Here is a 57,671-nt window from a genome sequence, read left to right as displayed (position 1 = left end):
CGAGATCGGCAAAAAGAGGGAGCATCACAATCTGACGCATATCAACGGGGCTGTAGAACATCATCATCACACATCCACAAATACACTGTATTTATATACAGTATAATTAAAAAAGGATGAGATCAAGCCTCCGGAAGCCCGTTGCCGTAGCCTCTGCATCCAGTGCCTTGATTTTATTTAGCTCTGTGAAAAACAATTTTTATTGGTTAAAAAGCAGAGAACATCGCGGTGGTGAAAAATTGCCCTTCACGAAAACATCACTGCTAACCCAACAACATTCCCGGAAAAACGGATAATTTATTCAACATCGCCTGGCAAAAATAACAGAAACTTGATCGGGTCACTTTTTATACAAAAGCAGGAATCGATATACTGTAACCGGAGACAAAAAACAGGAGGTAATGACTATGTATCGTTCTGTTCTGGTGCCCATTGATATCTCAGAAGCGGACTTAACCCGTCAGCTTATTCCTCAGGTCGTACAACACACGAAAACCGCGAAAGTACATTTTCTGGCCGTCATCCCCTCTGTTCCTTTTTATGCTTCCCTGGGGCTTGCTTACTCTGGCGAACTCCCGGATAAGAATGGACTGCAGTCGAAGGCGTTGCAGAAACTCGAAGAGATTGTGAAGCAGTTCAATATCCCTGAAGGCCGGGTCCAGACACACGTTGTGTATGGTCCTCCGAAAGATCAGATCCTGAAACTGGCAGAATCTGTCAGTGCCGATCTGATCGTGATCGCCTCGCATCAACCCGGTATCTCCACATACCTGTTAGGCTCTACCGCCGCGGCGGTAGTGCGCCACGCGCACTGCCCGGTTCTGGTGGTTCGCTGACCTCTGAACGGGAGTCTGTTGGCTCCCGTTTATTGTGCCTGCACTATCCAGTCGCGAAAGATTTCCATCGCCGGCGTCAGCGGTTTTGATTTCAGGTGCGTAAGCCAGTAGCTGCCCATGTTGATCTCAATCGGGAAAGGACGTACAAGCTGCCCGGCCGTCAGCTCGCGAGTAAACATGGCTGCGGGAACCAGCGCTGCGCCGCCAGTATGCATCACCGTTTCAATCATCAGACGTGAAGAGTCAAACACCGCGCCATTAATCCGCTCCACCGCAACCCCTGCGGCCGCAAACCAGCTATCCCACTCGTCAGCACGATAGGAACGCAGGAGATTCTCTTGCAGAAGATCGGCGGGCTGATTCAGCCGCCGCGCGGTGTCGGGCGTACACAGTACGGTCAGCGGCGCTTCACACAGCATTTCATTATGCGTGGCGGGCCACAAACCGGTGCCAAAGCGAATCGCGAAATCCAGACCTTCCGCCGCCAGGTTCACAACGTTGTTGTTCGTGCGCAGTTGCAGTTCAACAAACGGGTGCGCGTTGCGAAATTGCTCAATACGCGGTAGCAGCCAGCCCACGGCAAACGTGCCGACAGCCGCGACCGTGAGCACTTCACGATACTCACCGCCTTCGAACTTGCGGAAAACCGTGTCAATTTGCCCGAAGGCATCGGTCAATACGGCAAAAAGCGCCTGCGCCTCATCCGTCATCTCCAGCCCTCTGGGTAACCGCCTGAACAGCACTCTGTTCAACCGTTCCTCAAGAATACGGACCTGCTGGCTGACGGCAGCCTGTGTCACACAAAGCTCCAGCGCCGCACGCGTAAAACTCAAATGGCGCGCGGAAGCCTCAAAAGCACGCAGCGCATTAAGAGGAAGAGCAGAACGCATAATACAGACCCATAAGATTTTCTTTAACCCAGGGTAAATTCTTCTCGCTTGTGAAGCAAGCGCTGAAAGTGGATAGTCCTGCTCATCGGAAATAAGTCATGTACCTTTGATTTCGCCTAATTGCGGCAAGTCGATCATTTCGTAACCACATCCTGACTTATCAATTCACTGATGATTAAAGAGGTTATTAATGTTAAAAGCACGATTCCGCCAGACGGTGATTATCGCCGCAGCGCTGTCTTTTTTCGCAGGCAGTTCCCCCCTTCTGGCGCGTACGCAGACAAATATCACCGGGGTTCAACAAAAGCTGGCCGCATTAGAAAAACAATCGGGTGGTCGGCTCGGCGTGGCGCTGATTAATACTGCCGATGGCTCACAGCTTCTTTATCGTAGCGACGAACGCTTTGCCATGTGTAGCACCAGTAAAACGATAGTTGCGGCGGCAGTTTTAAAACAGAGTGAAACCCAGAACGATATTTTGCAAAAGAAAATGGCGATCAAAAAAGCCGATTTGACGAACTGGAACCCGGTAACAGAGAAATATGTGAATAGCGAAATGACGCTGGCAGAATTGAGCGCGGCGGCGCTACAGTACAGTGATAATACGGCGATGAATAAACTGGTTGAGCACCTGGGAGGACCAGGTAACGTCACCGCTTTCGCGCGTTCAATTGGCGACACCACATTTCGCCTGGACCGGAAAGAGCCCGAACTGAACACCGCTATTCCGGGCGACGAGCGCGATACCACCACGCCACTGGCCATGGCAAAAAGTCTGCGTAACCTGACGCTGGGCGATGCGTTAGCGACCACACAGCGCACGCAGCTTGTCGACTGGCTGAAAGGAAATACAACCGGTGGCCAGAGTATTCGGGCCGGGCTCCCCAAAAACTGGGTGGTCGGTGATAAAACCGGCGGCGGTGATTACGGTACCACCAATGATATTGCCGTGATCTGGCCTGAAGGTCGCGCACCGCTGGTACTGGTCACCTACTTTACGCAGCCTCAGCAGGATGCAAAAGGCCGGAAAGATGTTCTGGCCGCAGCGGCAAGAATTGTGACGGAAGGACAGTAATTCCCTCAAGGAAGCCGAAAGTAAAAGGCCCGGACAACCGTCCAGGCCTTAAAATTTGGGCCGCCATCGAGGCCTCGAACCCCGTTCCCTACAACAAAAGTCGTTCGCTCTTCCAGATGAGCTAATGGCGGTCTGCCGGTTATTATTATCTGATTAAGAATTTACTCATCAGCAAAACCGGGCAAAATAATACATAACTCAAATTTCCCCTGCAAGCGTCATGGTCTACGACTGCTGCCTGTTTGCTCATTATTCGGGCAAAATCCCTGCGTTAAAGATGATAGAGTGAACAATATAAAATTTCTTTTCCGTCATACCGGGACAACCTGATGAAACATCGTTTTATCTCCCTCAGCTTATTCGTGCTAACGTTTCTGAATATCGTCCCTGCACTTGCAGAAACAGTAAACACGCCCACGGGAGTGGTTATCAGTTTTCAGCGAGATTACAAAGAGTGGAACGATCGCTCATTCGCATTACATCAAACCCATGATGATCACAGCGTAATGACACAAGCTCAGCAAAGCTGGGACGTATTGTTGAAGAAATATACGCTTCCTCATTTTCAGGGGGAGCCCATTGCTTTTGGTTCCGATGCTTCACACGACCCAGAGCAGGAAAAAATTCTGTCGACAGTCGTGGAAAATAATTCCGCGATAATAAAAACCCGGTTTCCACAGCCTTATTATTCACCCGACTATGAATATCATCTGATAAAACATCATCAGCGCTGGTATCTGACGCAGATCTATCTGGTGGATGAGGATGGGAAATACCCCAGCCTGTAGAAAATTCAGCGACTGATGCACCTTAAGCTGGCCGGGAGAGGTTCAGACAGCCTGGCGCACATAGAGATAAGCTGTCGCCCTTGAAATACCCAGATGTTGCGCCACGGTATCCATGGATTTACGTACATTCAGCAATCCTTCCTGACGTAATGCCTGGATAACTCTCCTTCTGTCTTCAGTGTTGAGGGCTCGTGCCGTGGTAGCACGTTCTGCGGCAAAATCATCGATTCGCTGGCGAATGACATCCGTACTCCCCGGTTCGAGGTGTTCGCGGATCGGTGAACTTTCCGTTTCAGTAAAACGCGCCAGCGCGTTCTGCATCCCCCGAAAAAGCGTCATATCGACATTAAGGCAAAGCGCTGCAACGTATTTGCCCTCTTCATCCTTAATGCCAATAGACGTGCTTTTTACCGGACGACCATCGGAAAACTGGTTGCTGTAGTTGGCAATAATTTCGGGAAAATCCGCAGACGCGATTCTTGCCAGACCGAGTTCCGTGACTGGCTGACCGGCTTTACGTCCCGATAAATTATTGTGTATCGACAAAATCGCATGCTCAGGGTTCTTAAGATCATGAACAACCACCTCGCAAAAAGGCGAAAACGTTTCGCTTAATCCTTTCGCAATCGTGTCCAGTTGGCTGAGAAGCGAATTCTCGATATTTTTTGGCATACCCGTCTCCTGCTGTGTTACCTGTCGTCATTATTACCGTGGTTTACCGTCTCAGGAGACGGATTTTCCGGCCAGAAACTCACCATAGCGGGCGATATCCACATTACCGCCACTGATGATAATGCCCACTTTTTTGCCCTGAAGTCCCGCTTTCCTCGCCCTTGCCGCCGCGAAACCCAGACAGCCGGTTGGCTCGGTGACCATTTTCATACGTTCCGCCATAAACGTCATCGACGCGATTAACTCATCGTCAGAAACCGTTAAAATATCAGTCACGTACTTTTGAATCAGAGGAAACGTATAGTGCCCCAGATGCTGCGTCTGCGCACCATCCGCGATCGTTTTCGGGGTATCGATATGAACGATCTTACCGCTTCGAAAAGACTGTTGCCCGTCGTTACCAGCTTCAGGTTCTACGCCATAAATCCTGCATTCCGGCGAGAGATGCCGGGCAGCCAGCGCCGAACCGGAGAGCAAACCGCCCCCGCCCAGACAGACAAAAAGAACATCCAGCGAGCCAACTTCCTCAATCAACTCTTTCGCGGCAGTGCCCTGACCGGCAATAACATGAGGATGATCATACGGAGGAATCAGCGTTAACCCGTGCTTTTGCGCCAGCTCTCGTCCGATCTGTTCACGATCCTCCGTGTAGCGATCATACATCACCACATTGCCGCCATACCCTTTGGTCGCTGCCACTTTAGCGGCTGGCGCGTCATGTGGCATAACGATGGTCGCCGGAATACCCAGTAATTTTGCTGACAGGGCAATCGCCTGAGCGTGATTGCCAGACGAAAATGCCACCACGCCCGCCGCGCGCTGTTCAGGGGTAAACTGGCGTAGCGCATTCATCGCCCCGCGAAATTTGAACGCGCCCATGCGTTGAAAATTTTCACATTTAAAGAAAACATCAGCGCCAAATTCTGCATTGACGGTGCGGGAGGTCATAACCGGCGTGCGGTTTGCATATCCTTCTATGCGCTCAGCAGCAGCGGCGACATCAGCATAGTCAGGAAGAGTCATTTCAGTCATTTTTTCACCTGTTTATCGTTAAGTGTTGGGCTTATTGCGCCAGTGCGATGGCTTCCACTTCTATGGCTGAGCCATAATGAAGTTCTGATACACCCGCAACGACACGCGATGGGCGGGAATCACCGATCCACTCAGCATAAAGCGCATTAAACGTCGGCCAGAGATTGATATCGGTGACATAAACACGGACAGAAACCAGGTGCTGGCGGGAGACTCCCGCCCCGCTCAGGCAAGCATCAATGTTGTCTAACACGACCCTGGTTTGTTCCTCAAAAGACGCTCCCGCCTTTTTCTCACCCTCAGGCGTTATCGGTAACTGCCCGGAGATAAAGACAAATCCCCCTGCCGTTACACTCGCCGAATAATGCCCGGCGGGCGGTACGCCCTGGGACGTTGCGTTCAGTGTGATATCTGGATGCATAGGTTGCTCTCCTGTGGTTGCATTCAATACATTGTGTATTAAATTATACATTTTGTATAAATCCATTTTATACGCCGTATCACACTTTGCGACGCCTCCTTTATCGACAAACTGGCGTGTCTGTCTCTCACTTCGGTGACAGAGATCGCGCGCGTGGTTTGCTTCAGAAAAGGGAAAGGTTCAATAAATAGTGTTGATGCAGAAGATGTGGGTGTGGAGTTAACACTGAATTTCCTCCTTGTCACCTCCAGATTAAGAGAGGACTCCGAAGGATTGCCCGAGGCTAAACCGAATGCCTGAAGAAATGTTAGAGAATCTGAAAAGTGGATGGTTGCAGCGTTAGTACGTTGTTTTGCGCTGATGTGTCAGTACAATTCGCAGCGACTGGCGGTTATTCTCACACTACCCGAACGATCGCCAGTTAACCGCCGCCCGTTCTTGCATACGACGACGCGGCGGGAACTCTTCCAGCCCGGATCCCCGCACATTACATTCCGTTATTCAAACTGCGCACACGATCACACTTAATCACTTCATTACGGTTCAGCATGCTGAACAAAGCATATTTTCCACTTTACAACACCGCTACCATTTATTTCATAAGCAAGGAGGAACCATTATGGTTCGCAAAGGGTGCAATTCATTAGTCCGTGCCGAAAAAATATTGACCCACATCGCATGGGTTGGCGTGGCAAGTTATATGGAATTATTAAAAAAATTCCAGTATCCCAAAAGCAGCCTGCTTAATTTATTGAATGTGATGGTAGAGTGCGGATTCTTAATTAAAAACAAAAATGGCCATTATTCGCTGGGAATAAAAAACTACGAACTGGGTTGCCAGGCGCTACACCGTCAAAATATCTTTGAGGTGACGAAACGGCCAATGCAGGAGTTGTCGCTGAAAAGCGGACTGGTCTGCCATCTGGGCGCCATGGAGAGCATTTCAGCTATCTATCTCGACAAGGTCGAAAGCCCGGACTCGGTACCAACAAGCAAAAGCTGGATTGGTAAAAAACTTGAATTGCATATTACCGCGCTGGGTAAAGCATTATTAGCCTGGAAGACACGAGAAGAGCTGGATTATTTCTTAGAGGCTCTCACATTGACCCCACATACGCACAATACATTTACGGATAAAAAATTATTTCTGGAAGAGTTACAAAAAACGCGGCTTCGGGGATGGGCTATAGACAACGAAGAATCAACCTATGGTGCGGTATGTTTAAGTATGCCGGTATTCAATATGTATAACCGGGTTAACTATGCCATCTCGCTTTCAGGCGATCCGGTGGTTTATTCAGGAAATAAGATCGATAGCTATCTGGAATTACTGCGAAAATGCGCCGGAAAAATATCATATGGGCTGGGGTACAGAAACGAAAATGAGTATTTACGAAAAGGAAACTAAGGTAATGAAAAAATTCACTGGCATTATTCCACCGGTATCCAGCACGTTTCATCGTGACGGAACCCTTGATAAAACGGCAATGCGTGAAGTTGCTGACTTCCTGATTAATAAAGGGGTCGACGGGTTGTTTTATCTGGGCACCGGTGGTGAATTTAGCCAGATGAATGCCACCCAGCGCATGGCGCTCGCCGAAGAAGCCGTCGCGGTTGTTGGCGGACGAGTGCCGGTATTGATTGGCATCGGTTCTCCATCCACTGACGAAGCGGTCAAACTGGCGCTGCATGCTCAGGCTATCGGTGCTGATGGTGTCGTTGCTATCAATCCCTACTACTGGAAAGTCGCGCCACGAAATCTTGATGACTATTACCAGCAGATCGCCCGTAGTGTCACCCTGCCGGTTATCCTGTACAACTTTCCGGATCTGACGGGCCAGGATTTAACCGCGGACACCGTAAAGCGTCTGGCACTGCAAAACGAAAATATCGTCGGCATCAAAGACACCATCGACAGCGTCGGTCATCTGCGCATGATGATCAATACAGTGAAGGCGGTGCGCCCGTCATTTTCTGTATTCTGCGGTTATGATGACCATTTACTGAACACAATGCTGCTGGGCGGCGACGGTGCGATAACCGCCAGCGCTAACTTTGCTCCGGAACTCTCCGTCGGCATCTACCGTGCCTGGCGTGAAGGCGATCTGGCAACCGCCGCCACGCTGAATAAAAAACTGCTACAACTGCCCTCTATTTACGCACTGGAAACACCGTTTGTCTCACTGATCAAATACAGCATGCAGTGTGTCGGGCTGCCCGTAGAGACGTATTGCTTGCCACCGATTCTTGAAGCATCAGAAGAAGCCAAAGATAAAGTCCGCGCGCTACTTACCGCGCATGGCATTTTATCCGTCTGAGGAGAAACTCATGTCTGTTCGCAATATTTTTGCTGACGAGAGTCACGACATCTACACCGTCAGAACGCACGCCGATGGCCCGGACGGCGAACTGCCATTAACCGCGGAGATGCTTATCAACCGCCCGAGCGGAGATCTGTTCGGTATGACCATGAATGCCGGAATGGGCTGGTATCCGGACGAGCTGGATCGGGACGGTATTTTGCTGCTCAGCACACTCGGAGGCCTACGTGGTGCAGACGGTAAGCCTGTCGCGCTGGCGCTGCATCAGGGACACTACGAGCTGGATATCCAGATGAAAGCGGCGGCCGAGGTCATTAAAGCAAACCGCGCTCTGCCCTATGCCGTGTATGTTTCCGATCCTTGTGATGGCCGAACTCAGGGTACGACAGGTATGTTTGATTCGCTACCGTACCGTAATGACGCCTCGATGGTGATGCGTCGTCTTATTCGCTCGTTACCTGATGCGAAAGCCGTCATTGGGGTTGCGAGTTGTGACAAGGGGCTTCCGGCCACCATGATGGCACTCGCCGCACAGCACGACATAGCAACCGTGCTGGTGCCCGGTGGTGCGACGCTGCCCGCAAAGGATGGAGAGGACAACGGCAAGGTGCAGACCATCGGCGCCCGCTTCGCCAATGGCGAATTATCGCTACAGGATGCACGCCGTGCGGGTTGTAAGGCCTGCGCCTCTTCCGGTGGCGGTTGTCAATTTCTGGGCACCGCCGGAACATCGCAGGTCGTCGCCGAAGGGCTGGGGCTGGCAATCCCGCACTCAGCACTTGCCCCTTCCGGCGAGCCGGTGTGGCAGGAGATCGCCAGAGCTTCCGCGCGAGCGGCTCTGAATTTGTGTAAAAAAGGCATCACCACCCGGGAAATTCTCACCGATAAAGCAATTGAGAATGCGATGACAGTCCACGCGGCGTTCGGCGGTTCAACAAATCTGCTATTGCACATCCCGGCCATTGCTCACCAGGCGGGTTGCCATATCCCGACCGTTGACGACTGGATTCGCATCAACAAGCGCGTGCCACGGCTGGTGAGCGTGCTGCCCAATGGTCCGGTGTATCATCCGACGGTTAATGCCTTCATGGCAGGCGGTGTACCAGAAGTGATGCTGCATCTGCGCAGCCTCGGATTATTGCATGAAGACGTTATGACGGTTACCGGCAGTACGCTGAAGGAAAACCTCGACTGGTGGGAGCAGTCCGAACGGCGTCAGCGGTTCAAGCAACTCCTGCTTGAGCAAGAGCAAATCAAGGCCGACGAGGTCATCATGTCGCCGCAGCAAGCCCAGGATCGCGGATTAACCTCAACCATCACCTTCCCGGTGGGCAATATTGCGCCAGAAGGATCGGTAATCAAATCTACCGCCATCGATGCCTCGGTGATTGATGATCAGGGTATCTATTACCATAAAGGTGTGGCGAAGGTTTATCTGTCCGAGAAAAGTGCGATTTACGATATCAAGCATGACAAGATTAAAGCGGGCGATATTCTGGTCATTATCGGCGTGGGTCCTTCCGGTACCGGGATGGAAGAAACCTATCAGGTGACCAGTGCCCTGAAACATCTGTCCTACGGTAAGCATGTTTCACTGATCACCGATGCGCGTTTCTCAGGTGTTTCTACTGGCGCGTGCATCGGTCATGTGGGGCCGGAAGCGCTGGCCGGTGGCCCCATCGGCAAATTACGCACCGGGGATATCATTGAAATTAAAATTGATTGCCGCGAGCTTCAGGGCGAAGTCAATTTCCTCGGAACCCGTCGCGATGACCCATTACTCTCAAAGGAGGAGGCTACTGCAATATTAAACGCCAGACCCAGCCATCAGGATTTACTACCCGACCCTGAACTACCCGATGATACCCGGCTATGGGCAATGCTTCAGGCTGTTAGTGGCGGAACATGGACGGGTTGTATTTATGATGTAAATAAAATCGGCGCGGCTTTGCGCGATTATATGAATAAAAACTGAAAGCAAAAATAAAAACATCCAGACCAGATCATTGTCCGGTTACACATTATTGATTATTTGCGTAGCCGGATAATGACGGGTCGCTACCCTATTATGAGAGGACGTTATGCCACTAATTATCGTTGTGGCAGGGATTGCTTTACTCCTGCTATTAACCATAAAAATTAAGCTCAATACGTTTGTTTCGTTAATTATTGTTTCGATTGCTGTCGCCATCACCAGTGGTATGGATTTGAGTAAAGTCGTCACCTCGGTCGAATCCGGGCTGGGCGGTACGCTGGGCCATATTGGTTTGATATTTGGCTTCGGTGTCATGCTCGGTCGCTTGCTGGCGGATGCAGGTGGTGCACAACGAATCGCGCTGACGATGCTAAATTATTTCGGGAAAAATAAACTTGACTGGGCGGTGGTCTGCTCGGCGTTTATTGTGGGTATTGCACTTTTTTTCGAAGTCGGCTTAATTCTTCTGGTACCTATTTTATTCGCAATTGCCCGTGAAGCGAAAATATCGCCGATGTTTATGTGTGTGCCAATGCTTTCCGGTTTGCTGGTCGCGCATGGTTTTTTACCGCCCCACCCCGGCCCGACAGTGATCGCCCGGGAATATGGCGCAGATGTAGGACTGGTGCTGATATACGGTATTATTGTCGGCATCCCGACCTTTATTCTTTGTGGCCCGGTGTTGAATAAATTCTGCCAGCGCATTATTCCGGATGCGTTTAAAAAAGAGGGAAATATTGCCTCTCTCGGCGCGACCCGCCGGTTCAGCGAAAGCGAAATGCCTGGCTTTGGGATCAGTTTTCTCACAGCAATGTTGCCGGTGATCCTGATGGCCGTCGTCACCATCATCCAGATGACCCACGCTAAGAGCGCCGCCGATTCAGGCCTGTTCTATAACGTGATACTGTTCTTAGGTAACTCAACGATCGCCATGCTGATTTCACTGCTGTTCGCGATCTATACCATGGGAGTAGGCCGTGGGAAAACAATCCCTGAGCTGATGGATTCCTGCGGAAAAGCAATTGCAGGTATTGCCGGTCTGCTGCTAATTATCGGTGGCGGCGGTGCATTCAAACAGGTGCTCATCGACTCTGGTGTCGGTCAGTATATTTCCACCCTGGTTTCAGGTATGGATATCAACCCAATCCTGATGGCCTGGGGTGTGGCCGCATTCCTGCGTATTTGTCTGGGTTCAGCCACTGTCGCGGCAATCTCTACCGCCGGGCTGGTGATTCCGTTGCTGGCGGTACATCCTGATACCAACCTGGCGCTGATCACTCTGGCGACAGGGGCGGGATCTTGTATCTGTTCCCATGTAAATGACGCCAGCTTCTGGATGATTAAAGACTTCTTTGGTCTGACGACCAAAGAGACATTGTTGTCCTGGACGCTGATGTCCACGCTGTTATCCATCTGCGGGCTGATCTTTATTCTGCTTGCCAGCTTTATTCTGTAACCGCCAGGCGCGACGGTTGCCCGGTCTGCAGGTGCGATTTCGTAGGCCGGGTAAAATGATCCTACCCACCAATAGTGGACACGGGACTAAGTGAGTAAACTCTCAAGTAAGAGGTGACTCATGACAAAACCAGTATCAACCAGCAAAAAGCCCCGTAAACAGCACACGCCGGAATTCCGCCAGGAAGCCCTCAAACTCGCAGAAAGCATCGGTGTTGCTGCCGCTGCCTGCGAAATCAGCCTGTATGAATCACAACTCTATGCCTGGCGCAGCAAGCTGAAAAATGCACATTCCTCTTCCGAACGTGAGCAGGAAATGTCCGCTGAAATAGCCCGGCTGAAACGACAACTGGCAGAACGGGACGAGGAACTGGCCATTCTCCAAAAGGCCGCGACATACTTCGCGAAGCGCCTGAAATGAAGTATGTCTTTATCGAAAAGCATCGGGCAGAGTTCAGCATCAAAGCGATGTGCCGTGTGCTTCGGGTTGCCCGCAGCGGCTGGTATGCCTGGCGTCTGCATCGTCATCAGATACGCCCGCGCCAGCAGTTCCGTCTCACCTGCGATAAGGCCGTTCATCAGGCATTCACTGCGGCAAAGCAGCGTTATGGTGCGCCGCGTCTTGCTGATGAGCTACCGGAATACAACATCAAAACCATTGCCGCCAGCCTGCGTCGTCAGGGGCTCCGCGCAAAGGCTGCACGGAAGTTCAGTGCGATCAGCTACCGTGAGCATGGTCTGCCGGTGTCTGACAATCTGCTGAAGCAGGACTTTTACGCCAGCGGCCCGAACCAGAAGTGGGCAGGCGACATCACGTACTTGCGTACCGATGAAGGCTGGTTGTATCTCGCGGTGGTCATCGACCTGTGGTCGCGGGCGGTTATTGGCTGGTCGATGTCACCACGAATGACGGCACAACTGGCCTGTGATGCACTGCAGATGGCGCTGTGGCGGCGAAAGCGCCCGAAAGATGTCATTGTTCACACCGATCGTGGAGGCCAGTACTGTTCAGCGGATTATCAGGCCCTGCAGAAGCGGCACAATCTGCGTGGAAGCATGAGCGCAAAAGGCTGCTGTTATGACAATGCCTGCGTGGAAAGCTTCTTTCATTCGCTGAAAGTGGAATGTATCCACGGGGAACGCTTTAGCAGCCGGGAAATAATGCGGACAACGGTGTTTAATTATATCGAGTGTGATTACAATCGCTGGCGTCGTCACAGTGCCTGTGGCGGTCTCAGCCCGGAACAATTTGAAAACCAGAACCTCGCTTAGGGCCGTGTCCACTTTACGTGGGTAGGATCACTCGCCCTTACTGGCTATGTCAGGAATGCGCTTAAAAAAAGCCATCCACTGATTAATCTGCATTTGTTGAAGGTTCCACTATTACAAACCGCAATGCTGATTTATCAGTTCATTCCCGGTTTATTCACTGGCGTCAGTATGATCACCATGCTCTATCTACAAAACCAATTGGGTATGCGCGCAAGCTTTGTTGGCGCACTCATGTTGCCATGGTCGCTGTTTTCCTTTGTCGCTATCAGTTTGACAGGTAAGAAGTTCAATCTCTGGGGGCCACGCCCTCTGTTTATTACCGGATGCCTGGCTCAGGCCTTGGGTATTGGCATGCTGGCATTGACAGATCAGACAGCGGATGCCGTTATTTGTGTGCTTGCTTTCGCGTTAATGGGATTCGGCGGCAGTTTGTGTAGCAGCACGGCTCAAAGTTCTGCTTTTATTCAAATCGCAAATCCTGAACTTGCTGATATCAGCGCACTGTGGAATATCAATCGCCAACTCAGTTTTTGTCTCGGCGTTACGCTGGTCACTCTCCTGTTCAACCTGATTGCTAATACTGGCATGTCCTTAGAATCGTCTTATCATCTGTGCTTTATGTTAGTAGCATGCAGCACTGCCATTCCTGTCATATGCTGTTTCCGTATTGCAAATCAGAAGGTCATATATACGCTCAATAAGGAAAAAGAATGAATCGTTATTTCAAGGAAATCCTCGACGCCCATGAGTTGATCCGTTGCTGGTTGGGCAATGAGGACGCAAAGAATGAAATTTGCGAAAATCTTTTAGCACGTTTCAGCGCGGCATACTCCATGGTGACACCCACTGGCGTGTTACTTGACTTCACTACATTAAACGCCTTCTTCCGCGCTCAGCGCGGCGCACGTCCTGGTCTGGAAATTACGATCAAGGATATGCAGGTGGTTGCCGAAAGTGAAAATGGTGCAACTGTGGTTTATAAAGAGTCACAGCAACTTCCGGGACAAAATACTACGCTTCGCTTTTCTACAGTTGTGTTCGAATTAAATCATGATGGCAATGTCATCTGGCGACATTTACACGAGACGTCATTACCTCAGGCCTGATAGTGGTGTTACCTTACTCTCGCGTATAAAACGCTTACGGTGTGTAGTCCTGGTCCTCCACACAGAATATGCGCTCACACGCCTGTCTCGGTATTTTCTGTGCACAAAAAACGGGAGCACATTGGCTCCCGTTCTCATACAATCCAGAGACTGGATTACATATTCGCGATGATCGCGTCACCAAACTCTGAACATTTCAGCAGTTTAGCGCCTTCCATCAGACGTTCGAAGTCATAGGTCACGGTCTTCGCGGCAATCGCGCCTTCCATGCCTTTAACAATCAGGTCTGCGGCTTCGAACCACTGCATGTGGCGCAGCATCATCTCAGCAGACAGAATGATGGAGCCCGGGTTTACTTTGTCCTGACCGGCGTATTTCGGCGCTGTACCGTGCGTTGCTTCGAACAATGCACACTCGTCGCCGATATTTGCGCCAGGGGCGATACCGATGCCGCCAACCTGCGCCGCCAGGGCATCAGAAATGTAGTCACCGTTCAGGTTCATACAGGCGATCACGTCGTATTCCGCCGGACGCAGCAGGATCTGTTGCAGGAACGCATCCGCGATCACGTCTTTAACCACGATCTCTTTACCGGTGTTCGGGTTCTTGATTTTCACCCACGGACCGCCGTCGATCAGCTCACCGCCGAATTCTTCACGCGCCAACTGGTAGCCCCAGTCTTTAAACGCGCCTTCGGTGAACTTCATGATGTTGCCTTTGTGAACCAGGGTCACAGAGTCACGGTCATTGGTGATCGCATATTCAATGGCCGCACGAACCAGACGCTTGGTCCCTTCTTCAGAACACGGTTTGATACCGATACCGCAGTGTTCCGGGAAGCGAATTTTCTTCACACCCATCTCTTCGCGCAGGAATTTGATCACTTTTTCTGCATCCGCAGAATCGGCTTTCCACTCAATACCGGCGTAGATGTCTTCTGAGTTTTCACGGAAGATAACCATGTCGGTCAGTTCCGGATGTTTCACCGGGCTTGGGGTGCCCTGATAGTAGCGAACAGGACGCAGGCAAACGTACAGGTCAAGTTCCTGACGCAGCGCCACGTTCAGAGAGCGAATACCGCCACCGACCGGCGTCGTCAACGGGCCTTTAATCGCCACGCGGTAGTCACGAATCAGATCCAGGGTTTCCGCCGGCAGCCAGACATCCTGACCGTAAACCTGGGTGGATTTCTCACCGGTGTAGATTTCCATCCAGGAGATTTTACGCTCACCTTTGTAGGCTTTCTCAACGGCAGCGTTAACAACTTTGATCATCGGAGGGGTAACATCAACACCGATGCCGTCGCCTTCAATGAATGGGATAATCGGATTATGCGGCACATGCAGCTTGCCGTCTTTAAGGGTGATTTTTTGACCTTCTGCCGGAACAACTACTTTGCTTTCCATTCACCTCTCCTTCGAGCGCTTCTGGTTTGCTCGTCTGTCATCGCGCTGCATGTGCGTTTGCGTCCTGCTGCACGACTGCGTTAGAGCAATTTTTTGTTAATGTTTTGTAATGAGCATGTCAATACTACCCTAATGTTCGCTGCCATGAAAGACACTCGTTATTAGGCTATAATGCGGCAATTGATAAGATCTGAAAATACCATGCAAAAAACTTCTTTTAGAAATCACCGGGTTGAGCGATTCAGCCAGCGACAAGTCACTAAGCGCCGGAAAGAAAACCAGCCAAAACGCGTGGTTTTGTTCAATAAACCTTACGATGTTTTGCCACAATTTACTGACGAAGCCGGACGCAGAACGTTAAAAGATTTTATTCCTGTGCAGGGCGTATACGCAGCTGGTCGTCTGGACAGAGACAGTGAAGGGTTACTGGTGCTCACCAATGACGGCGCCTTGCAGGCACGTCTGACACAACCCGGTAAACGCACCGGGAAAATTTACTACGTTCAGGTTGAAGGCGAACCTACAGCAGAAGCGCTGGAAGCGTTGCGAAGTGGCGTGACGCTGAACGATGGCCCCACCCTGCCCGCCGGCATTGAGAGCGTCGATGAACCTGAATGGATCTGGCCGCGCAATCCACCGATTCGCGAACGTAAAAACATCCCCACAACCTGGCTGAAAATAACCTTATATGAAGGTCGTAACCGCCAGGTACGCAGAATGACCGCGCATGTTGGCTTTCCCACATTGCGACTGATTCGCTATGCAATGGGAAGTTACACTCTGGAAAATCTGGCCAACGGTGAATGGCGGGATGTCACTGATGAAAATAAAGGATAAGTCATGTTTAAACCGCACGTCACTGTTGCCTGCGTTGTGCATGCAGAGGACAAATTTTTAGTGGTTGAAGAGACCATTAACGGCAAAGCGCTGTGGAACCAGCCAGCCGGACATCTGGAAGCGGATGAGACATTAGCCGAGGCCGCCGCGCGTGAACTGTGGGAAGAGACCGGCATCAGCGCGCAGCCTCAGCACTTTATTCGTCTGCATCAATGGGTTGCGCCAGACAACACACCCTTTTTGCGTTTCCTGTTTTCCATTGAACTTACCCGGATGTGCGACACCGAACCACATGACAGCGATATCGATCGCTGTCATTGGGTGAGCGCTGATACCATCCTTAATGCACCGAACCTGCGTTCTCCGCTGGTTGCCGAGAGCATCCGCTGTTATCAAAGCGGCAGGCGGTATCCACTTGAGGTGGTCGGCGAATTTAGAATTTAACCGGTCGTTTACAGAGGGTGCCATCTATCAGGCTGCGTGATAGAATACGCCGCCTTGAAGTTCAATGTCGTGAGTATTCCAATGTCAGAAAGCCCAAAAAAAGTGATCGTCGGCATGTCCGGCGGTGTCGATTCCTCCGTTTCCGCCTGGCTGTTGCAACAACAGGGTTACCAGGTAGAAGGCTTGTTCATGAAGAACTGGGAAGAGGACGACGGTGAGGAATATTGCACAGCGGCAGCCGATCTGGCCGACGCACAGGCCGTTTGCGACAAGCTCGGCATTGAACTGCACACTGTCAACTTTGCCGCAGAATATTGGGATAACGTTTTCGAACTGTTCCTTGCGGAGTACAAAGCGGGTCGTACGCCAAACCCGGATATTCTGTGCAACAAAGAGATCAAATTTAAAGCCTTCCTGGAGTTCGCCGCAGAAGATTTAGGCGCCGATTACATCGCCACCGGTCACTACGTGCGCCGTGCCGATGTAAACGGTAAAAGCCGTTTGCTGCGTGGTCTGGATGGCAACAAAGACCAGAGTTACTTCCTTTATACGCTGGGTCATGAGCAGATCGCACAAAGCTTGTTCCCGGTCGGCGAGCTGGAAAAACCCCAGGTGCGCAAAATCGCCGAAGACCTGGGTCTGGTCACCGCGAAGAAAAAAGATTCCACCGGTATCTGCTTCATCGGGGAACGTAAGTTCCGCGAATTCCTCGGTCGTTATCTTCCGGCACAGCCTGGCAAAATTATTACCGTCGACGGTGAAGAGATTGGTCAGCATCAGGGGCTGATGTATCACACACTCGGTCAGCGTAAAGGCCTGGGCATCGGCGGTACCAAAGAAGGTACGGAAGATCCGTGGTACGTGGTGGATAAAGACGTTGAGAACAACATTCTGGTTGTCGCTCAGGGTCATGAGCATCCGCGTCTGATGTCAGTCGGCCTGATTGCACAGCAGTTGCATTGGGTCGATCGCGAACCTTTCACCGGCACGATGCGCTGCACCGTGAAAACCCGCTATCGCCAGACCGACATTCCCTGCACGGTTAACGCGCTGGATGGCGAACGCATTGAAGTCCTTTTTGACGAGCCGGTTGCGGCCGTCACCCCCGGCCAGTCAGCAGTATTTTACCACGGCGACGTGTGTCTCGGCGGCGGTATTATCGAGCAGCGTCTGCCTCTGCCGGTATAATTATTCTCTCAGACTGAAACAAGGAAGCAGTGACCGTGGCAAAGAATTATTATGACATCACCCTCGCACTGGCAGGCATCTGCCAGTCGGCACGCCTGGTGCAACAACTGGCACACCAGGGGCACTGTGATGCCGATGCGCTCCACGTTTCACTGAACAGCGTGATTGATATGAACCCCAGCTCAACGCTGGGTGTCTTCGGCGGCAGCGAGGCCAATCTGCGCCTCGGCCTCGAAACCCTGCTCGCAGTACTTAATGCCAGCAGCCGCCAGGGGCTCAATGCAGAATTGACCCGCTACACGCTTAGCCTGATGGTACTGGAGCGTAAACTCTCCGCTGCCAAAGGCGCGCTCGACACGTTGGGTGAGCGGATCAACGGATTACAGCGTCAGCTCGATCATTTTGATCTGCAGTCAGAAACGCTGATGAGCGCGATGGCCGGTATTTATGTCGATGTCATCAGTCCGCTGGGCCCACGTATTCAGGTGACCGGCTCCCCTGCCGTCCTGCAAAGCCCGCAGGTTCAGGCCAAAGTCCGCGCTTCTCTTCTGGCCGGTATTCGCGCCGCGGTGCTCTGGCATCAGGTTGGCGGCGGCCGTCTGCAATTGATGTTTTCTCGTAATCGCCTGACCGCTCAGGCAAAACAAATTCTTGCTCATTTAACCCCGGAGTTGTGATCTATGGAATTATCCTCACTGACCGCCGTTTCCCCTGTCGATGGACGCTACGGCGATAAAGTCAGCGCGCTGCGCGGGATTTTCAGCGAATACGGTTTGCTGAAATTCCGTGTACAGGTAGAAGTACGCTGGCTGCAAAAACTGGCCGCGCACGCAGCGATCAAGGAAGTTCCTGCTTTTGCTGCCGACGCAAACGGTTTCCTCGATACTATCGTTGCCAACTTCAATGAAGAAGATGCCGCACGTATCAAAACCATCGAGCGCACCACTAACCATGACGTCAAGGCCGTTGAGTATTTCCTGAAAGAGAAAGTGGCTGATATCCCGGAACTCCATGCCGTCTCCGAATTCATTCACTTCGCCTGTACTTCTGAAGACATCAATAACCTGTCTCACGCGCTGATGCTGAAAACCGCGCGTGATGAGGTGATCCTGCCGTACTGGCGTCAACTGATTGATGGCATTAAAGATCTGGCGGTGCAGTATCGCGATATTCCGCTGCTCTCCCGCACGCACGGTCAGCCCGCAACCCCGTCAACCATCGGTAAAGAGATGGCAAACGTGGCGTACCGTATGGAGCGTCAGTTCCGTCAGCTTAACCAGGTGGAGATCCTCGGCAAAATCAACGGCGCCGTCGGGAACTATAACGCACACATCGCCGCATACCCGTTCGTTGACTGGCATCAGTTCAGCGAGGAATTTGTTACATCGCTGGGTATTCAGTGGAACCCGTACACCACGCAGATTGAGCCGCACGACTACATCGCCGAACTGTTTGACTGTATCGCCCGCTTTAACACCATTCTGATCGACTTCGATCGTGACGTCTGGGGTTACATTGCCCTGAACCATTTCAAACAGAAAACCATCGCGGGCGAAATTGGTTCGTCCACCATGCCGCACAAAGTGAACCCGATCGACTTTGAAAACTCCGAGGGCAACCTGGGCCTGTCCAACGCCGTTCTCCAGCATCTGGCAAGCAAACTGCCCGTTTCCCGCTGGCAGCGCGACCTGACCGACTCTACCGTTCTGCGCAATCTGGGCGTAGGGATCGGCTATGCGCTGATCGCCTACCAGTCAACGCTGAAAGGTGTGAGCAAGCTGGAAGTGAACCGCGATCGCCTGCTGGACGAGCTGGATCACAACTGGGAAGTGCTGGCAGAGCCGATTCAGACGGTAATGCGCCGCTACGGTATTGAAAAACCATACGAGAAGCTGAAAGAGCTGACCCGCGGTAAGCGCGTTGACGCCGAAGGCATGAAGCAGTTTATCGATGGTCTGGCATTACCGGAAGACGAAAAAACGCGCCTGAAAGCGATGACGCCAGCCAACTATATTGGTCGCGCCATCACCATGGTGGACGAACTGAAGTAATCACAATGCCTGCGCCGGATGGCGCTAACGCCTATCCGGCCTACAAGTGCTACGAGTGCAGTTTGTAGGCCGGATACGGTATTTCCCTCCCCCTTTCCCCGGTTTATTAAATGTTTATCCCCATAACGCCATAATCAGGATTACACTATTCATACCGATGATTTAGGGAGAAAAGATGATGCGCGTACTGGTTGTTGAGGATAATGCGTTATTACGTCACCACCTTAAGGTGCAGCTTCAGGATGCAGGACATCAGGTTGATGATGCTGAAGATGCCAAAGAGGCCGATTATTACCTTAACGAACACCTGCCTGATATCGCCATCGTCGATTTAGGTCTGCCGGATGAAGACGGGCTGTCATTGATCCGCCGCTGGCGAAGTAACGATGTCTCTCTCCCGGTGCTGGTGCTGACCGCGCGTGAAGGCTGGCAGGACAAAGTGGAAGTGTTAAGCGCAGGCGCGGATGACTATGTCACCAAACCGTTTCATATTGAGGAAGTCGCGGCCCGTATGCAGGCGCTGATGCGCCGTAATAGCGGCCATGCTTCGCAAATTATCTCGATTCCCCCTTTCCAGGTCGATCTCTCGCGTCGTGAACTCTCAGTGAACGATGAGGTCATCAAACTGACCGCCTTTGAATACACCATTATGGAAACGCTGATCCGCAACAACGGCAAAGTGGTCAGCAAAGACTCATTAATGTTACAGCTCTATCCGGATGCCGAGCTGCGTGAAAGCCATACCATTGACGTTCTGATGGGACGCCTGCGGAAAAAAATCCAGGCGCAATATCCCAATGAAGTCATCACCACCGTTCGCGGTCAGGGATATCTCTTCGAACTGCGCTAATGAATAAACTGTTGCGTCATCTTTTTCCGCTGTCTCTGCGCCTGCGCTTTCTGCTGGCCACCGCAGGTGTTGTGCTGGTGCTCTCGCTGGCTTACGGTATGGTCGCACTGGTCGGCTATAGCGTGAGCTTTGATAAGACCACATTCCGCCTGCTCCGCGGTGAGAGCAACCTCTTCTATACCCTCGCCAAATGGGAAGACAACAAGATCCACGTCGAGCTGCCGGAACATCTCGACATGCAAAGTCCCACGATGTCGCTGATCTACGATGAAAAAGGCAAATTACTGTGGGCGCAGCGCAATGTGCCCTGGCTGGTGAAACTCATCGATCCTGAGTGGCTGAAAAGTAACGGTTTCCACGAAATAGAAGCCGATATTGATGCCACCAGTATGTTGTTAAATGAAGATCACTCAGTTCAGGAGCAACTGAAAGAAGTCCGGGAAGATGATGATGACGCGGAAATGACCCACTCCGTCGCCGTAAATGTCTATCCGGCAACCGCCCGTATGCCGCAACTGACGATTGTGGTGGTCGATACCATTCCGATAGAGCTTAAACGCTCGTATATGGTCTGGAGCTGGTTTATTTATGTGCTGGCAGCAAACCTGTTGCTGGTTATCCCTCTGCTGTGGGTCGCGGCCTGGTGGAGCCTGCGTCCTATTGAAGCGCTGGCGCGCGAAGTGCGGGAACTGGAAGAACATCACCGGGAACAGCTTAATCCTGAAACCACGCGCGAACTGACCAGTCTGGTGCGCAACCTGAACCGTCTGCTAAAAAGCGAACGCGAACGTTATGACAAATACCGCACAACGCTGACCGATCTCACTCACAGCCTGAAAACCCCGCTGGCCGTCCTGCAAAGTACGCTACGCTCAATGCGCAGTGAGAAGATGGACGTCAGCGATGCTGAGCCTATCATGCTTGAGCAGATCAGCCGGATCTCCCAACAAATTGGTTATTACCTGCACCGCGCCAGTATGCGCGGAGGCGGTGTCTTGCTAAGCCGGGAACTGCATCCGGTCGCCCCGCTGCTGGACAAACTCACGTCGGCACTGAACAAAGTCTATCAACGCAAAGGGGTGAATATTAGCCTCGATATTTCGCCGGAAATCAGCTTCGTTGGCGAGCAGAACGACTTTGTCGAAGTGATGGGCAACGTGCTGGATAATGCCTGTAAGTACTGTCTGGAATTTGTCGAAATTTCTGCCCGCCAGACTGACTATCATCTGCACATCGTGGTGGAGGATGACGGTCCGGGAATTCCACAAAGCAAACGCGATCTCATCTTCGATCGCGGTCAACGCGCGGACACGCTACGTCCTGGACAAGGCGTCGGGCTGGCGGTGGCACGCGAAATCACAGAACAATACGACGGCAAGATTATCGCCGATGACAGCCTGCTCGGCGGCGCGCGAATGGAAGTGATATTCGGTCATCAGCATCCGGGACAGAAAGACGACTAAACCGAGATGTAATAAATATGAGCCAACTGCGCGCATTGGGTTACGCATCCGTTATAATCGGTGACAGAAACCCGCCCCAGCCTGTGGAAGCTCAATATGGAATACCAATTAACTCTGAACTGGCCCGACTTTCTTGAACGTCACTGGCAAAAACGCCCGGTGGTGTTAAAGCGCGGCTTTAATAACTTCATCGATCCCCTCTCCCCTGACGAACTGGCGGGTCTGGCGATGGAAAGCGAAGTGGATAGCCGTCTGGTCAGCCATCAGGATGGCAAGTGGCAGGTCAGCCACGGTCCCTTCGAAAGCTATGACCATCTTGGCGAGAACAACTGGTCCTTACTGGTCCAGGCCGTAAACCACTGGCACGAACCGGCCGCCGCACTGATGCGCCCTTTTCGCGCGTTACCCGACTGGCGCATTGACGATCTGATGATCTCTTTCTCTGTACCCGGCGGCGGCGTGGGTCCCCATCTCGATCAGTATGATGTGTTTATTATTCAGGGAACCGGGCGTCGCCGCTGGCGCGTGGGCGAAAAGCTGCAAATGAAACAGCACTGCCCGCATCCGGATCTGCTTCAGGTCGATCCGTTTGAAGCCATCATCGATGAAGAGCTGGAGCCGGGCGATATTCTCTATATTCCACCTGGATTCCCGCACGAGGGTTATGCGCTGGAAAACGCGATGAACTATTCCGTCGGGTTCCGCGCGCCAAATACCCGTGAACTGATTAGCGGCTTTGCCGACTACGTGTTGCAACGCGAACTGGGCAGCACGTATTACAGCGACCCGGATATGCCACCTCGTGAGCATCCTGCTGACGTCCTGCCGCAGGAGATGGACAAACTGCGCGCCATGATGCTGGATCTGATTAATCAGCCGGAGCATTTCAGACAGTGGTTTGGCGAGTTTATTTCTCAGTCACGTCATGAGCTGGATATCGCGCCGCCGGAACCGCCGTACCAGCCTGATGAGATCTATGATGCCCTGAAGCAAGGCGATGTGCTGGTGCGTCTGGGCGGATTACGGGTTCTGCGCGTGGGTGATGAGGTTTATGCTAACGGCGAGAGAATTGATTCTCCGCATCGTCCGGCGCTGGAAGCGCTTGCCAGCCACATCGTCCTGACGGCCGAAAACTTTGGCGATGCGCTGGAAGATCCATCATTCCTCGCCATGCTGGCGGCACTGGTCAACAGCGGGTACTGGTTCTTCGAAGGGTAAAATAAAATATGCCGGATGGCGGCGCTAACGCGTCTTATCCGGCCTACGGTTCACATGTCCTGTAGGCCGGATAAGCGTCGCGCCATCCGGCATCAACCACGCTTCGACTGCTTCGCCGTTAACTCGGCAATCCGCACAATCACCTGCACCGCTTTCTCCATGCCTTCCAGCGTCACAAACTCATGCTTGCCATGATAGTTATAACCGCCAGTGAACAGATTTGGGCAGGGTAATCCCATGAACGAAAGTTGGGCGCCGTCTGTGCCGCCGCGAATCGGCTTCATATCCGGTTCGATATCGCAGTCACGCATCGCCTGCTGGGCGATCTCCAGAATATGCGGATGCTCAACCACCTTCTCACGCATATTGTAATAGCTGTCTTCGATCACCAGTTCAATGTAGCAATCCGGGTGCAACCCCTTGCCGACTTTTTTGGCGATCTCCATCATCTTACGTTTACGCGCTTCAAACTGCTTACGGTCGAAATCGCGGATGATGTAGTGCATATCCGCACGATCCACCGAGCCTTTCATGCTCGCCAGATGATAGAAGCCGTCATAGCCGTTGGTCATTTCCGGGCTTTCATCCGCCGGGACTTCGCTATGAATGCGAGCCGCCAGCGACAATGCGTTGACCATCACCCCTTTCGCAGTACCGGGGTGAACGTTGTTGCCGACGATTTTGATATTCACCGAGGCAGCATTGAAGTTCTCAAACTCCAGCTCTCCCACGCCACCGCCATCCACGGTATAGGCCCATCTGGCATCAAAGGCGGCGACATCAAAGTGTTTCGCCCCTTTTCCGACCTCTTCATCTGGGGTAAAAGCGACGCGAATATCGCCATGCGGGATATTGTTATGTTTCAGTACCGCCAGCGCGGTCATGATCTCCGCCACACCCGCTTTATCATCCGCGCCCAACAGCGTTTTGCCATCGGTGGTAATCAGCGTTTGTCCGAGCAACTGATGCAGCACCGGAAACATTACCGGCGACAGCACTTCGTCGCCAATGCCAAGCGCGATATCGCCACCGCGATAGTTTTCCACAATTTGCGGGTTAACATGCTTACCGCTAAAGTCCGGTGAGGTATCCACATGGGAAATGAAACCGATAGCAGGGATATCGCCAGGGATATTCGCTGGCAACGTCGCCATCAACGTCCCTTTGTCACTTAACGTCACATTGACCAGCTCCATTTCTTCGAGCTGCTGTTTGAGCAGATTTAATAACTTCCACTGTCCCTCGGTACTGGGAACCTGTCTCACACCCGATTTCGATTGGGTATCCAATGAAACGTAGTGTAGAAAACGCTCAAGTAGTTTATCCATGCAGTCACCCTCACTATTTGTGACAACATTATCAGTAAGCCACAAAAGACAAATATTGCGTCAGGTCACTTTTATCCCCGCAAACGAGAATATTTCGCTTCCGCCCCCCTGGTGACTATAGAACGACGTCAGTTATTGGCAACAAGCATTGGCGATTACAATGGTTTGCCGTAGAATGACCGCCCTCATTACGAGTCACCAAGGTGGTCAACACAAACCCCGCATCGGTCAGCCATCCGCTGCGTTTACAAGGGACAGAGTAAAAAATTGAATAAACAACCGCGTTCGCTTTCACCGCTGGTGCATTTGTCAGGTATCAGCAAAAGCTTCGATGGCAAAGAGGTCATTTCCCAACTGGATTTGACCATCAATAATGGCGAGTTCCTCACGCTGCTTGGCCCTTCTGGCTGCGGTAAAACAACCGTTCTGCGCCTGATTGCCGGTCTGGAAACGGTAGATTCCGGGCATATCATGCTGGATAACCAGGATATCACCGACGTTCCGGCAGAAAATCGCTATGTGAACACCGTCTTCCAAAGTTATGCCTTATTCCCCCACATGACGGTATTTGAAAATGTGGCGTTCGGATTGCGCATGCAGAAAACCCCCGCTGCCGATATCACCCCACGCGTGCTGGAAGCGCTGCGCATGGTACAACTGGAAGAGTTTGCCCAGCGTAAACCGCACCAGCTCTCCGGCGGGCAACAGCAGCGTGTGGCGATTGCCCGCGCGGTGGTCAACAAACCGCGACTGCTCCTGTTAGATGAATCCCTCTCCGCGCTGGACTATAAGCTGCGAAAGCAGATGCAAAACGAACTGAAAGCCTTGCAGCGTAAGCTCGGCATCACCTTTGTATTTGTGACGCACGATCAGGAAGAAGCCCTGACCATGTCCGATCGCATCGTGGTCATGCGCGATGGACGTATTGAACAAGACGGCACGCCGCGTGAAATCTACGAAGAGCCGAAAAATCTGTTCGTCGCCGGGTTCATTGGCGAAATCAACATGTTTAATGCCACGGTGATTGAACGTCTGGACGAGCAGCGGGTTCGCGCCGACGTGGAAGGCCGCGAATGCAATATCTACGTCAATTTCGCCGTAGAACCGGGACAAAAACTACACGTCCTGCTGCGCCCGGAAGATCTGCGCGTGGATGAAATCAATGACGACAACCACATTGATGGCCTGATTGGCTACGTTCGTGAACGCAACTATAAAGGCATGACGCTGGAGTCAGTGGTTGAACTGGAAAATGGCAAGATGGTGATGGTCAGCGAATTCTTCAACGAAGACGATCCGGACTTTGACCACTCACTCGATCAGAAAATGGCCATTAACTGGGTAGAAAGCTGGGAGGTCGTACTGGCTGATGAAGAACACAAGTAAATTCCAGAATGTGGTGATCATCACTATCGTCGGTTGGCTTGTGTTGTTTGTCTTTCTGCCCAACCTGATGATTATTGGCACCAGCTTTTTGACCCGCGACGATGCCAGCTTCGTCAAAATGGTCTTTACGCTGGACAATTACACACGCCTGCTCGATCCGCTCTATTTTGAAGTGTTATTGCACTCGCTGAATATGGCGCTGATCGCCACCCTTGCCTGCCTGGTGCTTGGCTATCCTTTTGCCTGGTTTCTGGCAAAACTGCCGCAAAAGGTTCGTCCGCTCTTGCTTTTTCTGCTGATTGTCCCCTTCTGGACCAACTCGCTGATCCGCATTTATGGGCTGAAAATCTTTCTCAGCACCAAAGGCTATCTGAACGAATTCCTGCTGTGGCTGGGCATTATCGATACGCCGATGCGCATCATGTTTACACCGGGCGCGGTGATTATCGGTCTGGTGTATATCCTGCTGCCGTTTATGGTGATGCCGCTCTACTCCAGCATAGAGAAACTCGACAGACCGTTACTGGAAGCGGCCAGAGATCTGGGCGCCAGCAAGTTGCAAACCTTTATCCGGATCATCATCCCTCTGACCATGCCAGGCATTATTGCTGGTTGTCTGCTGGTGATGCTGCCCGCAATGGGGCTGTTCTACGTCTCCGACCTGATGGGCGGCGCGAAAAACCTGCTGATTGGTAATGTTATCAAAGTTCAGTTCCTGAACATCCGCGACTGGCCGTTTGGTGCCGCAACCAGCATTACGCTGACTATCGTGATGGGCCTGATGCTGCTGGTTTACTGGCGTGCCTCCCGTTTGCTGAACAAGAAGGTGGAACTCGAATGATCGGTCGACTGCTGCGCGGCGGCTTTATGACCGCAATCTACGCGTACCTGTATATTCCAATCATTATTTTGATTGTGAACTCCTTTAATAGCTCTCGCTTTGGCATCAACTGGCAAGGTTTTACCACCAAATGGTATGGCCTGCTGATGAACAACGACAGCCTGCTCCAGGCCGCACAGCACTCGCTGACAATGGCGATTTTTTCCGCGACATTTGCCACGTTGATCGGTTCGCTAACCGCAGTGGCGCTCTACCGCTACCGTTTTCGTGGTAAGCCGTTTGTCAGCGGTATGCTGTTCGTGGTGATGATGTCACCGGATATCGTGATGGCTATCTCCCTGCTGGTGCTGTTTATGCTGTTAGGGATCCAGTTAGGTTTCTGGTCGTTGCTGTTTTCGCATATCACGTTCTGCTTACCGTTCGTGGTGGTCACGGTCTATTCTCGCCTGAAAGGGTTTGACGTACGCATGCTGGAAGCGGCGAAAGATTTAGGCGCCAGCGAGGTCACCATCCTGCGCAAAATCATTCTGCCGCTGGCGATGCCTGCGGTCGCGGCAGGCTGGTTGCTGAGCTTTACCCTGTCGATGGATGATGTGGTTGTCTCGTCGTTCGTCACCGGGCCCGGCTACGAAATTCTACCGTTAAAAATTTATTCGATGGTCAAGGTCGGCGTCTCTCCGGAAGTGAACGCGCTGGCGACCATTTTATTGGTGCTGTCGCTGGTGATGGTGATTGCCAGCCAGTTGATTGCTCGTGATAAAACCCGGAGCCGTTAAGGTTCAATACTCAGGGGACGTTAAATGAAAAAATTGTCACGCCACCTGCTCGCAGCAGGCGCTCTCGCACTTGGCATGAGCGCTGCGCACGCGGACGACAGTAAGACACTCTACTTCTACAACTGGACTGAGTATGTTCCGCCAGGACTGCTGGAACAGTTCACTAAAGAGACCGGAATTAAGGTTATCTATTCGACCTACGAGTCGAACGAAACCATGTACGCCAAGCTCAAGACTTACAAAGACGGCGCTTACGATCTGGTGGTGCCATCAACCTATTATGTCGACAAAATGCGTAAAGAAGGCATGATTCAGAAGATCGACAAGTCGAAGTTGACCAACTTCAGCAATCTCGATCCTGACATGCTGAACAAGCCATTTGACCCGAATAATGACTATTCCATTCCGTACATCTGGGGTGCAACAGCCATCGGCGTCAACAGCGACAGCATCGACCCGAAAACGGTCACCAGTTGGGCCGACCTGTGGAAACCAGAATACAAAGGCAGCCTGCTGCTGACCGACGACGCGCGTGAAGTGTTCCAGATAGCGCTGCGTAAACTGGGCTATTCCGGCAATACCACCAATCCCAAAGAGATTGAAGCCGCCTATAACGAACTGAAAAAGCTGATGCCAAACGTGGCGGCGTTTAACTCCGACAACCCGGCAAACCCGTATATGGAAGGCGAAGTGAACCTGGGCATGGTATGGAACGGCTCGGCATTCGTGGCGCGTGAGGCGGGAACGCCGCTGGAAGTTGTCTGGCCGAAAGAAGGCGGGATCTTCTGGATGGACAGCCTTGCGATTCCGGCAAATGCCAAAAACAAAGAAGGCGCGCTGAAGTTAATTAACTTCCTGCTGCGTCCGGACGTGGCGAAAGAAGTGGCGGAAACCATCGGTTACCCGACACCGAACCTGGCGGCACGTAAGCTGTTAAGCCCGGAAGTGGCAAACGACAAATCGCTTTACCCGGATGCAGAAGCCATCAGCAAAGGGGAGTGGCAAAACGACGTTGGCGCGGCCAGTACGATTTACGAAGAGTATTACCAGAAGCTGAAAGCAGGACGCTGATTCAGTACTCAGCCGGATAACGCTGCGCTTATCCGGCCTGCAAGCCGTTCATCTGTAGGCCGGGTAAGGCAAAGCCGCCACCCGGCAAACATCCACATCACAGTCCTTTCAATAACTTCTCCACAAACTCAGGGACTACCTGACTTGCCGGACCGTAATATTTTTCTTCAAACTCACTACCGACCTGGCTCGGCTCCAGATTGAGCTCCACCGTGTGCGCGCCGTGCAGCTTTGCTTCATGGACAAAACCGGCGGCCGGATAGACGTGCCCGGAGGTGCCAATCGCAATAAAAACATCCGCCATGGCGAGCGCCATGTAGATCTCATCCATACCGAGCGGCATTTCACCAAACCAAACGACGTGCGGTCGCAGCGGCGCCGGGAACTGGCAGCAGTGGCATTTGTCTTCTGGCGTCACATCGCCGGTCCACTCCAGAATTTGCCCGCTCTGTGAACAGCGCACCTTCAGTAGTTCGCCATGCATGTGAATGATGTTCTGATTCCCGGTCCGCTCGTGGAGATTATCGATATTCTGCGTGACCAGCAGGAAATGGTCGCCTAACGCTTCTTCCAGTTTCGCCAGCGCAATGTGCGCCGGGTTGGGTTGAATTTCAGGCTGCTGTAACTGCCGACGGCGGGCATTATAAAAGGATTGCACCAGTCTGGGATTACGGGCGAAGCCTTCCGGCGTTGCCACATCTTCCACCCGATGTTCTTCCCACAGTCCATCTGCGGCGCGAAAAGTACGAATCCCCGATTCCGCAGAGATCCCTGCTCCTGTAAGTACCAATACTCTTGGTTTTTCCATCACTTCCGGTACCACTCTGTCTCTGAAAAAGATCCGTTGACGCAGGCGTTCGCGTAGATGGCGCTTATTTTTCCGAAATCGACTTAACCGATGACCCCGACGCGAGAGCATAGCAACCTCTTTTGATTAATCGGTAAGATGTAAGAATGCGGCACCACGCATCCCACCGGCATCGCCATGTCGTGCACGCTCAATGCGAGGCACACGCGCCACGGGAAGCAGATGGCGTGGCAATCTCTGGGCCAGATGCGTGGTGATAGCCGTAAAATTCGACAGGCCACCGCCAATAACAACCAGGTCAGGATCGACGATAGTCAGGATATTCCCCAGACACACCGCCAGCAAATCCAGATAACGCTCAACGTGCGCCCGCGCCTGCTCATCACCCTGCTCCCACAATGCAATAATTTCAGGCGCCTGTAGCGGTTGATGATAGTAATACTCATATAACCAGGCAAATCCGCGACCAGACAGATAGTTTTCAATGCAGCCAAGCTGACCGCAGCCACAACGACGTAACGGGAAATCAAACCCCATCAGGGTGAGTGCATCTACCGGCAGGCGCATATGACCAAACTCACCGGTAATATAGCTGCGCCCGGTGATCGGTTTACCGTTGAGGATAAGACCACCGCCTACGCCCGTGCCAAGAATAAGCCCCATGACCAGCGGATACTGGGTGAACTCATCATCCCAGGCTTCGGAAAGGGCAAAACAGTTTGCATCGTTATCAAGGCGGACGTCACGGTCAAGCCGTGCGCTGAGATCGGCACGCAGGGGTTTGCCACTGGCAGCAGGGACATTCGCGGCGTACAGCGTGCCATCTTCGGTTTCCGGCATTCCAGGGATACCAATACCTACCGAGCCTTTGACGCCAAATCGCTGGTCGGCTTGTGCCACCAGACTGCACACCGCCTCTAAAAAGGCGTCGTAACCGTCACGCGGCGTAGGGACTCGCGTTTCCCACTGCAGCTTCCGTTCGCTGTCAAAAACGCCCAACGCAATTTTTGTCCCACCAATATCAAACCCGTAGTACATTGCCGCTCCTTGTGTCTCACGCAATTATGGTTACTGGCCGCTGAGTACTCTCGCAGGATCAATGTTGCTGGCGCGCCGCGCCGGATACCAACTTGCCAACAGACTCAGCAACAGTGCTGTGACCAGCACGTAAATCACATCCAGCCAGTGCAATTCGGATGGCAGGAAGTCGATAAAATAGATATCTCCCGACAGGAACTGATGGCCAATCAGCTTTTCTATGCCGTTAATAATCGGCGTCAGTTGCAATGAAACCACCACGCCGATGACCACGCCGATCAGACTGCCTGACAGGCCCGCCAGCAGGCCGTACCAGACAAAAATAGCGCGGATTAAACCATCTTTCGCGCCCAGCGTTCTTAATACCGCAATATCGCCGCTCTTGTCTTTTACCGCCATAACTAATGTTGAAACAATGTTAAAACATGCAACACCGATCACCAGTACCATCGCCAGGTACATAATGGCTCGGATCATCTGGATATCGCGATACATGTAGCCATAGGTGCCAATCCAGCTCTTGATATAGACATAGCTGTTGGTCACTTCGCCCGCGTCGCGCACCAGCTTATTAGCGTTGAAAACGTCATTCACCTTTAACGCAATGCCGGAGACCGTGTTGTTCATCTCCAGATACTGCTGGGCATCCGCCATCGGGATCATCGCGAAGCTATGATCGAGTTGGCCGCTTAACTGCAGGATCCCGGCCACATGCAGACGGATACGCTTCGGCTGCTGCAACTTATGATCGGCACTGGCATTGGGGATCATAATGGACACCCAGTCACCCTGCTTCACCTTCAGCGCATCAGCGACGCCCTTGCCGATAATAATTTGCTGTTCACCCGCCTTAAAACTGGCCCAGGCATTATTCTGCACAAATGAGGGTAGCGCGCTCAGTCGCTGTTCCTGCTGCGGATCAACGCCTTTTACCTGAATGGCGCGCAGATTCGCTCCGCTTTCCACCAGCCCGGTGAAGTTAATGTACGGCGCAGCGGCGGTAATCCCCGGCACCTTTTCCACTTTCTCCAGCGCCTCACGCCAGTTGGTCCACGGCTGATTGACGGCCTCAATTTCACCGTGCGGCACCACTGCCAGAATGCGATTGTTCAGTTCGCGTTCAAAACCGTTCATGGCGCTTAAACCCACTATCAGCACCGCCACGCCCAGCGCGATGCCGATAGTTGAGATCACCGAAATCAACGACACCATGCCGCCGCGCCGACGTCCCCGACTAAAGCGCAGGCCGATTAATAATGATAAAGGCGACGCCATTACTCCGCCCCCATCAGGCTCAGTTCCGCCGTCAGGCGTCCGTCACGCATTTCCAGTTGGCGGCTCATGCGCTTCGCCAGTTGCAGATCGTGCGTAACGACCAGAAACGCAGTGCCCTGCGAGCGGTTCAGCTCACCCAGAAGCTGGAAGATGCTGTCGGCGTTGCGCGCATCCAGGTTACCGGTCGGCTCATCCGCCAGGACCAGACGCGGGTTATTGACCAGCGCACGGGCAATCGCCACACGTTGGCGTTCACCGCCAGACAGCTCAGACGGACGGTGGCTGGCGCGATGCGCTAACCCAACCGCCTCCAGCATTTCACGCGCACGTTCGGTTATCTCTGCCGGTTTTTTCTTGCCAATCAACAGAGGCATCGCCACGTTTTCCAGCGCGGTAAAATCTGGCAGCAGGTGGTGAAACTGATAGATAAAACCGAGTTTCTGGTTACGTAATTCCGCTTTTGCCGCCGACGACAGCTTGCTCATCGGCTGGCCGCTAAAAATCACATCGCCTGAGGTTGGCGTATCTAGTCCGCCGAGCAGGTGCAACAATGTGCTTTTACCGGAGCCGGAACTGCCGACAATCGCCATCATCTCGCCTTCACCCACGCTGAAGCTGACATCATGCAGTACGTCGGTTTGCACAGTGCCTTCCTGATAGCGTTTGCACAGTTTGTCGCATTGCAACAGGATCTTATTCATAACGTAAAGCCTCAGCGGGTTGAGTGGCGGCAGCGCGCCATGAAGGATAAAGCGTAGAAAGCAACGCGATGGACATCGCCACCAGCGCAATCACAATCACCTGCAAGGGTTCGATCGCCACCGGCAGCGCAGCACCGTCCAGCAGCACACCGATAATGGGCATCAGGTTATTCAACTGGCTGGCCAGCAACGCGCCCAGCGCGGCTCCCAGCAGCGCGCCAATAATTCCGGCGCTGGCCCCCTGGACCATAAAGACCATCATGATTTGTCGCGGCGTCAGCCCCTGAGTTTGCAATATGGCAACCTCTCCCTGCTTTTCCATCACCATCAGACCTAACGAGGTAATAATATTGAACGCGGCCACCGCCACAATCAGGCTTAACAGCAGCCCCATCATGTTCTTTTCCATCCGCACGGCCTGGAACAGTTCACCTTTGCGCTCGCGCCAGTCCTGCCATTTAGTGCCTTCCGGCAGCGTCTGCTGGCTGAGAGAATCTACTTTCAATGGTTCATTCAGCCACAACCGCCAGCCGGTGATATTTCCGGCCGGGTAGCGCATGAGGCGCGAGGCATCCTGAATGTTGGTCAACATCTGGTAGCCATCAACTTCACTGTTGGCCGAGAATGTGCCAATCACCGTAAACAAGCGCTGGCTGGGCAGTCGTCCCATCGGGGTGAACTGGCTGGCAGAAGGCACCATCACGCGGATCTGATCGCCACGATTGACCCCGAGCTGCCCTGCAAGTTGTTCACCCAGGATGACATTATACTGACCTGCCTTGAGATCGGTTTGCTTCACATTGACCAGATAGGGCGTCAGCGGATCTTTTTGTGACGGGTCGATACCCAGCATCACCCCCACCGCCACGCCGCGCGCGCTTTGCAGGACAACATCGCCTGTGGTCAACGGCGCAAGGCGATTCACCCCGTTAAGCTTCACGGCGCTTTCCGGCAGTTGCTGTGGATTCAGAGAGCCTTGCTCAGATGAGAGAATGGCCTGGGGCATCAGACCCAGAATGTTATTTTGCAATTCACGCTCAAAACCGTTCATCACTGACAAAACCGTGACCAGCGCCATCACCCCAAGGGTAATGCCGATGGTGGAAAGCCAGGAGACGAAGCGACCGAAGCGATCTGCTGCACGCCCGCGCATGTAACGCAGGCCAATAAATAGAGCGACAGGTTGGTACATGAAATCCGTCTGGTTGCTGTTAGCAAAGTCACGAGTATATAAGCGAAAGCGGCATGGGTAAACGCCTGAACCGTAAGTGTTCGTCAGCGTGAAGATCCCTGAATCGGTTGGCGTAAACTCTCCCGCAGGAATCGCTGTACGTCCCCTGCTCTTTATCTTAAAAAATCCAAAAACAGAATGTTACGCATTACAGCGCCCGCCCCGGCCCGCAGGATCACTGGCTATGTTGAATAACGCGAGCGCGCTGTCCTGATGAAAAAGAAAGCACTATGGATTAACCAAATCAAAGGGTTATGTATTTGTCTGGTGGTCATTTATCACTCGGTGATCACCTTCTACCCACATCTGAGCCATTTCCAGTTGCCTGTTTCTGAACTGCTGTCCAAATGCTGGATTTACTTTAATCTCTATCTTGCCCCGTTTCGGATGCCGGTATTTTTCTTTATTTCTGGTTATTTAATACGCCGCTATATCGATAGCGTGAGCTGGAAAGAGAGCGCCAACAAACGGATCTGGCATATTTTCTGGGTGCTGGCGCTCTGGGGAGCCGCGCAGTGGCTGGCGCTGACCGCGCTTAACGGCTGGCTGGCCCCGGAACGCGAACTCAATAACGCCTCTAATGCCGCCTACGCCGGTTCCCTGGGTCAGTTCTTGCGCAGTATGCTCACCGCCAGCACCAGTCTGTGGTATCTCTACGCGCTGATTGTCTATTTTGTGGTGTGTAAAACGTTCAGCCGCTGGGCCGTGCCGCTGTTCGCCCTGTTCGTGCTGTTGAGCGTCGCCATCAATTTTGTCGCCACGCCGTGGTGGGGAATGAACAGCGTGATCCGCAACCTGCCGTATTACAGCCTTGGCGCCTGGTTTGGCGTCCCGCTGATGGCGTGGATCAAAGAGGTGCCGCTTCGTCGCTATGCCCTGCCCGGCGCTGCTGCTCTGGTTCTGGCTGTCACGGCGTGGCTGTTTAACGTCTCATTATTACTGTCGTTGGTTTCCGTGGTGCTGATTATGAAGCTGTTCTATCAGTACGAACAACGCTTTGGAATGAATGAATCCAGCCTGCTCAACCTCATTGGCTCGAACACTATCGCAATTTATACCACCCATCGCATCCTGGTGGAGGCCTTCAGTCTGCTGCTGATTCCGCGCATCAATGCCGCCATTTGGTCACCAAAGCTCGAACTGGCGCTGTTACTGGTCTATCCGTTTGCCAGTCTGCTTATCTGTACGCTGTCGGGTCTGGGCGTGCGTAAACTCTCCAAAGGGCTGTTCGGCGATATTCTTTTCTCGCCGCCTTCTCGTCCGCTCACTGTTGATTATTCCCGTTAAGGCTTTCGCCCTCCTGCGAGGGCGATTCAATTTGCTAATGAAGAACGATCACGGATAATACAGGGCATTGCTTATCAGACGACCTAAAAGAGATTCTGACAACCGAATGCCTGAACAACAACGTTATACGCTGCCCGTAAAAGCGGGCGATCAGCGCCTGTTGGGTGAATTGACCGGCGCCGCCTGCGCCACGCTGGTGGCGGAAATTGCCGAACGCCACCCCGGCCCCGTCGTGCTCGTAGCCCCCGATATGCAAAACGCGCTGCGTCTGCACGATGAAATTCGTCAGTTTACCGATCAGATGGTGATGAACCTCGCCGACTGGGAAACCTTGCCGTACGACAGTTTCTCACCGCATCAGGAAATTATCTCCTCGCGCCTCTCCACGCTGTATCAGCTACCGTCGATGCAACGCGGCGTACTGATCGTGCCGGTCAATACGCTAATGCAACGCGTCTGCCCGCACAGTTATCTCCACGGACATGCGCTGGTGATGAAAAAAGGTCAGCGCCTGTCGCGTGATGCGCTGCGCTCCCAGCTTGACAGCGCGGGTTACCGCCACGTCGATCAGGTCATGGAGCATGGTGAATACGCGACCCGTGGCGCGCTGCTCGATTTATACCCGATGGGCAGCGAACAGCCTTACCGACTCGATTTCTTTGATGATGAAATTGACAGTCTGCGGCTGTTTGACGTCGACACCCAGCGCACGCTGGAAGAAGTCGATGCGATTAATCTGCTGCCTGCGCATGAATTCCCGACCGACAAAACCGCGATCGAACTGTTCCGCAGTCAATGGCGTGACACCTTTGAAGTAAAACGCGACGCAGAGCATATCTATCAGCAGGTCAGTAAAGGGACATTGCCGGCGGGAATTGAATACTGGCAGCCGCTCTTTTTCAGCGAACCCTTGCCAGCGCTGTTCAGTTATTTCCCGGCGAACACGCTGGTGGTGAATACCGGCGATCTGGAAAGTAGCGCTGAGCGCTTCCAGGCCGACACGCTGGCGCGTTTCGAAAACCGGGGCGTGGACCCGATGCGGCCTTTGTTACCGCCGGAATCGCTGTGGCTTCGCGTCGATGAACTTTTTTCTGAACTCAAGCGCTGGCCGCGTGTACAGCTCAAAAAAGACCACCTTCCTCCCAAAACGGCGAATACCAATTTAGGCTTCCAGTCATTGCCGGATCTGGCGGTACAGGCGCAACAAAAAGCCCCTCTTGATGCGCTGCGCAAGTTCCTGGAATCCTTTACCGGAGCGGTAATTTTCTCGGTGGAAAGTGAAGGCCGCCGTGAAGCGCTCGGTGAACTGCTCGCCCGTATTAAAGTCGCGCCGAAACGGATCATGCGTCTGACGGAAGCGACGGATGCCGGGCGTTACCTGATGATTGGTGCCGCCGAACACGGTTTTATCGATACGCAGCGCAACCGGGCGCTTATTTGTGAAAGCGATCTGCTGGGCGAACGCGTGGCACGACGCCGTCAGGATTCGCGCCGCACGATTAACCCGGACACATTGATTCGCAACCTGGCGGAGTTACATCCCGGACAGCCCGTGGTGCATCTGGAGCACGGTGTTGGACGCTATGCGGGGATGACGACGCTTGAAGCGGGCGGGATCAAAGGCGAGTATCTGATGCTCACCTATGCCAATGACGCAAAACTGTATGTTCCGGTCTCTTCTCTGCATCTGATCAGTCGTTACGCCGGTGGCGCCGAAGAGAATGCGCCGCTGCATAAACTCGGCGGCGACGCCTGGTCGCGCGCCCGGCAAAAAGCGGCGGAGAAAGTCCGCGATGTGGCAGCGGAACTGCTGGATATCTACGCCCAGCGCGCGGCCAAACAAGGCTTCGCCTTCAAACACGATCGCGAGCAGTATCAATTGTTCTGCGACAGCTTCCCGTTTGAAACCACCCCCGATCAGGCCCAGGCAATCAACGCGGTACTCAGTGACATGTGCCAGCCGCTGGCGATGGATCGACTGGTGTGCGGCGATGTCGGATTTGGTAAAACCGAAGTGGCAATGCGCGCGGCCTTCCTCGCGGTGGAAAACCATAAGCAGGTAGCCGTTCTGGTGCCAACCACCCTGCTTGCCCAACAGCACTATGACAACTTCCGCGACCGCTTCGCCAACTGGCCGGTGCGCATTGAAATGCTCTCCCGTTTCCGCAGCGCCAAAGAGCAGGCGCAGATCCTGGAACAGGTTGCCGAAGGGAAAATCGATATTCTTATCGGCACACACAAGCTGCTGCAAAGCGATGTAAAACTCAAAGATCTGGGACTGCTGATTGTCGATGAAGAGCACCGTTTCGGCGTACGGCATAAAGAACGTATTAAAGCGATGCGCGCCGATGTGGACATTCTGACGCTGACCGCCACCCCGATCCCGCGTACGTTGAATATGGCAATGAGCGGCATGCGCGATCTGTCGATTATTGCCACGCCGCCAGCCCGTCGCCTGGCGGTCAAAACCTTTGTTCGCGAGTACGATAGTCTGGTGGTACGCGAAGCGATTCTGCGTGAAGTGCTGCGCGGCGGTCAGGTCTACTATCTCTATAACGATGTCGAGAATATCCAGAAAGCCGCTGACAGGCTGGCGGAGCTGGTGCCGGAAGCACGCATCGCCATTGGTCACGGGCAGATGCGCGAACGCGAACTGGAACGGGTGATGAATGACTTCCATCATCAGCGTTTCAACGTTCTGGTCTGTACCACCATAATCGAAACCGGTATCGATATTCCGACCGCCAACACGATTATCATTGAACGGGCGGATCACTTTGGCCTGGCGCAGTTGCACCAGTTACGCGGCCGTGTGGGTCGTTCGCATCATCAGGCCTATGCCTGGCTGTTGACGCCACATCCCAAAGCCATGACCACCGACGCACAAAAACGACTGGAAGCCATCGCCTCTCTGGAAGATCTGGGTGCGGGCTTTGCGCTGGCGACGCACGATCTGGAGATTCGCGGCGCGGGTGAATTGCTCGGCGAAGAACAGAGCGGTTCGATGGAAACTATCGGTTTTTCGCTGTACATGGAGTTGCTGGAAAACGCCGTCGATGCGCTGAAGGCCGGGCGCGAGCCGTCGCTGGAAGATCTCACCAGTCAGCAAACGGAAGTAGAACTGCGTATGCCGTCGCTGCTACCGGACGATTTTATCCCGGACGTCAATACCCGTCTGTCGTTCTATAAGCGCATCGCCAGTGCGAAAAGCGAGAATGAACTCGAAGAGATCAAAGTCGAGCTGATCGATCGCTTTGGTTTGCTGCCCGATCCGGCGCGTAACTTACTGGATATCGCCCGACTACGGCAACAGGCGCAGAAACTGGGTATTCGTAAACTCGAAGGCAATGAAAAAGGCGGTACCATCGAGTTTGCCGAGAAGAATCATGTTAACCCAGGCTGGCTGATTGGTCTGCTGCAAAAACAGCCGCAGCACTTCCGTCTTGACGGGCCAACCCGGCTGAAATTCATTCAGGATCTGTCTGAGCGGAAAACCCGTATGGACTGGGTGCGTCAGTTTATGACGCAACTGGAAGAAAACGCCGTGGCATGATGGTGTAGTGCCGGATGGCGGCTTCGCCTCATCCGGCCTACAATCCGATGCCTGTCTCCAGGACTGATAAGCGCAACGCCACCAGGCAAGTTCCGGGATCTTTACAACTCTTTGCACTTCCCTTGCATTTCAAGACACGTCGCCCCGCCATAATTACTATTTGACACGTCTGTCATAATAACCCTTTGATTTGTGATGATAATGAACACTATGCGACTTTCTCGTTGGCTGGCGTTTTTCGCTCTCGCCGTCAGCATAACGCTTGCACTTCCCGCGCAGGCGAATACCTGGCCTCTTCCTCCGCCTGGCAGCAAGCTGGTCGGGGAAAATAAGTTTCACGTTGTGGAAAACAACGGCGGTTCACTGGAAGCCATAGCGAAAAAATACAATGTTGGTTTTCTCGCGCTGTTACAGGCCAATCCCGGCGTGGACCCTTACGTACCTCGCGCCGGTAGCGTGTTAACCATCCCGTTGCAAACGCTGCTCCCGGATGCGCCGCGTGAAGGGATTGTCATCAATCTGGCGGAACTGCGTCTTTATTACTATCCACCCGGGAAAAATGTGGTCACCGTCTACCCGATTGGCATTGGTCAACTGGGTGGCGATACGCTGACCCCGACGATGGTGACGACCGTATCCGACAAGCGTGCCAACCCGACCTGGACGCCAACGGCCAATATTCGCGCCCGTTATAAAGCGCAAGGGATCGACCTTCCCGCCGTGGTCCCTGCCGGGCCGGATAACCCGATGGGTCATCACGCCATTCGCCTGGCCGCCTATGGTGGCGTCTATCTGCTGCACGGCACTAACGCCGATTTTGGTATCGGAATGCGCGTGAGCTCCGGCTGTATCCGTCTACGTGATGGGGATATTGAGACCTTGTTCCGACAGGTTACACCGGGGACCAAAGTCAATATCATTAACACGCCAATTAAAGCCTCCGTGGAACCCGGTGGCGTGCGTCTGGTCGAAGTCCACCAGCCACTGTCAAAAAACATTGACGATGATCCGCAGGTTCTGCCTATTGTTTTGAACAGCACACTACAGGCGTTCAAAGATGCCGAACAAACTGACGCGGCGTTAATGCAGCATGTGATGGATGTACGTTCGGGGATGCCGGTTGACGTCAGTCGTCATCATAAAGTGAATGAGCAATCGCTGTAAGACTTTTGACCATGAAAAAGCCCCGCTGAATTGCGTTTCAGCGGGGCTTTTTTTATGCAACGGTTAAGCAGTAACAGGCATCAATGAGGGGTCAATGCTTATTTATAAATTACCGCCGTACCGTGCAGATTATTTGGACCGGAGACAGAGGTGATGCGGAAAGATTTCGCACCCATTGCATCGGCTTTTTGCGACAGTTCAGACTGCAGTGAACTCAGGTTAGTCCCTGCGTCTGCGGAAATAGTACCGACTTTTTGCTGACCGGCCGGCGTTGCCTGAACTTCAACAGCAGCAAAGCTGGCGAATGACAGAGAACTCAGAACAGCAGCAGCGATGAGGGTTTTTACGTTTTTCATAATAGTGACCTTTAGCAGATGATTGGGCGTCGTAAGTATTTACTTAACGATCGATAGATAAATCATAGATGTGATCCAGGTCACGCGTCAACTGTTTTTTATAACGACCGTTATAAAAAATAAAAAGCACTTATCTTTCATATGTATGAACAGAAAATATTTTTCAGATGAATACGCTGGAGCCTGAACCCGATTATTTTTATAATGGTTGCTCAAGAATCCCAACCAGGTACAACGGCATCATGACAACGGAATCGACGAGTTGCGTTAAAAAAAGCCGTGGCCGACCAAAAGTGTTCGACAGGGAAGCCGCGCTTGATAAGGCCATGACACTCTTCTGGCAGCACGGTTATGAAGCGACATCGCTTGCTGATCTTGTTGAAGCGACGGGCGCAAAGGCCCCTACTCTGTATGCAGAATTCACCAATAAAGAAGGATTGTTCCGCGCCGTACTGGACAGGTATATCTCCCGCTTTGCCGCGAAACATGAAGCACAACTGTTTTGTGAAGAAAAAAGCGTGGAAGCGGCACTGGAAGATTACTTCACTGCGGTGGCAACCTGCTTCACCAGTAAGGACACCCCGGCGGGCTGCTTTATGATTAATACTTCGGCGACGCTTGCTGCCGCGTCCCGCGACATTGCCCATACGGTGAAATCCCGCCACGCCATGCAGGAACAGACGCTGACGCAATTCCTGCGTCAGCGTCAGGAAAGCGGTGAGATCCCGGCACACTGTAACGTGCAGCATCTTGCCGAATATCTGAGCTGTATTTTGCAGGGTATGTCCATTAGCGCCCGTGAAGGCGCAAGCTTTGAAAAACTGCAACAAATCACCCGCACAACTCTGCGTTTATGGCCTGAATTGCTCAAGGCCTGATCATGTACTCGGACCGGGAATCTCGTTTCCCGGTTCTTCTGCACCATAATTCCCGCACAATAACTAAGGTTATCATTCAGTTAGATGCTATTCTTTATAAAAATCTATTGATAATAGAAATTATTATCAGCAATATTCGCATTTGATTTTGTATCTGTTTCACAATGTAACAACCGGAAACTATCCGGTAATAACAATTCTCACTTGCACAGATATTTTCAGTAAGGAATGCGAATGAAAAAGCGTCTTTGGGTACTCAACCCTGTCCTGCTAGCGTTAACTCTGCCCGCTGCGGCTGCACAAGCAGAAGAAGAAAACTTGATCGTAAGCGCCAACCGTAGCCAAAAAACGGTCGCCGAAATGGCTCAAACCACCTGGGTGATTGAAGGTCAGGAGATTGAGCAACAGGTTCAGGGTGGTAAAGAGTTCAAAGACGTACTGGCACAGCTCATTCCAGGCATTGACGTCAGCAGCCAGGGGCGTACCAACTACGGCATGAACATGCGCGGTCGCGCGATTGTCGTGCTGATCGACGGGGTACGTCTCAACTCTTCACGCACTGACAGTCGCCAGTTGGATTCAATCGACCCCTTTAACATCGCGCACATTGAAGTCATTTCCGGCGCCACCTCGCTGTATGGCGGCGGCAGTACCGGTGGTCTCATCAACATCGTGACTAAAAAAGGTCAACCGGAGAGCCAGGTTGACCTTGAACTGGGTAGCAAATCCGGTTTTAACAACAGTAACGATCACGATGAGCGTGTAGCGGCAGCGGTCAGCGGAGGAACGGATCGCGCGGCAGGTCGCCTCTCTGTGGCATATCAGCGCTTTGGCGGCTGGTACGACGGCAATGGCGACGCTCTGGTGCTCGACAACACGCAAACCGGGTTACAGCACTCCGATCGTCTGGATGTCATGGGCACTGGCACGATCGACATTGACGACAATCGCCAGTTGCAACTGGTGACGCAGTACTACAAAAGCCAGGGTGATGAAGACTACGGGCTGTATCTGGGCGAAAACATGTCAGCGGTGACCGGCAAGGGTAGCGCCAGCACTCGTAGCGGCCTCAGCTCAGATCGTATTCCGGGGACGGAGCGTCATCTAATCAGTCTGCAATACTCCGACGCGGACTTTTTCGGCCAGAACCTGGTTGGTCAGATCTATTACCGCGATGAGTCGCTGAAATTCTACCCTTTCCCGACGCTCAGCAAAGGCCAGGTCACCAGTTTCTCGGCGTCGCAGCAGGATACCGATCAGTATGGCGCTAAAATTACCCTCAACAGCCAGTTGATGGACAACTGGGAGCTGACCTGGGGTGTCGATGCCGATCATGAAACTTTCGATTCCAATCAGAAATTCTTCGATCTGGCCTGGTCCATTCCATCTGGCGGGATGGATAACCGCACGGCCTATACTACGGGACGCTATCCTGGTTACAGCATCACCAATTTTGCGCCCTTTCTGCAAAGCAGCTACGACATCAACGATATCTTCACCCTGAGCGGCGGTGTGCGCTATCAGTGGACAGAAAACCGGGTCGACGATTTTGTCGGTTACGCACAACAACAAGGCATCGCAAACGGTCTGGCGAGTTCCGCCGATGTAATTCCTGGCGGTAAAACCGATTATGACAACGTCCTGTTTAACGCCGGCTTACTGGCGCATCTCACTGAACGCCAACAGGCGTGGTTTAATTTCTCCCAGGGCGTTGAATTACCGGATCCGGGAAAATATTACGGTAACGGAACCTACAAACTGGTCGGCGATCATTACCAGCTTCAGCGCAGCGTGAACGTCGCGGATTCGCGTCTGGAAGGGATAAAAGTAAACTCTTACGAACTGGGCTGGCGCTATACGGGCGATCATCTGCGCACCCAACTGGCGGCGTACTATTCCACCTCTGATAAATCGATTGTTATTAACCGTAGCGATATGACAATCCGTGTGGAATCTGACGATCGGCGGATTTACGGCGTCGAAGGCGCGGCGGATTATTTCATTCCGGACAGCGACTGGAGCGTAGGCGCGAACTTTAACGTCCTGAAATCCGAAGTGAAACAGAACGGTAAATGGGAGAAATGGGACGTAACCCTGGCCTCACCGTCAAAAGCCACCGCCTGGGTCGGCTGGGCACCAGAGCCGTGGTCTCTGCGGGTTCAGACACAACAATCGTTTGATCTCAGCGACGCCAGCGGCAATAAACTGGATGGCTATAACACCGTAGACTTTATCGGCAGCTATCAGCTTCCACTGGGCAAACTGACCTTCAGTATCGAAAACCTGCTGGACGAAGATTACACCACCCTGTGGGGACAGCGCGCGCCTTTGCTGTACAGCCCAACCTATGGCAGCCCGTCACTGTATGAATATAAGGGCCGGGGTCGTACCTTTGGTCTGAACTACGCATTAACCTTCTGATAAAAAAAGCCCCTCAGCCTGAGCGAATGAGGGGCTAACAAGCAGAGTACAGCTTTTTTACGCTTTGTTATTCAGAATCAACTGACCGTTGTTATCCAGTGGGATTTGCGTGCCAGGATCTTTATCCATGCGGATTTTGCCCTGCTGGTCGCCAATTTTATAGGTGACGTCATAACCGAGCATTTTTTCAGACTTGTCATAGACCGTTTTGCAGCGCTGCTGCGTGGAGGTGTAAGTATCATTTTCCTGCATTGAACCCTGGATCTGATTACCCGCGTAACCCCCACCCAGCGCCCCCACTACGGTTGCGACATCTTTGCCTCGTCCGCCGCCAAACTGATGACCAATCACGCCGCCAGCAACCGCGCCAAGAACAGAACCGGCAATGCGGTTTTCATCCTGCACGGGTTTACGGTGCGTCACCGTCACGTTGCGACATTCCTGACGCGGGGTTTTAACGGTCTCTTTAATCGGGGTTGCAGAAACAACCTGTGCATACTGCGGGCCACGCTCGAACACGTTCAGACTGGCTACCGCCGCCACACCCAGCGCAGCAGCTACGCCAATCCCTACACCCGCCAACATTGATTTATTCACGGGAGATCCTCCTTCTTTGCTATTGGTTACAATTCTGCAACCAATGCAATAAGAAACCCATCAGATAAGGGATGAAAACAGCGTTAAAAGAGGTTAAAGCAGGATGATTCAGAGAACTCTGAAGGGGAATACAGCACAACAGAACTGCCTGGCACCGTAGGTTAACGATGCCAGGTCAGGCGAGATTAATGCAGTTTCAGACGCGGGCGGATCACGCGGTTGATGCTGCCCACCAGCATCATCAGCCCGGTTTTGAAGTAACCATGTAGTGCAATCTGATGCATACGGTACAAAGAGATATAGACGAAACGGGCAATGCGCCCTTCCACCATCATCGACCCTTTCGTCAGGTTACCCATCAGGCTGCCGACGGTGGAGAAATTGGAGAGGGAAACCAACGAGCCGTGATCTTTGTACTGATACGCCTTCAGCGGTTTACCGTTCATTTGCGCCAGGATGTTGTTCATCGCACAGGTCGCCATCTGGTGTGCGGCCTGCGCACGTGGCGGAACAAATCCCCCTTCCGGACGCGCGCAGGAGGCACAGTCGCCGATCGCATAGACATCCTGATCGCGGGTTGTTTGCAATGTCGGCTCAACCACCAGTTGGTTAATACGGTTAGTTTCCAGACCGCCAATCTCTTTCATAAAGTCTGGCGCTTTGATCCCTGCCGCCCAGACCATCAGATCGGCTTCAATGTATTCCCCGTCTTTGGTGTGCAGGCCACCGGCGTCGGCGCTGGTCACCATCGTCTGGGTCAGTACGCGAACGCCCAGCTTAGTCAATTCGTTATGCGCGGCGGCAGAAATACGCGGCGGCAGTGCGGGCAAAATACGCTCTCCGGCTTCTACCAGCGTCACGTTCAGCGCTTCGTTAGTCAGCCCTTTGTAACCATAACTGTGTAACTGTTTCACCGCATTGTGCAGTTCTGCTGACAGTTCCACACCTGTCGCGCCGCCGCCGACAATCGCGATATTCACCTTACCGTTTGCCCCGAGGTTCGCGGAATACTTCAGGAACAGGTTCAGCATTTCCTGATGGAAACGACGCGCCTGATGCGGGTTATCCAGGAAGATGCAATGTTCTTTCACGCCCGGCGTGTTGAAGTCGTTGGAAGTACTGCCCAGCGCCATCACCAGCGTGTCATAAGCAATTTTACGCTCAGGCACCAACAGTTCGCCTTTCTCATCGCGCAGTTCTGCGATGGCGATGGTTTTCGCTTTGCGATCGATATCCATCACCGAGCCCAACTGGAACTGGAAGCCGTGGTTACGGGCATGCGCCAGATAGCTCAGTGCATCCACACCTTCATCCAGGGAACCGGTCGCCACTTCGTGCAGTAGCGGTTTCCACAGGTGGCTGTGATTTCTGTCCACCAGCGTAATTTTCGCTTTTTTCTTGCGACCCAGCTTGTGTCCTAACTGCGTGGCCATTTCCAGCCCGCCAGCACCACCGCCGACAATCACGATCTTTTTCAATGGCGTAGTCAACGTGACCCCCTTAAAATAATTAACCAATTGTTAATTAAAAGTTATAAATATAGCCTTTAATTAACAACAGGTTACGACAATGAAAATCTTCTTCGCTAATGAGAATAACACAAGCGGTGCATTGGTCATACCAAAATTGATGTGCATCAAGTTTTGCTGCTGAAAAGATAGACAACACCGAAAAGACAGACAAAAAAACCAGCCCGAAGGCTGGTTCTGTTCGACGATACTGACTGATGCCAGTTTTTATCCTAACGTCTTAAACGCTTTGATACGCTGCAGGTGCGGCGAGATATTCTTGAACTTGTGCGTCTGTTCTTCGTCCCACACGATCTCATAGAAATGGTGCAACTCTTCAGAGGCGCGCTGGCTGTTCAGAACTTCATCATGGCGTGAGAGAATGACCAGGCAGCGATCGCGATTCTTTTCGCGGAAATTGGTCACACACTTGGTGGCGATATCGGCATACTCTTCCGGGCGGTCAATTTTGCCCTCCATGTTCTCGTACGGGAACAGGTTCGGGTTGAATACCACCTGGCGAATATCGCACAGAAAACCAATACGTTCAGCCCAGTAGCCGCCCAGCCCCACCCCACAAATCAACGGGCGGTCATCCACGTTTAACTGCAACATTTTGTCCACTTCTTTAAGCAGATGCTGCATGTCGTGTTTCGGATGTCGCGTGCTGTAGCTAATCAGTCTGACATCCGGGTCAATAAACTGTAGCTGCAAGACTTTTTCGTGGTTGCCCGGGCTGTTAGAGTCAAAACCGTGTAAATAGATTATCATCGCATCCTCACCAAACGTGCGTTAATGACCTGCTTTCTCTTCCTGCCAGCGTTCATGTAACTGGTTTAGCTGCGCGCTGACTGTTTTCCAGCGTGCCGTGTCCATCAGTTCCTGACGCGAAAATGAACCTTTATGATACAAACGTGTAACACGTTCTGCATTGATCGGCGACAGATTATCTAACACACTGACGGCACCTTTACGATTATTGCAGACCAGGATCATATCGCAACCTGCATCCAGTGAGGCTTGTCCACGCTCGGCATAGCTGCCCATGATCGCGGCGCCTTCCATTGACAGGTCATCAGAGAAAATGACGCCGTCAAAGCCCAGCTCCTGACGCAGAACCGTTTTCAGCCAGTGCGGGGAACCGCTTGCCGGGCGCGGATCAACATCGCTGTAAATCACGTGCGCTGGCATGATGGCATCCAGTTTATTTTCGCTGATCAGTGTGCGAAACACCGACATATCTTTCGCCCGGATTTCCGCTTCAGGACGCGGGTCGGTCGGGGTTACTTTATGCGAGTCCGCCGTCACCGCACCGTGTCCCGGAAAGTGTTTGCCAGTGGTTTTCATCCCGGCCGCATGCATCCCGTCAATAAAACGGCTTGCCATTGCCAGCGCCTTAACCGGGTCAGCGTGATAAGAACGTTCGCCGATGGCGCCGCTGATATGTCCCACATCCAGCACGGGGGCGAAGCTGATATCAATGTCCATCGCGATCATTTCGCTGGCCATCAGCCAGCCCGCGTCTTCCGCCAGCTTTCCGCCTGCCTCCAGCCCATGCAGCGCGGCAAAAGACTGTGCGGCGGGCAGTTGGGTAAATCCTTCACGAAAACGCTGTACGCGCCCCCCTTCCTGATCGACCGCCACCAGCAGATGGTTTTTTGACGCCGCGCGGATCTGGCGCACCAGTTCACGCAACTGCTCCGGGTCATGGTAATTACGCGTAAACAGAATCAGGCCGCCAACCAGAGGATGGGCAAGAATCTCACGCTCTTCCGCATCCAGCTCACACCCTTCGACATTCAACATTACTGGACCCACACTGCTCTCCTTAATCCTTCGCTGTTAGCTGCCGCCAGGTTGCATCGGCCAGCCTGATAAAGTTTACATCGCCGGTCTGTCGCCAGCGGTATTCGAACCAACCGGCCTTCAGCATCTGTATCCAGGGATACCAGCGTCTGACCTGTTGCCATAATTTATGCTCGTCCATATGTGCCTGAAAGGCATACGCGCGGACCAGTTGCTGATGTTGACGAATGTCGTCCACCCACACGGCCGCCAGTTCCAGGGCGATATCACCATCGCCCGCGTATTCCCAGTCAATCAAGCGTAACCCTGATGAGGCATGAACGATATTGTCGGCATGAACATCCATATGCAACGGCGCGAGGCGAAATGGACGCGGCTCCCGACGCTTGCGCAGACGTTTTAACATCTTCAGCCAGTACGGCGTTCTGCGGGCCGGGTCGCATTCCTGCCAGTAGTGCTCCAGTAACGAAAGCACGTTGATGCGCCAGCCAAAACAGGGTTGCAGATGGAGATGATACAGCAAGCCCGCCAGTTCGTCGGCATCCGGTAATCCGGATTTTATCTCACCGGTTATATACTCCACCGCCATCCAGCCGGAGGACAGATAAAAAAGCGGCTTCGGGGCAAGACGTTCAGGCAGGCGAGACAAGACATGATACTGACGTAAAAAATGCGCTTGCGGCGCATCGGGGTCGTGATGCCGGCGCAAAACAAGACGCTGGTCTGGGCTTTCAATGATAACGCTCCCGCCGCTGAGGCCATTATGACCGTCTTCGACGGGACGATAGTGTGGAAAGTAGCGCGACAGCACCGCATCGCGCTCGGGATTGCTACTGTTGCTGAACGGCACCTTTACCTGACCAGATTATCTCGCCAGTTTGTACCAGCATTAATTGCATTTGCAGCGATGGCGAATTGACATTGCCGGTTGCGCTGGAATAAAGCACGTAGTGCGCACCGACATTTCGGGCGATACCAATCGCTTTACTGCGTGTGCCAAGACTGTCCTGTGGAGACAGACCTAATTGTTGTTTCGCCAGCGACAATTGCTGTGCAGACACCAGGGTAAATTTGCCATTATTTGCCAGCGCGTTGCGCAGCGTTTCAGTGGCTTCACCGGCATTCAGCGAACCGTTGGTACGGTTATTAACGCTATCTACCAGAAGAACACTTCCTGCGGTAACACCATCCGCCTGCAGCATTTGACCAACCATCGGTTGCATCGCGCTGTTCCAGTCATAATGACGAACGCGAGGCGCTGGCGCGGCAGTCTGGTCTTCATGCTCAATCGGCCCTGGTTGTCCTGGCATAGAAGGCACCGACGGCACGACCGGCGCGGGCACTTGCGGCTTTGCAGGCTGTTCCGGTGTGGGTTTCACTTCCTCAACCGGTGCAGGTTCGCGTTCCACCACACAGCCCGACAGCAACATCGCCAGCACGGCTATCAGTGCGTAGCGATTCATTTTGATCTTCAAGATTCACCCCTTACAAATAAAGATAAAGTCTGACTTTGTGCGCTCCCAGATAATTGGCGCTGCCATACAGCGTGACCGACGAATGCGCCGGGATCCTCACGCTGCGTGGTTTTTCCAGAGGATGCATCTCTAACCCTCTGGCGTCATACCAGTAAAAGCGATAATGAACGGTAACGGGTTCTTGCCTTTCGTTATACAGCGTCGAGGATGCAGAGGGCTGAATATCGGAGGTAGCCAGCGTGGGCGGCTGTGCAGTGATCCCCGCCGCCAGAAGCGTTGACTCCATCACCAGCGACTGCTCATCGCTGACCGGGATCTCGGGATGAGAACGGCATCCGGCGAGCAACAACAGACTCAGTGAAAGCGCGATGCATCCTCTGCTCATCGTTACAACCCTTTATGCGCAAGCATCGGCCCCAGGACGCGGCCACCCAGCAGATGCATATGGATGTGATACACCTCCTGGCCGCCATGACGATTGGTGTTCATGATCAACCGATAGCCATCTTCGGCAATGCCTTCCTGTTTGGCAATTTTTGCCGCAACGGTAATCATACGCCCCAACGCCTGCTCATGTTCGGCGGTAACGTCATTGACCGTGGGGATCAGCATGTTAGGGATAATCAGGATATGAGTCGGAGCCTGGGGTGAAATATCACGGAATGCTGTCACCAGTTCATCCTGGTACACAATGTCTGAAGGGATTTCACGACGAATAATTTTGCTGAAAATAGTCTCTTCTGCCACGACGTTTTCCTTTTATAAAAATTGCCATGCGTGATGTCATGCTACGCTGAGCCACACTGCGAGTATAGAGTATGATCGACTTAAACCCTCTCTTTCAACCTTAACCCACGATTTCTTAAGCAAAAAATAGCAACCCGCAATCGGTAAAGCGTTGTTGGCTATTTTTTGCGTAGCACAACCCCTTCATTGTGGTTTTTTCCCTGTAAAAAAGGCAGCCATTTGGCTGCCTTAGTTCTCCCCAACGTCTTAAGTCTTAGCTGTTACGGATGTACTCATCCATTTCCGTTTTCAGGTTATCGGATTTGGTACCGAAAATCGCCTGAACGCCGGAACCGGCAACAACCACACCCGCAGCGCCCAGTTTCTTCAGGCCAGCCTGATCCACTTTCGCAACGTCAGCGACGCTGACACGCAGACGAGTGATGCACGCGTCCAGGTTAGTGATGTTCTCTTTACCGCCAAATGCCGCAATCAGTGCTGGCGCCATTTCACTGGTCGCCCCTGCTTTCGCATCATCGGTAGCATCTTCACGACCCGGCGTTTTCAGATCCAGCGCTTTGATCAGCACACGGAAGATGGTGTAGTAAACAATCGCGTAACCCGCACCGACAATCGGGAACAGCCACAGTTTGCTGCTGTTGCCGGACAGAACGATAAAGTCGATCAGACCGTGCGAGAACGACGTGCCGTCACGCATACCCAGCAGGATACAGATCGGGAACGCCAGACCAGCCAGAATTGCGTGAATAACGTACAGGATCGGCGCAACGAACATGAAAGAGAACTCGATCGGCTCGGTGATACCGGTCAGGAACGAGGTCAGCGCTGCGGAGATCATGATACCGCCCACTTTGGCGCGGTTTTCTGGTTTAGCAGAGTGCCAGATAGCGATCGCTGCCGCCGGCAGACCGTACATCTTGAACAGGAAGCCGCCAGACAGCATACCTGCTTTAGGGTCGCCCGCCATATAGCGAGGAATATCGCCGTGGAACACCTGACCTGCTGCGTTGGTATATTCACCAATCTGCATCTGGAAAGGTACGTTCCAGATATGGTGCAGACCAAACGGAACCAGGCAGCGTTCAATGAAGCCGTAGATACCGAACGCAACAACGGGGTTCTGATAAGCAGCCCATTGGGAGAACGTCTGAATAGCAGTACCGATTGGCGGCCAAATGAAGGACAGAACCACACCGGTAAAGATCGCCGCCAGACCAGAGATGATCGGAACGAAACGCTTACCGGCGAAGAAGCCCAGATACTCAGGCAACTTAATACGGTAGAAACGGTTAAACATGTACGCTGCTATCGCACCGGAGATGATCCCCCCGAGTACACCTGTATCAGCAAGGTGTTTTGCTGCGATCTCTTCAGCAGGTAAATGCAGAACCAGCGGTGCAACGACGGACATGGTTTTTACCATGATGCCATAGGCAACAACGGAGGCCAGAGCCGAAACACCGTCGTTGTTAGTAAAGCCAAGCGCAACACCGATGGCGAAAATCAGCGGCATGTTTGCAAAAACAGAACCGCCGGCTTCTGCCATCACGTGCGATACAACGGCTGGCAGCCAGCTGAAGTTTGCGGAACCGACGCCCAGCAGAATACCTGCGATAGGCAGTACGGATACCGGCAGCATCAGCGATTTACCGACCTTTTGCAGGTTAGCAAATGCATTCTTAAACATAATTGAGAGTGCTCCTGAGTATTTGTGCTTCTACGTTCACACGCATTGGCGAGGGGGGAGAACCTCGCCGTGGACAGGACATCTAAGTGCCCTTTATTTATTACGCAGAGTAAAATAAATCGGCGTATTTTTGTTTGACGGCTATCACGTTTCAACTGCGGACAGCACGAGAATTTGCACATTCTGACAAAAAAGGTATCAGAATGTGTCTAATCACTCATTCACCGCCCAATTTAAGGCGGTGAACTTTACTCGCTTAACAGATTAATTACGAGCTTTAAAAAAACTCATTCAAGAGACTGATTGCAGGCGGGAAGCGTTGATATGGAACAAGCGGGCAAAGTTATCGGTGGTAACCTGTGCCAGTTCTTCAACGGCAACACCTTTCAGAACAGCCATATACTCTGCAACGTCACGAACCATCGCTGGCTGATTCTCCTTGCCTCGATGCGGCACCGGCGCGAGATACGGTGAGTCGGTCTCCACCAGCAGACGATCCAGCGGCACGTAACGAGCAGCATCACGTAACTGTTCAGCATTACGGAAAGTCACAATGCCGGAAAAGGAGATATAGAACCCCAAATCCAGCAGTTTTCCCGCCGTTTCTCTGTCTTCTGTAAAACAGTGTAGTACGCCGCCACAATCCGTCACATTTTCATGGCGAAGAATCGCCAGCGTGTCCGCTCGTGCATCACGCGTGTGTACGATTACCGGCTTATTCAGCTCGCGGCCAATCTGGATATGATGAATGAACGACTCCTGCTGGCGAATTTTGGTTTCCGGAGTATAAAAATAATCCAGTCCCGTCTCTCCCATCGCCACAACGCCCTCTTCGGCCGCGAGAAGTCGTAGTTCTTCCACCTCATACGGTTCATCCTGATTTAACGGGTGTACGCCACAGGAGAAAACGACGTTGTCGCGCTGCCCCACTAATTCCCGCATACCACGGTAACCCGGCAGCGTTGTCGCCACCGCGAGACAGAATTTCACATCACGCGCGGCGGCTTTTGCCAGCACGTCATCCACATCCTTATGTAGCGATTGGTAATCCAGGCCATCAAGATGGCAGTGCGAGTCGACTAAAAACATGATGTCTCTCTTAAAGATGGGGAACAGGCAACACCGCGCCTGGTTGCAGATAATGTTCGATTTGCAGAAGAAGATCGGTTAACACCAGCTCGCGGTTTAGTCCGGCTACCGTCAGTAACTGTTCGCGGCAATGGCAAACAGCGGTAAAGATAGCCTGAATTCCCGGTTGAGAAAGCGCGCCGGCAAGCGTGGTAATCAACGGGACGGCATCGGCGTTAGTTAAGGTGGATGCGCCATGCTGGCGCTTTAAGGCATCCATCAGCAGCGTAGCCAGCCAGTGAAGCCGGACAGGCGCTTGCTCATGGTTGAGCACCGTTAATAACGAATACCAGTCCGTGTGAGGAATGCTCGCCGCCAGAGCCTGACATAGAGCGTCCCGTTGTTGCCAGCTTTCCGACGCCAGCAGCGCCAGCGCAGCTCCCGGTGAACCCGCACTCAGGCGCAATGCGGTCAATAATGCCTCTTGTGACGTTGTCACTTCACGTGCAAGCCACGAAATAGCATACGATTCTGCGGGCGGCGCGAGATGATGCAATCGGCACCGGCTGCGCAATGTCGCCAGTAAACGCGCGGGCTCCTGGCTGGCGAGAAAGAACCACGTTTGCGCAGGCGGCTCCTCAAGCGTTTTCAACAGCGCATTGGCGGCAGCCTCCGTTAACAGCGCCGCATCCGGGATCCAGACGACTTTGGCCCCCCCCAGACGCGCACGCTCATAGAGTTTTTCACTCACTTCACGAACGGCATCGATACCCAATGCGCTTTTCCCTTTCTCCGGGAGAAGTGAATAGTAATCCGGGTGCGTCCCCGCCTGCATTAGCTGACAACCGCGGCAATGACCGCAGCTTTTGTGCCCGTCGGGCTGCTGGCATAAGAGATACCGACTTAGCGCATAGATCAACGCATCGTCGCCCATTCCCGGTAGTGCCTGAATCAGTAGCGCATGGTGACCCCTTCCCGCCTGGTAGCTTGCTACCAGCGTCTCGAAGTCAGGTCGTAACCATGGATACCATTTCATGCGCCCTGCTCCTTCACCCAGCCGATGACCGTGCTGCGAATATCCTTCATCACGTTTTCCAGTGGCTGTGTCGCATCGATCGTCCGGATGCTGGGGTCCAGGGCTGCCAGTTCAAGATAGCGGGCACGGGTACGATTAAAGAAATCAAAGGATTCCTGTTCGATACGGTCGAGCTCGCCTCGCGCCCTGGCGCGCTTCAGGCCAACCTCAGGCGTCACATCCAGATACAAAGTTAAATCGGGGCGAAAATCGCCCAGCACCGCATCACGCAGCGTCGCCAGCATCTGCTGATCGACGCCGCGACCACCGCCCTGATAGGCCTGAGTGGAGAGATCATGACGATCGCCAATCACCCATTTCCCCGCATTAAGAGCAGGTTTGATGACTGTTTCGACCAGTTGTACGCGTGCGGCGTAGAACATCAACACTTCGGCTTTCACCGTAATGATTTCATCACCCACTGAACGAATGTCCAGCACCAGACTACGCAGTTTTTCCGCAAGCTGTGTCCCGCCCGGTTCGCGGGTAAACACCATGTCATGAATGCCCAGTTGTTCAAGCGTTTCAACCACAACGTTCCGCGCGGTCGTTTTTCCGGCACCTTCCAGGCCCTCGATGACGATATATTTACTGCGCATTTTTTTCCTTAAGCACTTTCAGATAGTCCTGCACTGACCGGTTATGACCGGCAAGATTAGTATTAAACGTATGACCGCCTTTACCATCGGCCACAAAATAGAGATACGGTGTTTTTGCCGGATGCGCCGCCGCATTCAACGAGGCTTCTCCAGGCATTGCAATCGGTCCCGGCGGCAGTCCGGTGATGGTATAGGTGTTATAGGCCGTTGGCGTTTCCAGGTCCTCGCGGGAAATTTTGCCATTATAACGTTCTCCCATTCCGTAAATCACCGTAGGATCGGTTTGCAGACGCATCCCCACACGCAGACGATTGATAAATACTGACGCGACCTGTTCCCGCTCGCTGGCAACGGCTGTCTCTTTTTCGATGATTGAGGCCATGGTTACCAGTTGGTTCTTGTCCTGATAAGGCAGTCCTTCCGCGCGTCCTTCCCAGATACGATCGACCGCCTTCACCATTTTTTGGTGCGCGCGCTTGAGCAGAGAAACGTCTGTGGTATTGGCGGTATACATCCAGGTATCAGGCCAGAACCACCCTTCAAGCGTGCCGGATTTGTCCAGCCCCAGCGCGTCTGCGGCGGTTTCGTAGCGATCGTCGCTCAGGGTATGTTTGATGTACGGCGCGTCCCGCAGTTGTCTGAGATAATCACTCAAACGCATCCCTTCCACCAGGCGTAGCGGGAACTGTGCTTCTTTCCCACTCTCCAGCAACTGTAACATCTCACGCACGCTCATTCCCGGCGTTAAGCGGTACGTCCCCGCTTTAAAATGGGAGAGAGCAGGTTCAACCCGCAACAACCATTGGAATACACGGGGACGATTAATCACATGCTCATCATAGAGTTGTTCACCCAGCGCCAGACGGCCGGTTCCTGGTTTAAGCGTGAAAATGGTCTCTTCTTTAATCAATATTTTACTGTCTGCCAGATGACGGACCTTCCACATTCCCGCTCCCGCGGCAATGCCCAGCACAGCCACCAGTAAAAGGAAAACACGAAACAAATTTTTCATGGCTAATTCAGACGCTCACACAATGGGGCCAGAAACTCAAATAATGCGCGAGAAGAAAATGTGTTAGCGCCATACGCTCGAACGGGAAGGACCGGCATCAGCGCATTACAGACGACCATTTCGTCAACATGCTGTAACTCTTCTTCACGGGCATGAGTTTCGACAACCTGAAAAGACGATTGTGCCAGTTGCCGTAAACAGAATTGTCGCATTATACCGTTCACCCCGGCCAGATCGAGTCGCGGCGTGTAAACCACATTACCTTTTCGCCAGAACAAATTAGCCGCACAGCATTCCGTAACCCAACCCTCACTGTCAAGGACCAGCGCCTCATCTGCGTTTGTCTGTTCAAGATACGCGCGGATCAAAACCTGTTCGAGGCGATTCAAATGCTTGATTCCGGCGAGTTGCGGATTACGTCCCAGACGCACCGGACTTAACGCAAGGGTAACCCCCTGCTCACGCCAGCGGTCATACTGCTGCGGATATGCGGACACAGTGAGAATTCGGGTTGGCTCATGGCAGAGTGACGGGCTGTATCCACGTCCCCCACTGCCACGGCTGATAATGACCTTTAACACTCCGCGCGAATGCTCCACAGCCAGAGCGGTCATTTCCTGTTCAAGCGTACCCCAGTCCTCAAAAGGTATCAGCAATGCTACGCAGGCATCCTGTAACCGCCGGAGATGAGAGGGTAAATGACTCACTTTGCCGTCGATGATTCGGGCTGTAGTAAAGCAGCCATCGCCAAACTGAATTGCCCGATCGCTTGCGGGAAGCGTTTCCTGTTCACGGCCATTTATCAAGAACATGGTGGCTCCTTATGGGTGGCCCGTTAGTGTGGCAGGATGAATGGCGCAGGACAAGGGAAGAACTCGCAATAAAAAAGGTCCGACAAGCGGACCTTTTCAGCATGATACAGAACGTCGGTTAGATCTTTTTAAAGATCAACGAACCGTTGGTACCACCAAAGCCGAACGAGTTACACAACGTGTACTCCATTCCGCTGACCTGACGAGCTTCATGAGGAACGAAGTCCAGATCGCAACCTTCATCCGGATTATCCAGGTTGATGGTTGGCGGAATAGCCTGATCGCGCAGAGCAAGGATAGAGAAAATAGACTCTACCGCGCCTGCTGCGCCCAGCAAGTGACCAGTCATTGATTTGGTGGAGCTCACCAACACACGGCTTGCCGCGTCGCCGAAGACAGATTTCACGGCCTGCGCTTCTGCTTTATCGCCTGCCGGAGTCGACGTACCGTGGGCGTTCACATAACCAATCTGACCGGGTTCAATCGCCGCATCACGCAGCGCGTTGACCATTGCCAGCGCTGCGCCAGCGCCGTTTTCAGGCGGAGACGTCATGTGATAAGCATCGCTACTCATCCCGAAACCAACAACTTCGGCATAAATTTTCGCGCCACGCGCTTTGGCATGTTCGTACTCTTCCAGTACCACCATGCCAGCACCGTCACCCAGCACAAAGCCGTCACGTTCTTTGTCCCATGGGCGGCTCGCCGCTTGCGGGTTTTCATTGCGTGTTGACAGCGCACGTGCTGCGCCGAAACCACCCACGCCCAGCGGCGTACTGGCTTTTTCAGCACCGCCCGCGACCATCGCGTCCGCATCACCGTATGCAATGATACGTGCAGCATGACCGATATTATGCACGCCTGATGTACAGGCGGTCGCGATAGAGATGCTGGGCCCACGCAGGCCGTACATGATGGTCAGGTGACCTGCCACCATGTTAACAATCGTCGACGGAACGAAGAATGGGCTGATCTTACGCGGTCCACCGTTCACCAGGGAACTGTGGTTTTCTTCGATCAGTCCGAGACCGCCAATACCGGAGCCAATCGCGGCGCCAATACGGGATGCGTTCTCTTCCGTTATTTCAAGGCCAGAATCCTGCATGGCCTGAACGCCAGCGACAATTCCATATTGAATGAAGGCATCCATCTTGCGCTGTTCTTTACGCGAGATAATGTCATCACAGTTAAAATCCTTTACTAAGCCAGCAAATTTGGTTGCGTAGGCGCTAGTATCGAAATGGTCGATCAGGCTGATGCCACTCTGACCGGCAAGAAGAGCTTTCCAGGTAGACTCTACGGTATTGCCGACAGGAGACAACATGCCCAGTCCGGTCACAACTACACGACGCTTAGACACGTTTGTCCTCCAGGGAGGGAAAATTGATTCAAGTGGGACAAAAAGATAAAACTCAGGCGGTCGAATGACCGCCTGGAGATGTTCACTTACGCCTGGTGGCCGTTGATGTAATCAATGGCAGCCTGAACGGTGGTGATTTTCTCAGCTTCTTCGTCCGGAATCTCAGTATCAAACTCTTCTTCCAGAGCCATTACCAGCTCAACGGTGTCAAGAGAATCTGCGCCCAGGTCTTCAACGAAAGAAGCATTGTTGGTCACTTCTTCCTGCTTAACGCCCAGCTGTTCGCCGATAATTTTCTTAACGCGTTCTTCGATAGTGCTCATACTCTTAAATTTCCTATCAAAACTCGCTTTCGCGATGGTTTTCGTAGTGTATAAAATGTTGAAAAATTTGCAACTAAATCCCGGCAGGTCTTACCACGATTTTACGTTATTTTGAGGCCAAGCCCTACAATAACGCAAATATTTTTCTACGCGTCATCCTTCAAATTGTCTCTGTGTTGGCTGCGTCC

The 57,671-nt window shown here is 52.8% G+C and carries 55 protein-coding genes, 1 tRNA gene and 1 pseudogene (1 of these 57 only partly in view); 27 read left to right on the top strand and 30 right to left on the bottom strand.

Annotated elements, in window-relative coordinates:
- Window positions 1-64, bottom strand: the 5' end (the start) of a protein-coding gene (locus WB371_RS18360; protein ID WP_336221476.1) for a translesion error-prone DNA polymerase V autoproteolytic subunit. It extends 356 nt beyond the left edge of the window; 64 of the gene's 420 nt are visible here — the first part of the coding sequence; its start codon is at window positions 62-64; the stop codon falls past the left edge of the window.
- Window positions 65-407: 343 nt separating this feature from the next.
- On the opposite strand from WB371_RS18360, the gene uspF reads away from it, so the two are divergent.
- Window positions 408-836, top strand: a complete 429-nt coding sequence (gene uspF, locus WB371_RS18355; RefSeq protein ID WP_336221475.1) for a universal stress protein UspF — start codon at window positions 408-410, stop codon at window positions 834-836.
- Between the two features lie 29 nt (window positions 837-865).
- On the opposite strand, the gene sedR is transcribed toward uspF, so the two are convergent.
- Window positions 866-1,726, bottom strand: a complete 861-nt coding sequence (gene sedR, locus WB371_RS18350) for a beta-lactamase transcriptional regulator SedR (RefSeq protein WP_336221462.1) — start codon at window positions 1,724-1,726, stop codon at window positions 866-868.
- A 190-nt stretch (window positions 1,727-1,916) separates the two neighbouring features.
- On the opposite strand from sedR, the gene bla reads away from it, so the two are divergent.
- Window positions 1,917-2,801, top strand: a complete 885-nt coding sequence (gene bla, locus WB371_RS18345; RefSeq protein ID WP_336221461.1) for a CdiA/SED family class A beta-lactamase — start codon at window positions 1,917-1,919, stop codon at window positions 2,799-2,801.
- 56 nt (window positions 2,802-2,857) lie between these two features.
- Here the strand turns inward: bla and WB371_RS18340 are convergent.
- Window positions 2,858-2,932, bottom strand: a tRNA-OTHER gene (locus tag WB371_RS18340).
- 198 nt (window positions 2,933-3,130) lie between these two features.
- Between WB371_RS18340 and WB371_RS18335 the strand changes: the two genes are divergently transcribed.
- The gene (locus WB371_RS18335) at window positions 3,131-3,589 is read left to right on the top strand and encodes a hypothetical protein (protein WP_336221460.1); all 459 of its coding nucleotides are present in this window, start codon (window positions 3,131-3,133) and stop codon (window positions 3,587-3,589) included.
- 42 nt (window positions 3,590-3,631) lie between these two features.
- Here WB371_RS18335 and WB371_RS18330 read toward each other — a convergent pair whose 3' ends face one another.
- From WB371_RS18330 to WB371_RS18320, 3 genes are read right to left on the bottom strand one after another with little or no spacing between them, the layout of a single operon-like run.
- On the bottom strand, window positions 3,632-4,261 hold the full coding sequence (locus WB371_RS18330) for a helix-turn-helix transcriptional regulator (RefSeq protein ID WP_336221459.1): 630 nt from the start codon (window positions 4,259-4,261) through the stop codon (window positions 3,632-3,634).
- A 51-nt stretch (window positions 4,262-4,312) separates the two neighbouring features.
- A complete protein-coding gene (locus WB371_RS18325) occupies window positions 4,313-5,293 on the bottom strand; it encodes a threo-3-hydroxy-L-aspartate ammonia-lyase (RefSeq protein WP_336221458.1) in 981 nt (326 codons plus the stop codon).
- Window positions 5,294-5,324: 31 nt separating this feature from the next.
- On the bottom strand, window positions 5,325-5,714 hold the full coding sequence (locus WB371_RS18320; RefSeq protein ID WP_336221457.1) for a RidA family protein: 390 nt from the start codon (window positions 5,712-5,714) through the stop codon (window positions 5,325-5,327).
- A 619-nt stretch (window positions 5,715-6,333) separates the two neighbouring features.
- Between WB371_RS18320 and WB371_RS18315 the strand changes: the two genes are divergently transcribed.
- From WB371_RS18315 to WB371_RS18285, 7 genes and pseudogenes are all read left to right on the top strand, one after another.
- The gene (locus WB371_RS18315) at window positions 6,334-7,122 is read left to right on the top strand and encodes an IclR family transcriptional regulator (protein ID WP_336221456.1); all 789 of its coding nucleotides are present in this window, start codon (window positions 6,334-6,336) and stop codon (window positions 7,120-7,122) included.
- A 4-nt stretch (window positions 7,123-7,126) separates the two neighbouring features.
- A complete protein-coding gene (locus tag WB371_RS18310) occupies window positions 7,127-8,032 on the top strand; it encodes a dihydrodipicolinate synthase family protein (RefSeq protein ID WP_336221455.1) in 906 nt (301 codons plus the stop codon).
- Between the two features lie 10 nt (window positions 8,033-8,042).
- Window positions 8,043-10,010 (top strand): xylonate dehydratase YjhG, encoded by a 1,968-nt coding sequence (gene yjhG, locus WB371_RS18305; protein ID WP_336221454.1) that lies wholly within the window; start codon window positions 8,043-8,045, stop codon window positions 10,008-10,010.
- Between the two features lie 106 nt (window positions 10,011-10,116).
- Complete coding sequence (locus WB371_RS18300; RefSeq protein ID WP_336221453.1) at window positions 10,117-11,466, top strand: GntP family permease; 1,350 nt, start codon at window positions 10,117-10,119, stop codon at window positions 11,464-11,466.
- Between the two features lie 120 nt (window positions 11,467-11,586).
- Window positions 11,587-12,737, top strand: a protein-coding gene (locus WB371_RS18295; protein ID WP_336221452.1) for an IS3 family transposase whose coding sequence is annotated in 2 segments (ribosomal slippage) — window positions 11,587-11,845 and window positions 11,845-12,737 — 1,152 coding nt in all. Because the reading frame shifts where the segments join, the coding sequence is not laid out codon by codon here.
- Window positions 12,738-12,761: 24 nt separating this feature from the next.
- Window positions 12,762-13,451 (top strand): annotated as a pseudogene (locus WB371_RS18290) (MFS transporter); the annotation flags it as partial.
- On the top strand, window positions 13,448-13,843 hold the full coding sequence (locus tag WB371_RS18285; RefSeq protein ID WP_336221451.1) for a DUF4440 domain-containing protein: 396 nt from the start codon (window positions 13,448-13,450) through the stop codon (window positions 13,841-13,843). The pseudogene WB371_RS18290 and the gene WB371_RS18285, both read left to right, overlap by 4 nt.
- 155 nt (window positions 13,844-13,998) lie before the next feature.
- Here the strand turns inward: WB371_RS18285 and icd are convergent, their stop codons facing one another.
- Window positions 13,999-15,249: an NADP-dependent isocitrate dehydrogenase gene (icd, locus tag WB371_RS18280; protein ID WP_336221450.1), complete on the bottom strand. Its 1,251-nt coding sequence runs from the start codon at window positions 15,247-15,249 to the stop codon at window positions 13,999-14,001.
- Between the two features lie 171 nt (window positions 15,250-15,420).
- Between icd and rluE the strand changes: the two genes are divergently transcribed.
- From rluE to roxA, 8 genes are all read left to right on the top strand, one after another.
- On the top strand, window positions 15,421-16,086 hold the full coding sequence (gene rluE / locus WB371_RS18275; protein ID WP_336221449.1) for a 23S rRNA pseudouridine(2457) synthase RluE: 666 nt from the start codon (window positions 15,421-15,423) through the stop codon (window positions 16,084-16,086).
- 3 nt (window positions 16,087-16,089) lie between these two features.
- Window positions 16,090-16,530: an NUDIX hydrolase gene (locus WB371_RS18270; protein ID WP_420704060.1), complete on the top strand. Its 441-nt coding sequence runs from the start codon at window positions 16,090-16,092 to the stop codon at window positions 16,528-16,530.
- An 81-nt stretch (window positions 16,531-16,611) separates the two neighbouring features.
- On the top strand, window positions 16,612-17,718 hold the full coding sequence (mnmA, locus tag WB371_RS18265) for a tRNA 2-thiouridine(34) synthase MnmA (RefSeq protein ID WP_336221448.1): 1,107 nt from the start codon (window positions 16,612-16,614) through the stop codon (window positions 17,716-17,718).
- A 35-nt stretch (window positions 17,719-17,753) separates the two neighbouring features.
- Window positions 17,754-18,395 carry a high frequency lysogenization protein HflD gene (gene hflD, locus WB371_RS18260; RefSeq protein ID WP_336221447.1) on the top strand — a complete coding sequence of 214 codons (642 nt, stop codon included), beginning with the start codon at window positions 17,754-17,756 and terminating at the stop codon, window positions 18,393-18,395.
- Between the two features lie 3 nt (window positions 18,396-18,398).
- Window positions 18,399-19,769, top strand: a complete 1,371-nt coding sequence (gene purB, locus WB371_RS18255) for an adenylosuccinate lyase (RefSeq protein ID WP_336221446.1) — start codon at window positions 18,399-18,401, stop codon at window positions 19,767-19,769.
- Window positions 19,770-19,947: 178 nt separating this feature from the next.
- On the top strand, window positions 19,948-20,619 hold the full coding sequence (gene phoP, locus WB371_RS18250; protein ID WP_336221474.1) for a two-component system response regulator PhoP: 672 nt from the start codon (window positions 19,948-19,950) through the stop codon (window positions 20,617-20,619).
- Entirely contained in the window at window positions 20,619-22,082 is a 1,464-nt protein-coding gene (gene phoQ, locus WB371_RS18245) for a two-component system sensor histidine kinase PhoQ (protein WP_336221445.1), read from the top strand. Before phoP ends, phoQ begins: the two co-directional genes overlap by 1 nt.
- 96 nt (window positions 22,083-22,178) lie before the next feature.
- The gene (roxA, locus tag WB371_RS18240; protein WP_336221444.1) at window positions 22,179-23,300 is read left to right on the top strand and encodes a [50S ribosomal protein L16]-arginine 3-hydroxylase; all 1,122 of its coding nucleotides are present in this window, start codon (window positions 22,179-22,181) and stop codon (window positions 23,298-23,300) included.
- Between the two features lie 92 nt (window positions 23,301-23,392).
- Here the strand turns inward: roxA and pepT are convergent, their stop codons facing one another.
- The gene (gene pepT, locus WB371_RS18235; RefSeq protein ID WP_336221443.1) at window positions 23,393-24,628 is read right to left on the bottom strand and encodes a peptidase T; all 1,236 of its coding nucleotides are present in this window, start codon (window positions 24,626-24,628) and stop codon (window positions 23,393-23,395) included.
- 234 nt (window positions 24,629-24,862) lie between these two features.
- On the opposite strand from pepT, the gene potA reads away from it, so the two are divergent.
- The 4 genes from potA to potD are packed head-to-tail and all read left to right on the top strand — an operon-like array spanning window position 24,863 to window position 28,702.
- On the top strand, window positions 24,863-26,014 hold the full coding sequence (gene potA / locus WB371_RS18230) for a spermidine/putrescine ABC transporter ATP-binding protein PotA (protein ID WP_336221473.1): 1,152 nt from the start codon (window positions 24,863-24,865) through the stop codon (window positions 26,012-26,014).
- Entirely contained in the window at window positions 25,998-26,855 is an 858-nt protein-coding gene (gene potB / locus WB371_RS18225) for a spermidine/putrescine ABC transporter permease PotB (RefSeq protein ID WP_336221442.1), read from the top strand. Before potA ends, potB begins: the two co-directional genes overlap by 17 nt.
- A complete protein-coding gene (gene potC / locus WB371_RS18220; RefSeq protein ID WP_336221441.1) occupies window positions 26,852-27,631 on the top strand; it encodes a spermidine/putrescine ABC transporter permease PotC in 780 nt (259 codons plus the stop codon). The genes potB and potC overlap by 4 nt, the downstream gene beginning before the upstream one ends.
- A 24-nt stretch (window positions 27,632-27,655) precedes the next feature.
- Window positions 27,656-28,702 carry a spermidine/putrescine ABC transporter substrate-binding protein PotD gene (gene potD, locus WB371_RS18215; protein ID WP_336221440.1) on the top strand — a complete coding sequence of 349 codons (1,047 nt, stop codon included), beginning with the start codon at window positions 27,656-27,658 and terminating at the stop codon, window positions 28,700-28,702.
- A 97-nt stretch (window positions 28,703-28,799) separates the two neighbouring features.
- Here the strand turns inward: potD and cobB are convergent, their stop codons facing one another.
- The 5 genes from cobB to lolC are packed head-to-tail and all read right to left on the bottom strand — an operon-like array spanning window position 28,800 to window position 33,716.
- Window positions 28,800-29,621, bottom strand: a complete 822-nt coding sequence (gene cobB / locus WB371_RS18210; RefSeq protein WP_336221439.1) for a Sir2 family NAD+-dependent deacetylase — start codon at window positions 29,619-29,621, stop codon at window positions 28,800-28,802.
- Between the two features lie 15 nt (window positions 29,622-29,636).
- Window positions 29,637-30,548 carry an N-acetylglucosamine kinase gene (nagK, locus tag WB371_RS18205; RefSeq protein ID WP_336221438.1) on the bottom strand — a complete coding sequence of 304 codons (912 nt, stop codon included), beginning with the start codon at window positions 30,546-30,548 and terminating at the stop codon, window positions 29,637-29,639.
- Window positions 30,549-30,578: 30 nt separating this feature from the next.
- Entirely contained in the window at window positions 30,579-31,823 is a 1,245-nt protein-coding gene (gene lolE / locus WB371_RS18200) for a lipoprotein-releasing ABC transporter permease subunit LolE (protein WP_336221437.1), read from the bottom strand.
- Complete coding sequence (lolD, locus tag WB371_RS18195; RefSeq protein ID WP_336221436.1) at window positions 31,823-32,524, bottom strand: lipoprotein-releasing ABC transporter ATP-binding protein LolD; 702 nt, start codon at window positions 32,522-32,524, stop codon at window positions 31,823-31,825. The genes lolE and lolD overlap by 1 nt, the downstream gene beginning before the upstream one ends.
- On the bottom strand, window positions 32,517-33,716 hold the full coding sequence (lolC, locus tag WB371_RS18190) for a lipoprotein-releasing ABC transporter permease subunit LolC (protein WP_336221435.1): 1,200 nt from the start codon (window positions 33,714-33,716) through the stop codon (window positions 32,517-32,519). The genes lolD and lolC overlap by 8 nt, the downstream gene beginning before the upstream one ends.
- Window positions 33,717-33,968: 252 nt before the next feature.
- Between lolC and WB371_RS18185 the strand changes: the two genes are divergently transcribed.
- The 3 genes from WB371_RS18185 (at window position 33,969) to ldtC (ending at window position 39,759) form a co-directional block, all read left to right on the top strand.
- A complete protein-coding gene (locus tag WB371_RS18185; protein WP_336221434.1) occupies window positions 33,969-35,042 on the top strand; it encodes an acyltransferase family protein in 1,074 nt (357 codons plus the stop codon).
- A gap of 106 nt (window positions 35,043-35,148) precedes the next feature.
- Window positions 35,149-38,595, top strand: a complete 3,447-nt coding sequence (mfd, locus tag WB371_RS18180; protein ID WP_336221433.1) for a transcription-repair coupling factor — start codon at window positions 35,149-35,151, stop codon at window positions 38,593-38,595.
- A 198-nt stretch (window positions 38,596-38,793) separates the two neighbouring features.
- Window positions 38,794-39,759, top strand: a complete 966-nt coding sequence (gene ldtC / locus WB371_RS18175) for a L,D-transpeptidase LdtC (RefSeq protein ID WP_336221472.1) — start codon at window positions 38,794-38,796, stop codon at window positions 39,757-39,759.
- 98 nt (window positions 39,760-39,857) lie between these two features.
- Here the strand turns inward: ldtC and bhsA are convergent, their stop codons facing one another.
- On the bottom strand, window positions 39,858-40,115 hold the full coding sequence (gene bhsA, locus WB371_RS18170; RefSeq protein ID WP_336221432.1) for a multiple stress resistance protein BhsA: 258 nt from the start codon (window positions 40,113-40,115) through the stop codon (window positions 39,858-39,860).
- A gap of 242 nt (window positions 40,116-40,357) precedes the next feature.
- Here bhsA and comR point away from each other — a divergent pair, with 242 nt between their 5' ends.
- Both comR and WB371_RS18160 read left to right on the top strand, forming a co-directional pair.
- The gene (gene comR / locus WB371_RS18165; protein WP_336221431.1) at window positions 40,358-40,993 is read left to right on the top strand and encodes a TetR family copper-responsive transcriptional repressor ComR; all 636 of its coding nucleotides are present in this window, start codon (window positions 40,358-40,360) and stop codon (window positions 40,991-40,993) included.
- 234 nt (window positions 40,994-41,227) lie between these two features.
- Entirely contained in the window at window positions 41,228-43,414 is a 2,187-nt protein-coding gene (locus WB371_RS18160; protein ID WP_336221430.1) for a TonB-dependent siderophore receptor, read from the top strand.
- Window positions 43,415-43,471: 57 nt separating this feature from the next.
- Here the strand turns inward: WB371_RS18160 and WB371_RS18155 are convergent, their stop codons facing one another.
- The 16 genes from WB371_RS18155 to acpP form a co-directional block, all read right to left on the bottom strand.
- The gene (locus WB371_RS18155) at window positions 43,472-44,011 is read right to left on the bottom strand and encodes a glycine zipper 2TM domain-containing protein (RefSeq protein WP_336221429.1); all 540 of its coding nucleotides are present in this window, start codon (window positions 44,009-44,011) and stop codon (window positions 43,472-43,474) included.
- Window positions 44,012-44,196: 185 nt separating this feature from the next.
- Entirely contained in the window at window positions 44,197-45,501 is a 1,305-nt protein-coding gene (gene ndh / locus WB371_RS18150; protein WP_336221428.1) for an NADH-quinone dehydrogenase, read from the bottom strand.
- Window positions 45,502-45,747: 246 nt separating this feature from the next.
- Window positions 45,748-46,290: an alpha/beta hydrolase YcfP gene (gene ycfP, locus WB371_RS18145; RefSeq protein WP_336221427.1), complete on the bottom strand. Its 543-nt coding sequence runs from the start codon at window positions 46,288-46,290 to the stop codon at window positions 45,748-45,750.
- 21 nt (window positions 46,291-46,311) lie between these two features.
- Window positions 46,312-47,337 carry a beta-N-acetylhexosaminidase gene (gene nagZ / locus WB371_RS18140; protein WP_336221426.1) on the bottom strand — a complete coding sequence of 342 codons (1,026 nt, stop codon included), beginning with the start codon at window positions 47,335-47,337 and terminating at the stop codon, window positions 46,312-46,314.
- Between the two features lie 10 nt (window positions 47,338-47,347).
- Window positions 47,348-48,175, bottom strand: a complete 828-nt coding sequence (gene thiK, locus WB371_RS18135; protein ID WP_336221425.1) for a thiamine kinase — start codon at window positions 48,173-48,175, stop codon at window positions 47,348-47,350.
- Window positions 48,156-48,788: a penicillin-binding protein activator LpoB gene (gene lpoB, locus WB371_RS18130; RefSeq protein WP_336221471.1), complete on the bottom strand. Its 633-nt coding sequence runs from the start codon at window positions 48,786-48,788 to the stop codon at window positions 48,156-48,158. The genes thiK and lpoB overlap by 20 nt, the downstream gene beginning before the upstream one ends.
- A 22-nt stretch (window positions 48,789-48,810) precedes the next feature.
- Window positions 48,811-49,185 (bottom strand): YcfL family protein, encoded by a 375-nt coding sequence (locus WB371_RS18125; protein ID WP_336221423.1) that lies wholly within the window; start codon window positions 49,183-49,185, stop codon window positions 48,811-48,813.
- A 2-nt stretch (window positions 49,186-49,187) separates the two neighbouring features.
- On the bottom strand, window positions 49,188-49,547 hold the full coding sequence (gene hinT, locus WB371_RS18120; protein WP_336221422.1) for a purine nucleoside phosphoramidase: 360 nt from the start codon (window positions 49,545-49,547) through the stop codon (window positions 49,188-49,190).
- A 253-nt stretch (window positions 49,548-49,800) separates the two neighbouring features.
- Entirely contained in the window at window positions 49,801-51,234 is a 1,434-nt protein-coding gene (gene ptsG / locus WB371_RS18115) for a PTS glucose transporter subunit IIBC (protein WP_336221421.1), read from the bottom strand.
- Between the two features lie 291 nt (window positions 51,235-51,525).
- A complete protein-coding gene (locus WB371_RS18110) occupies window positions 51,526-52,323 on the bottom strand; it encodes a metal-dependent hydrolase (RefSeq protein ID WP_336221420.1) in 798 nt (265 codons plus the stop codon).
- A gap of 10 nt (window positions 52,324-52,333) precedes the next feature.
- Complete coding sequence (gene holB / locus WB371_RS18105) at window positions 52,334-53,338, bottom strand: DNA polymerase III subunit delta' (RefSeq protein ID WP_336221419.1); 1,005 nt, start codon at window positions 53,336-53,338, stop codon at window positions 52,334-52,336.
- Entirely contained in the window at window positions 53,335-53,976 is a 642-nt protein-coding gene (gene tmk / locus WB371_RS18100; RefSeq protein ID WP_336221418.1) for a dTMP kinase, read from the bottom strand. Before tmk ends, holB begins: the two co-directional genes overlap by 4 nt.
- Window positions 53,966-54,988: a cell division protein YceG gene (gene yceG / locus WB371_RS18095; protein WP_336221417.1), complete on the bottom strand. Its 1,023-nt coding sequence runs from the start codon at window positions 54,986-54,988 to the stop codon at window positions 53,966-53,968. Before yceG ends, tmk begins: the two co-directional genes overlap by 11 nt.
- A 2-nt stretch (window positions 54,989-54,990) precedes the next feature.
- Window positions 54,991-55,800, bottom strand: a complete 810-nt coding sequence (pabC, locus tag WB371_RS18090) for an aminodeoxychorismate lyase (RefSeq protein ID WP_336221416.1) — start codon at window positions 55,798-55,800, stop codon at window positions 54,991-54,993.
- 118 nt (window positions 55,801-55,918) lie between these two features.
- Window positions 55,919-57,160, bottom strand: a complete 1,242-nt coding sequence (gene fabF, locus WB371_RS18085) for a beta-ketoacyl-ACP synthase II (RefSeq protein WP_336221415.1) — start codon at window positions 57,158-57,160, stop codon at window positions 55,919-55,921.
- An 86-nt stretch (window positions 57,161-57,246) separates the two neighbouring features.
- Complete coding sequence (gene acpP / locus WB371_RS18080) at window positions 57,247-57,483, bottom strand: acyl carrier protein (RefSeq protein WP_000103754.1); 237 nt, start codon at window positions 57,481-57,483, stop codon at window positions 57,247-57,249.
- Between the last annotated feature and the right edge of the window lie 188 nt (window positions 57,484-57,671).

Source organism: Citrobacter amalonaticus, from assembly GCF_037053465.1.
GTDB classification, from domain to species: domain Bacteria; phylum Pseudomonadota; class Gammaproteobacteria; order Enterobacterales; family Enterobacteriaceae; genus Citrobacter_A; species Citrobacter_A amalonaticus_H.
This window is presented reverse-complemented; position numbering and strand designations above follow the sequence as displayed.

Coding starts and splice junctions, on each gene's coding strand:
- WB371_RS18160 (WP_336221430.1), top strand. CDS start 41,228: ATGAAAAAGCGTCTTTGGGTACTCAACCCTGTCCTGCTAGCGTTAACT.
- WB371_RS18325 (WP_336221458.1), bottom strand. CDS start 5,293: ATGACTGAAATGACTCTTCCTGACTATGCTGATGTCGCCGCTGCTGCT.
- WB371_RS18300 (WP_336221453.1), top strand. CDS start 10,117: ATGCCACTAATTATCGTTGTGGCAGGGATTGCTTTACTCCTGCTATTA.
- icd (WP_336221450.1), bottom strand. CDS start 15,249: ATGGAAAGCAAAGTAGTTGTTCCGGCAGAAGGTCAAAAAATCACCCTT.
- potC (WP_336221441.1), top strand. CDS start 26,852: ATGATCGGTCGACTGCTGCGCGGCGGCTTTATGACCGCAATCTACGCG.
- pabC (WP_336221416.1), bottom strand. CDS start 55,800: ATGTTCTTGATAAATGGCCGTGAACAGGAAACGCTTCCCGCAAGCGAT.
- yjhG (WP_336221454.1), top strand. CDS start 8,043: ATGTCTGTTCGCAATATTTTTGCTGACGAGAGTCACGACATCTACACC.
- lolD (WP_336221436.1), bottom strand. CDS start 32,524: ATGAATAAGATCCTGTTGCAATGCGACAAACTGTGCAAACGCTATCAG.
- tmk (WP_336221418.1), bottom strand. CDS start 53,976: ATGCGCAGTAAATATATCGTCATCGAGGGCCTGGAAGGTGCCGGAAAA.
- WB371_RS18335 (WP_336221460.1), top strand. CDS start 3,131: ATGAAACATCGTTTTATCTCCCTCAGCTTATTCGTGCTAACGTTTCTG.
- bla (WP_336221461.1), top strand. CDS start 1,917: ATGTTAAAAGCACGATTCCGCCAGACGGTGATTATCGCCGCAGCGCTG.
- pepT (WP_336221443.1), bottom strand. CDS start 24,628: ATGGATAAACTACTTGAGCGTTTTCTACACTACGTTTCATTGGATACC.
- lolC (WP_336221435.1), bottom strand. CDS start 33,716: ATGTACCAACCTGTCGCTCTATTTATTGGCCTGCGTTACATGCGCGGG.
- acpP (WP_000103754.1), bottom strand. CDS start 57,483: ATGAGCACTATCGAAGAACGCGTTAAGAAAATTATCGGCGAACAGCTG.
- holB (WP_336221419.1), bottom strand. CDS start 53,338: ATGAAATGGTATCCATGGTTACGACCTGACTTCGAGACGCTGGTAGCA.
- WB371_RS18110 (WP_336221420.1), bottom strand. CDS start 52,323: ATGTTTTTAGTCGACTCGCACTGCCATCTTGATGGCCTGGATTACCAA.
- WB371_RS18125 (WP_336221423.1), bottom strand. CDS start 49,185: ATGAGCAGAGGATGCATCGCGCTTTCACTGAGTCTGTTGTTGCTCGCC.
- WB371_RS18185 (WP_336221434.1), top strand. CDS start 33,969: ATGAAAAAGAAAGCACTATGGATTAACCAAATCAAAGGGTTATGTATT.
- potD (WP_336221440.1), top strand. CDS start 27,656: ATGAAAAAATTGTCACGCCACCTGCTCGCAGCAGGCGCTCTCGCACTT.
- phoQ (WP_336221445.1), top strand. CDS start 20,619: ATGAATAAACTGTTGCGTCATCTTTTTCCGCTGTCTCTGCGCCTGCGC.
- comR (WP_336221431.1), top strand. CDS start 40,358: ATGACAACGGAATCGACGAGTTGCGTTAAAAAAAGCCGTGGCCGACCA.
- WB371_RS18330 (WP_336221459.1), bottom strand. CDS start 4,261: ATGCCAAAAAATATCGAGAATTCGCTTCTCAGCCAACTGGACACGATT.
- roxA (WP_336221444.1), top strand. CDS start 22,179: ATGGAATACCAATTAACTCTGAACTGGCCCGACTTTCTTGAACGTCAC.
- sedR (WP_336221462.1), bottom strand. CDS start 1,726: ATGCGTTCTGCTCTTCCTCTTAATGCGCTGCGTGCTTTTGAGGCTTCC.
- ycfP (WP_336221427.1), bottom strand. CDS start 46,290: ATGATAATCTATTTACACGGTTTTGACTCTAACAGCCCGGGCAACCAC.
- potB (WP_336221442.1), top strand. CDS start 25,998: ATGAAGAACACAAGTAAATTCCAGAATGTGGTGATCATCACTATCGTC.
- WB371_RS18315 (WP_336221456.1), top strand. CDS start 6,334: ATGGTTCGCAAAGGGTGCAATTCATTAGTCCGTGCCGAAAAAATATTG.
- yceG (WP_336221417.1), bottom strand. CDS start 54,988: ATGAAAAATTTGTTTCGTGTTTTCCTTTTACTGGTGGCTGTGCTGGGC.
- lpoB (WP_336221471.1), bottom strand. CDS start 48,788: ATGAATCGCTACGCACTGATAGCCGTGCTGGCGATGTTGCTGTCGGGC.
- ptsG (WP_336221421.1), bottom strand. CDS start 51,234: ATGTTTAAGAATGCATTTGCTAACCTGCAAAAGGTCGGTAAATCGCTG.
- WB371_RS18320 (WP_336221457.1), bottom strand. CDS start 5,714: ATGCATCCAGATATCACACTGAACGCAACGTCCCAGGGCGTACCGCCC.
- nagK (WP_336221438.1), bottom strand. CDS start 30,548: ATGTACTACGGGTTTGATATTGGTGGGACAAAAATTGCGTTGGGCGTT.
- purB (WP_336221446.1), top strand. CDS start 18,399: ATGGAATTATCCTCACTGACCGCCGTTTCCCCTGTCGATGGACGCTAC.
- WB371_RS18310 (WP_336221455.1), top strand. CDS start 7,127: ATGAAAAAATTCACTGGCATTATTCCACCGGTATCCAGCACGTTTCAT.
- bhsA (WP_336221432.1), bottom strand. CDS start 40,115: ATGAAAAACGTAAAAACCCTCATCGCTGCTGCTGTTCTGAGTTCTCTG.
- WB371_RS18270 (WP_420704060.1), top strand. CDS start 16,090: ATGTTTAAACCGCACGTCACTGTTGCCTGCGTTGTGCATGCAGAGGAC.
- mfd (WP_336221433.1), top strand. CDS start 35,149: ATGCCTGAACAACAACGTTATACGCTGCCCGTAAAAGCGGGCGATCAG.
- uspF (WP_336221475.1), top strand. CDS start 408: ATGTATCGTTCTGTTCTGGTGCCCATTGATATCTCAGAAGCGGACTTA.
- mnmA (WP_336221448.1), top strand. CDS start 16,612: ATGTCAGAAAGCCCAAAAAAAGTGATCGTCGGCATGTCCGGCGGTGTC.
- WB371_RS18285 (WP_336221451.1), top strand. CDS start 13,448: ATGAATCGTTATTTCAAGGAAATCCTCGACGCCCATGAGTTGATCCGT.
- phoP (WP_336221474.1), top strand. CDS start 19,948: ATGCGCGTACTGGTTGTTGAGGATAATGCGTTATTACGTCACCACCTT.
- cobB (WP_336221439.1), bottom strand. CDS start 29,621: ATGCTCTCGCGTCGGGGTCATCGGTTAAGTCGATTTCGGAAAAATAAG.
- lolE (WP_336221437.1), bottom strand. CDS start 31,823: ATGGCGTCGCCTTTATCATTATTAATCGGCCTGCGCTTTAGTCGGGGA.
- rluE (WP_336221449.1), top strand. CDS start 15,421: ATGCGGCAATTGATAAGATCTGAAAATACCATGCAAAAAACTTCTTTT.